Origin of the sequence: Streptomyces bugieae (genome assembly GCF_036352915.1) — a bacterium.
Lineage (GTDB): Bacteria > Actinomycetota > Actinomycetes > Streptomycetales > Streptomycetaceae > Streptomyces > Streptomyces endophytica.
On sequence record NZ_JAZBJP010000004.1, the window covers coordinates 170768 to 228438 of the forward strand.

Sequence of the window (57671 nt, forward strand, 5' to 3'; positions counted from 1 at the left end):
TGTGCCGCACCACGCCCGCGCCTCGGCGTCCCAGCGCTCCCCGCTGTTCGGATACACCACCACCGGCTTGCCGGTGACCCGCGCGGCCAGCGGCACCGCCCGGTCCGCGTCGTCCGGCGCGCAGCAGTTCACCCCCACGGCGATCACCTCGTCCACCTCCGCCGCGAGGGCGAACGCCTCCGCCAGCGGCTGCCCGGCCCGGGTCGCGTCCCCGGCGACGCTGTACGACAGATACGCCGGCACGCCCAGCCCGCGCACCGCCCGCAGCAGCGCCCGGGCCTCGTCGGCGTCCGGCACCGTCTCCAGCGCCAGCACATCGGGCCCGGCCGCCGCCAGCACCTCCAGCCGCGGCCGGTGGAACCGCTCCAGCTCCGCCACCGACAGGCCGTACCGGCCGCGGTACTCGGAACCGTCCGCCAGCATCGCGCCGTACGGACCCGCCGAAGCGGCCACGTACAGCGGCCCGGTGGCGCCGCCCGCCCGCGCCCGGCCGGCCGCCTCGCGGGCCAGCGCCACGCTCCGCCCGAGCAGCTCCGCGGCCTCCGCGGCGCCGATCCCGCGCCGCGCGAACCCCTCGAACGTCGCCTGGTAGCTGGAGGTGATCGCGACCTGCGCCCCCGCTTCGTAGTACGCCAGATGCGCCCGCACCACCGCCTCCGGCTCCTCGGCCAGCAGCCGGGCCGACCACAGCGTGTCGCTCAGGTCGTGCCCGGCCGCCTCCAGCTGGTTGGACAGCCCGCCGTCGAGGACCACCGGCCCCGCGGCGAGGGCGTCGGCGAGCGTCGGGACCGTGCTGACCATGGTGCGAACCCTCCTGGTGTGCTGCCGGGCGGATTGTTTCCCAGCTCCTTACGGATCGTAGCTCCGCCCACCGACAACGCCCGTGGCCTGCACCGACGACGAGACCGCAGGCAGCTCAGGGCAGCGAAGCGAACACGAACGAGAACCGTGCCGGGGCGGCCTCCAGCCGGTACTGCGGCAGCACCCCCGGCCCGCACGACTGGCTGCCGATGCCGTGCTGCGCATGGTCGAGATGCAGCCACAGGGCCTCGCCGGGCCGCAGGTCCGGGGTGTGCCGGGCCGCGGTCAGCTCCTCGTCCGTCCAACGGCGGGCGGCGAAGGCGAAGTCCGGGTCCCCCTCGACCCGGAGGCCCGAACCGTCCGACCGGGTCAGTTCGACCCAGCGCACACCGGGCCGGGAACCGTTCTCCTGCGGCCGGACGTAGGGCGTCTGCAACTCCGCCACCGACCGCGACCAGCGGCCGGTGCGGGCGGCCGCCCGGGTGTCCGGATAGCCCTCACCCGGCCCACCGCCGTACCACTCCGCCCGCCCCAGGCTCCCGCACACCGCCATCCGCACCCCGAGCCGGGGCAGCGGAACCGGCCAGCCGCCCTCCGGATCGACGGCCAACTCCAGCCGCAGCAGATCGCGTCGGGCCGTCCACCGGTAGACCGCGCGCAGCGCGAGCGGGGAGCCGGCCGGGGCCACCCGGGTCCGCACCACCAGGGCGGGCCCGTCCGGTTCGACGGCGTCCACGCGGTGGTGCATCCGGTGCAGGCCGAGCCGGCGCCATTCGGTGGCCGGCCGCGGCCCGGGCTGCCAGGGCGCGGCCTCGTCGTTGTCGGTCGGCGCCCGCCAGACGTGCAGCCGGGGGCCGCTGATCCGCACCCCGTCCAGATAGCCCAGCGTCCCGGTCGTGGCGTCGAACGTGCCCGGCCCGAGGACGATCACGTTGCCCTCGCCGCGGCGCGGGGTGGCGGTGGGCACCAACGGCACGTATGCCGGGCGCGGTACGGCCGGGAACTGGCCCCACGCGACCTCGTGCCCGGCCGGGGCCCAGGCGGTGTCGCGGGCCAGCACGGCCTGCACCGTCCAAAGGGCCTCCCGGCCCTCGTCCCGCTCCTCCGCCAGGTCCGGCAGCGCCGTCACGACCGACTCGCCCGGTGGCGGCGTGGGCATCTCCAGCCAGCCGCTGCCGCACGGGTTGCCCGCCACCTCGTAACACCACAGGAACGAGAGGTGCCCGAGCCCGGAGAAGTCGTACAGATTGGTGATCCGGACCGTTTGCCTGCCGTCGTCACCGTCGGGCCCGGCCTCGATCCGCACCGGCTCGACGACCTTCTTCAACTCGGCCAGCCCCGGCGACGGCGTCCGGTCCGGCAGCACCAGACCGTCGCAGACGAAGTTCCCGTCGTGCAGCTCCTCACCGAAGTCGCCGCCGTAGGCGTGGTACACCTCGCCGTCCGGCGCCCGCTGCCGCAGCCCGTGGTCGATCCACTCCCACACGAAGCCGCCCTGACAGCGCGGGTACGTCTCGAACAGCCGCTGGTACTCGCCGAGGCCGCCCGGACCGTTGCCCATCGCGTGCGCGTACTCGCAGAGGATGAACGGCAGTTGACGGCGCCGGGCATCCAGCACGGGGTCGTCCAGCGGCCCCTCGGTGCGCCGGCCGATCCGCTCCACCTCGGCGTGATCGGCGTACATCCGGGAGTAGACGTCGGTGTCGGCGCAGCTGCGGTCGCCCTCGTAGTGCAGTGGGCGGGACGGATCGCGCTCGCGCATCCACCCGGCCATGGCGGACAGCCCGCGGCCGGTCCCGCACTCGTTGCCCAGCGACCACAGCACGATGCTGGGGTGGTTCTTGTCCCGCTCGACCATCCGGCGGGCCCGGTCCAGCAGCGCCGGCTGCCAGCGCGGATCGTCGACCGGATTGTCCCGCCAGTCCTGCTGCCCGAAGCCGTGCGTCTCCAGATCACACTCGTCGACGACCCACAGCCCCAGCTCGTCGCAGAGGTCGAGGAACGCCGGGTGCGGCGGATAGTGGCTGGTGCGCACCGCGTTGACGTTGTGCTGCTTCATCATCAGCAGATCGCGGCGCATCACCTCGGGCCCGACGGTGCGCCCGTACCGCGGGTGGAATTCATGGCGGTTGACGCCGCGCAGCAGGATCCGGCGGCCGTTGACCTTCAGCAGCCCGTCCTCGACGCACACCGTACGGAACCCGATCCGCAGCGGGACCGTCTCCCCGGCGGTGACCAACTCCCCGTCGTACAACCGGGGTTCCTCGGCCGTCCAGGGCTCCACCGGCACCGTCGCGCTCTCCCCGGTCGCCAGGTCCAGCCCGAGCTCCGGCACGGTCACCCGCCCGGCCGGGGCGCACTCCACGCGCAGCGTGCCCCGGCCCGTACGGTGATCGAAACCGGCATGGACGAAGTGGTCGGCGACCGCCCCCTCCGGACGCCGATGGACGGAGACGTCGCGGAAGATCCCGGGCAGCCACCACTGGTCCTGGTCCTCCAGATAGCTGCCGGACGACCACTGGTGGACCCGCACCGCCAGCACGTTGCCGTGCGGCCGCAGCAGTCGTCCCACCTCGAACTCGTGCGGCAGCCGGCTGCCCTTGAAGTGCCCCAGTTCCTGCCCGTTGAGCCAGACCCGGGCGCAGGACTCCACCCCGCCGAAGTGCAGCACGGCCGGCCCCTCGCCCCAGCCCTCGGGCAGATCGAAGACGTGCCGGTGGTCACCGGTCGGGTTCTCGTCCGGCACCCGCGGCGGATCCACCGGAAAGGGATAGGCGGTGTTGGTGTACACGGGTGCGCCGAAACCCTTGAGCACCCAGGTGCCGGGCACCCTCAGCTCGTGCCACTCCGTGTCGTCGAAGTCCGGCCGGGCGAACGCCTCGTCCTCGGCGTCGGCGCGCGGCGAGAGACGGAACCGCCAGGTGCCGTGCAGCGAGATCCGCGGCGCGGTGGAGGACGGGTACCAGGCGCGCGGCGGCAGCGCCCCCCGGCCGGGCGAGCGGTCCTCGTAGTACGGGAGCCGGTCCTCTGCGGGAGCCGGGCCGCGCGGTGCGGGGTCCGCCCGGCCGGACGTCGGCGGCGGCTGGTCGTGCGGCGCATGCTGCGGCGGGTGCGGGGACGTCCCGGTCACTGGTCCTCCTGCTGCGGGCGACGTGCCTGGCGTCGGGGGGATCACCCTCAGCGAATCACGCGCGGGGGCACGGCGCAGCCGGATGGCCGGATTCGGCGGCCGGGTGCTCCGTGCACGGGGTCCGGCCGCCCCGGATCAGCGGCCCGCCCCGGTCGCGAACGGCACCTCGGCCGCGGCCGGTATGGCCCCGTCCGGCGCCCCGGGATGCCGCCAGAGCCCCTTGTGCCGCAACAGCGGAAGCACCCCCTCCCCGAACCAGTACGCCTCCTCGACGTGCGGATGCCCGGAGAGGATGAACTCCTCGATGCCCAGCCGGTGGTACTCCTCGATCCGCTCCGCGACCTCCGCATGGCTGCCCACCAGTGCGGTGCCCGCCCCGCCCCGTACGAGACCGATGCCGGCCCACAGGTTCGGCGCGATCTCCAGGCCGTCGGTGCGGCCGCGGTGCAGCGCCAGCATCCGCCGCTGCCCCTCCGACTCGCTGCGGGCGAGACCGGCCTGTACCGCACGGATCGCCTCCGGGGTGAAACCGTCCAGCAGCCGCTGGGCCTCCGCCCAGGCCGCCGCCGCGGTGTCCCGGGTGATCACGTGCAGCCGGATGCCGAACCGCACCCGCCGCCCGGCCCGGCCGGCCAGCTCCCGGATCCAGGCGATCTTCCGCTCGACGTCGGCCGGCGGTTCGCCCCAGGTCAGATAGACGTCGGCGCCCCGCGCGGCGACGTCACCGGCGGCCGGGGAGGAGCCGCCGAAGTAGACCGGCGGCACCGGATCGGGCAGCCGCGCGAGCCGGGCGCCCGCCACCCGGAGCTGCTCGCCGGTGAAGTCCACGGTCTTCCCGGCCCACAACTCCCGTACGATGTCGAGGAATTCACCGGTCCGCGCGTACCGGGCGTCCTTGTCCAGGAAGTCCCCGTAGGCGCGCTGCTCATGGTTCTCGCCACCGGTGACGACGTTCAGCAGCAGCCGCCCCCCGGAGTGCCGCTGGAAGGTGGCCGCCATCTGGGCGGCCAGGGTCGGCGCGATGATCCCCGGCCGGAAGGCCACCAGGAACTTCAGCCGATCGGTCTCCCGGGCCAGCATGGCCGTGGTCAGCCAGGCGTCCTCGCACCAGGCCCCGGTGGGGGTGAGCGCGCCCTCGAAGCCGAGGTCCTCGGCGGCGCGGGCGATCTGCGTGAGATAGCCGAGAGTGGCCGGCCGCTCCCCGCCGGCGGCCCCGGCGGGCAGACCGTGACCACCGCCCACGACATGACGGCTGTCGCCGTAGGTGGGCAGGAACCAGTGGAAGGTCAGGGGTGACATGGAGACTCCGGGGGAGGGACGGGCGGAGGACGTACGGGCGGAAGGCCTGCGGGCGGAAGGCGTACCGGCCCACGGCCGCAGGGACTGCGGGCGCACGCGGCTGCGGGGGCGGGAGGCGCGCGGTCAGAGCAGCCCGTGCCGGGGCGGACGGGTGCCGTTGAGGACGTAGCGGCCGATGTGCTGCACCTTCCAGCGGACCGGATCGTGCAGGGTGTGGGTGCGGGCGTCGCGCCAGTGCCGGTGCAGATTCAGGCCGTTGCGCGCCGACCGGGTCCCGGCCACCTCGAACAGCGCGCTGCCGGTCTCCACCGCCGCCTGCGCCGCGACCACCTTCGCCGCGGCGACCGCGATGGACGCCTCGGCGGCCGTGTCGTCGGTCAGCGCGCCGGCGGCCGCGTCCACCGTCCGCGCCGCCGACGCCAGCAGGGCCTCCGCGGACCGTACGCGGACCGCGAGTTCGCCGAACCGCTGGATCAGCAGGGGGTCCTCGGCCGCGCTGTCCAGCCCGCTCTCGAACCACGGCCGGCTCGTGGTGCGCACGAACTCCCCGGCCTCCGCCAGGGCACCGGCGGCGATCCCGGTGTCGATCGCGGCATGCAGCAACTGCGCCACGGCGCCGTGGAGTTGGGGTCCACGGAAGGTGAGGTGGTGCGGGACGACCCGGTCGGCCGGCACCGTCACCCCCTCCAGGTGCACCGTGCCGCTGGCCGTCGTCCGCTGCCCCATCCCGTCCCAGTCGTCGACCACCCGCACCCCCGCAGCCTCCCGCGGCACGTACGCCACATGAAGCGCCTCGTCCTCGCCGCGGGCCAGGACGGGGATCCAGTCGGCGAACAGCGCCCCGGTCGCATAGTGCTTCACCCCGGTCAGGACGTACGAGCCGTCCGCCGCGGGCACCAGACGGGTGCGGAGGTCCTGGACGTGCCGGGTGCCCGCCTCCGACTGCGCGTTGCCCAGCCGCCGCCCCGCCAGCACCTCGCCGAAGAAGAACGCCCGCTGCTCCGGGGTCCCCTGACGGCGCAGCACGTTGACGTACACGAAGTGGCTCTGCGGGATCTGCGACAGGCTGGCGTCCGCGGCCGCCAGCCGGCGGAACACCTCCGCGAGCGTCTCGGTCCGCACCTCCGCCCCGCCGTGCGAGCGCGGCACGGTGATGCCGAGCAGTCCGCTCGCCGACAGCCGCGTCAGCTCGGCGTGCGGCAGCCGGCGGCCGGCGTCCCGTTCGGCCGCGCCGGCCCGGAACGCCTCGGCGAGGCCGGCCGTGACCGCCAGTGCCTCGGCGTCGTCGGAAATCACATGAGCGGTGGTGGCGGGCCGCGGGGGAGCGGTCACGATGCTGCCTCCAAGGGGGATCGAAGGGCGGGGGTCAGGGCGCCGGTCAGCCGGCGGCGGACAGCAGCGGCCGGCGTCCGAGCGCGCCGGAGAACTGGTCCAGCACCTGGTCCAGTCCCTCCTGCGCCCCGGCGTCGACGGCCAGCGCGCCGTCCTCGCGTACGGCCAGGTGCCGGTCGAGCACGAACCAGCCCTGCACGATGTGCGCGGCCCCCATGGACTGCAGCACCGGCCGCAGCGCGTAGTCGATGGCCAGGACGTGCGCGGTGCTCCCGCCGGTCGCCAGCGGCAGCACGGTCTTGCCGGTCAGCGCGTACTGGGGCAGCAGGTCCAGCAGCGACTTGAGCAGACCGGAGTAGGCGGCCTTGTAGACCGGGGTGCCGATGACGATGCCGTCGGCGCGGGCGAACAGTTCGGTGGCCTCGACGATCGCCGGGTGACCGAAATCGGCCCCCAGCAGCGCCTCGGCCGGCAGCGTACGGACGTCCAGCGGGATGACGTGGTGCCCCTCGGCCGCCAGCCCGGCGTCCAGATGACGGAGCAGGCGGGCGGTGCGTGAGGTCGCGGAGGGACTGCCGGAGACGGACAGGACGGTGGCCAACGGGATCACCTCGAAGGGGAGAGAGCGGAGGGGGTACGGGAAAGCGGGGAATGCCGCGGAGCGGCTCAGTGCCGGGCGGCGGCGGGGGCCCGGCCGGCCGGCGTCGCCGCGTCCGCCTCGTGGCCCTCTTCCCGGGCCTCCAGTTCGCGCACCAACGGGAGCACCCGCTCGCCGAAGTACTCGACCTCCTCCAGGTAGTGCAGGAAGCCGAGCAGGAACAGGTCCACGCCCCGCCGCTTGAACGCCACGATCCGCTCGGCGATCTGCTCCGGCGTGCCGATCAGCCCGGTGCGGAAGCCGTCGTTGTACTGGACCAGGTCCTCGAACGACGAGTCCTGCCACATACCGGTGCGATCGGCCGTGGACTGCCCGGCCTGTTGGACCGCCGCGCCGAAACCCCGCACCGCCTCGGTGTCCGCCTTGGCGATGATCTCCCGCAGCACCTCCCGGGCCTCCGCCTCGGTGTCCCGCGCGATCAGGAAGCCGTTCAGCCCGAAGCGGGGGGCCGGCCGGCCCGCGGCCGCGGCCGACGCCCGGACGTCCCGGATCTGTTCGGTGACGCCGTCGAAGTCCTTGCCGTTGCTGAAGTACCAGTCGGAGACCCGGCCGGCCATGGCGCGGGCCGCGGTGGAATTGCCGCCCTGGAAGATCTCCGGATGCGGCCGGGCCGGGGAGTTGAGCGGTTTGGGCTTGAGCGAGAAGTCCCGGATCCGGTAGAAGTCCCCGGCCAGTTCGGCGTGGTCCTCGGTCCAGATGGCGCGCAGCGCCCGGATGAACTCCTCGGCCCGGCGGTAGCGTTCGTCGTGCTCCAGCCAGGGCTCGCCGAGCGCGGTGAACTCGCCCTTGAACCAGCCGCTGACCACGTTCACCGCGAACCGGCCACCGGAGAGGTGGTCCGCGGTGGCGCCGAGCTTCGCCAGGACGCCCGGGTGCCACAGCCCCGGATGGACGGCCGCGATCACCTTCAGCCGCTCGGTGGCGAGCAGCAGCGCCAGACTGAAACTCGTCGACTCGTGCTGGAACTCGGCGCCGTAGCTGGCCATGTAGCGGACCTGGCTCAGCGCATATTCAAAACCGTTGTTCTCGGCCAGTACGGCCAGCTTGCGGTTGTAGTCGTAGCCCCAATCGGTGCGCTGCTCGATGGTGCTGGTGACCAGGCCACCGCTGACATTGGGAACCCAGTAGGCAAAACGGGCCGGGGCCTGGGCGGGGGATTCGGACATGAGAACTCCGCGGAAGGGAAATGGGCAGGGAAAAGGCACCGGAAAAGGGCAAGGGGAAACCAGCCCCGGGCGCGGGCCGCGGACGGAACAAAAAGCGGCGCGGGGTGCCGTGGAAAGCCGGGAAACTCGTGGTGGGCAGCGCTGATCGGCGCTCAGAGCGCGCGCCGACACAGGGCGCTGGAGACCCTGACGAGGTCGACGTGGCGCCGCTGGGTCAGGCTCTGTTGCGGCTTCATCAACACGTCACCTCCCTGCAACAATTCTGCGGAAGCGGGCCGTTCGGCATTCCGGCCGCGCACCGCCGAGTTTACCGGTGGGGTGCCGCATCGGTCGATTCGGTATCCGCGAGGTGGTGATAGGGTCCCCCTTGAACCGGCCGGTCGGAACTCCCGGGAATTACGGCGGTAAAGGGGCGCGACGCCGATATGCGGATCGAGCAACTCGAATACATAGCGGCGGTCACCCGGCTCGGTTCGCTGCGCCGGGCCGCCGATGCGCTGCACCTCTCCCAGCCCGCCCTGAGCGAGACCGTCCGCAATCTCGAACGGGAGCTGGGCGTCGACATCCTCGACCGCAGGCGCTCCGGCGCGAAGATCAGCGACGAGGGCCGCGAACTGCTGCCGCACATCATCGGCGTGCTCGACGCGGTCGACAAACTGCGCCGGGCCGCGGACGACCAGCACCAGATCAGCCGGATGGCCCGGCTGGGCACGGTCAACGCCGCGACGGTGCCGCTGCTGGTCCCGGCCATCCGCGAGTTCCGGGCCGGCCATCCGCAGACCCAGGTGGAGGTGATCGGCGCCCAGCAGGCCGAGATCCACCGCGCCCTGCTGGAGGGCAGCCTCGACCTGGGGCTGGTGAACTACCTGCAGGGCGACGACCTGCCGCCGGACTTCCACACCACCGAACTCCTGCGCGGCCGGCCGGTGGTGTGCATCCGGCCGGACAGTCCGCTGGCCGCGTTGACCGAGGTCCCGGTGACCGCACTGCTCACCCAGCCGCTGATCGTCATGCGGGCCGGCTACGTCATGCACCGCTTCGTGCACCGGCTGCTCCAGGGCCGCGCGCCGTCCTTCTCGTACTCCACCGACGGCGCCGAGATGGGCAAGCTGATGGTCGCCGAGGGGCTGGGCGCCACCGTCCTGCCGGACTTCAGCGTGATCGGCGACCCCCTGGAGCGCAGCGGCACCCTCACCTACCGCCCGTTGGCGGAGGGCCGTACCGACGTCCTCATGGTGATCCAGCGCCGCCGCTCCGGCTCGGTTCCCCGGGCCGCCCGGGACCTGCACGAGATCTTCCAACGCCGGGCGGCCGCGCACCGGAAGGCCGCGGAGGACGGGGCCGTGGCGGAGGACGGGGCATCCACGGAGGGCGGGGTCGCCCCGGAGGGCGGTGCCTGACCACCCCCGGGTCCCACGGCTCGTCCCCTGCTCAGCCCTCCGCCGACGCCTCCGCCAGCGCCGCCGCCGGATCGTCCGAGGCCGGACCGGCCGGCACCCACTGCCCGCGCTCCTTGCGGTACGGCCACCAGCGGCCGTCGCGCCCGTACCGCAGTTGGGCGGCGCCGCCGACCACCGTCCAGCGGTTGCCGGTGGCCCGCAGCGGGGGCCGGGTGCCGTCGTCGTCCCGGGCGGCCGCGAGCCGATCGGCCGCCCGGGCCAGCGCCGCCGGATCCGGGGCCCACTCCTCCTCCAGCACCGCGAGCCCCGCCGTACCGCCCAGTTCCCAGGCCCGTACGGCCCACGCCAGGCCGCGTGCGTCCCGCCCCGAACCGGCCGCCAGCCGTGCCGAGACGGCCCGGTCCGGACCGGCCGCCGCCAGCCGCACGGCGTCCTGACCGGGCGTCAGCGCGGGCGGCGGCGGGGTGTCCGCATGCCAGGGCGAGAGCGCGTCCGCCAGCAACCGCTGGGCGCGCGCCGCCGCCTCTCCGATCAGGAACTCCAGCGCGGCCACGTCCACCCCCGGCGCGGGCGGGGTGCCGCGGCCGAGCACCGGCGCGGCGCCCGGCTCGTCGACCGGCGGGGGCGGCGCGGGCAGCGGCGGCAGGATGTCGCGCGCCGCGTACGCCTCGGCGGCCGGTACGCCCGCACCGGGCCCCGCCGCCGGGTCCCCGGCCGCCGCGGGCACGGCGGCCCGGGCCGCGCTGCGCGCCTGCAACTCCCCGAGCAACTCCCGCTCGCTGCGGCCGCGTACCAGCAGCAGCACGAACGGGTCCTGGTCCAGCAACCGCGCCACCTGGTAGCACAGCGCCGCCGAATGCGCGCAGTGGTCCCACGCCCCGCAGCTGCACTCCGCCTCCAGGTCACCGATGCCCGGCAGCAGTTCGACGCCCGCCGCGGCCGCGTCCTCCACCAGTGCCGGCGGCATGTCCCGGTCGAGCAGCGCCGCGATGTGCCCGGCCCGGTCCGCGACGAGATCGAGGAAGCGGTCCCATGCGGCGTCGTCCAGCCGCTGCAGCAGCACATCGGACCGGTGCCGGCTGTGGTCCCGGTCCTGGACGACCGCGGTCAGCCGCCCCGGGCGCACCGAGACCGCACCGACCGCACCGGCCCGGGCGTGCCGCCGGCCCAGCTTCAGCTGCCGGCCGTCCAGAGCGGTGTCCTCCAGCGCCTTGAGCCACGCCTGCCCCCACCACGTGCGGGCGAAGCCCCGGCCGCCGGCGGGCGGCAGCGCGGCGAAGGTCCGCTCGGCGTCCGGGGCGTGCCCGTGAGCGCCCTCCCCGGGTATGCCGTCCTCATGGGCGCCGCCGCCGTAGGTGCCGTCGTCGTCGCCGTCGTCGAATCGTCCGGTCATCGCTCGCTCCCTCGCAGTGCCACCAGGTCCGCCAGCTCGGCGTCGGTGAGTTCGGTCAGTGCGGCCTCGCCGGTGCCCAGCACCGCGTCCGCCAGCTGTTGTTTGCGCTGGAGCAGGCCGGCGATCCGGTCCTCGATCGTGCCCTCCGTGATCATGCGGTGGACCTGCACCGGCTGGGTCTGCCCGATGCGGTACGCGCGGTCGGTGGCCTGCGCCTCGACGGCCGGGTTCCACCAGCGGTCGAAGTGCACGACATGGCCCGCCCGGGTGAGGTTCAGGCCGGTGCCGGCCGCCTTCAACGACAGCAGGAACACCGGGACCTCGCCGTCCTGGAAGCGGCGCACCATCTCCTCCCGGCGCGCCACCGTCGTCCCGCCGTGCAGGAGTTGCGACGCCACGCCGCGCGCCACCAGATGCCCCTCCAGCAGCCGCGCCATCCGTACGTACTGGGTGAACACCAGCACGCTCGCCCCCTCGGCGAGGATCGTGTCCAGCAGCTCGTCGAGCAGCTCGACCTTCCCCGAACGTCCGCCGATCCGCGGCTGCTCCTCCTTGAGGAACTGCGCGGGGTGGTTGCAGATCTGCTTGAGCGAGGTGAGCAGCTTGACCACCAGCCCGCGGCGGGCGAACCCGTCCGTCCCGGCGATCTCGTCGAGCCCCTCGCGCACCACCGCCTCGTAGAGCCCGGCCTGCTCCGTGGTCAGCGCCACCGCACGGTCGGTCTCCGTCTTGGGCGGCAGTTCCGGCGCGATGCCCGGATCGGACTTGCGCCGGCGCAGCAGGAACGGCCGCACCAGCCGGGCCAGCCGGTCGGCCGCCGCGGCCGCCTCGGGGGACGCCGCCGGACCGCCCTCGACGGCCCGCGCATAGCGCGTGCGGAACCGTCCCAGCGTCCCCAGCAGCCCGGGCGTCGTCCAGTCCAGGATCGCCCACAGCTCGGTCAGGTTGTTCTCCACGGGGGTGCCGGACAGCGCCACCCGGGCCCTGCCCGGAACGGTCCGCAGGGCCCTGGCGGTCGCCGAGAACGGGTTCTTGACGTGCTGCGCCTCGTCCGCGACGACCAGCCCCCAGGCCACCTCCGCCAGCTTCTCGGCGTCCAGCCGCATCGTCCCGTAGGTGGTGAGGACGAACTCGCCGTCCACCAGGTCGGCCAGGCTGCGGCGTCCGGCGTGGAACCGGCGCACCGGTGTGCCCGGCGCGAACTTCTCGATCTCCCGCTGCCAGTTGCCCATCAGCGACGTAGGGCAGACCACCAGCGTCGGGCCGGCCGATTCAGGGGCGGACTGCCGGTGCAGATGCAGCGCGATGAGGGTGATCGTCTTGCCCAGTCCCATGTCGTCGGCGAGGCAGGCGCCCAGCCCCAGTGACGTCATCCGGTGCAGCCAGCCCAGGCCGCGCAGCTGATAGTCGCGCAGCGTCGCGCGGAGCGCGGGCGGCTGGGCGACGGGGCCGGCGGCGGTGCCCTCCGGGTCCGCCAGCCGGTCGCGCAGCCCGGCCAGCCACCCGGTCGCCTGCACCGCCACCCGGTCGCCGGCGCCGTCCTCGGCGCTCCCGGTGAGCGCGGCACCGAGCGCGTCGAGCGGGGTGACCTTGCGGTCCTGCCGGTCCCGGGCGGCCCGCACGGCCTCCGGGTCGATCAGCACCCACCGGTCGCGCAGCCGCACCAGCGGCCGCCCCGCTTCTGCCAGCCGGTCGAGTTCGGCCCGGTCCACCTCCTGGCCGCCCACCGCGAACCGCCAGCTGAAGGAGAGCAGGGCGTCCGCGGACAACAAGGAGGGCGGCCCCGATTCCCGGCCGTCCCCCGGGCCTTCGGTGTCGGGCGGCCCCACCACGGCGCGGCTGGTCAGCGTGCGCGCGAGCTGCTTCGGCCAGTGGACCTGCACCCCGGCCGCGGCCAGCGCCCGGGAGGCCGGGCCGAGCAGTTCGGCGACATCCTCGTCGGCGAGCTCCAGCGCGTCCGGCACCGCCGCCGACAGCAACGGGCCGAGCGGCGCCCAGACCTCGGCCGCCCGGTGCAGCGTGCGCAGGGTGTCCATCCGCGCCCGCGGACCGAACGCCTGCCCCGCCGTCGACGCCCCCGCCCACACCTCGGTGGCGTCCGCCACCAGCGCCGGATCGGTGAGGCTGTGCACCTGGAGGACCGCGCGGAAGGTGACCTCGCCATCCGGGGCCGGCGCGGCACCGTCCACCGGAACGCCCACCGCCGCCTCCGGCTCCAGGCCGTGCGCTTCCACCCGCAAGGAGATCCGTACGCCGGCGTCATGACCGGCGGCGACGTCCGCGGCCCAGTCCCGCTGTTCGGGGATGTGCTGCGGCGCGGCCGCCGCGAAGGCCGGTGCCCCGGTGGCCAGCGCCGCGGCGGGGGAGCGCGGCAGACCGTCCGCCACCGCGTCGAGGAACGCCCGCAGGTGCCGCTCCGGCTCGGGCAGCTCCACCGGGTCCGTCCCCGGCAGCGGGGTGGCGTGCGCGTACGGAGGCATCGCGGCGGCGAGCTCCCGCAGCCGTTCGAGGTCCGCGGCATCGAGCGGGCCCAGCCGCCAGGCGTCGTACCCCTCGGGGCTCACGCCGGGCAGCAGCCGTCCACGGGCGGCCAGCTGGAGCGCGAGGACCGCCGCGGCGCCCCAGAAGGCGGCGGCCGGATGGGTGGCCCGGCCGGCCCGCAACCGGGTGAGGACGGGCAGCGCGTCGGCCACCGGCAGCACCAGCGCCGGCACCTCGCCGACCTGGAGGCCGCCGTCCTCCTCGGGCAGTACGACGCTCAGCCGCTCCGCCCCGGGCCCGCTCCCGTCCGGCGCGTCCTCCTCGGTGCGGGCCGCCGCGATCGGCTCACCATCAAGACGCCAGAAGGCGATCCGCCCGGCCCGGGGTGGGTCCGACGGCAGGAAGACCGCCGGGCAGCGGGCGAGCCCGGAGAGCTGAGCGGGGGTGGCCGCACGCGTGGATGTCACGGGATCCCGAACTCCTCAAGTTTGACTACTGGCGCCTGGAGCGCCCGAGGGTACCGGACGCCGGGCCCGAACGAGGAACGCGCGCACCCCTGGGCGGCACCCGGCCGCACCCGGCAACCCGGACGGGACGACAGGGAACCCGCGGCGCGGAATCGGCGTTCAATGGAGTACGACAGAGCGCGGCACCGGCCGCGGAAGGGGCGTGAAGGATGTCCACACAGGCGAAGGTCGCGATCGGCGGCGTCGCGGTGGGAGTGGTCCTGCTGTGGCTGCTGCCCTTCTGGGCGGCCCTCTTGGTCATGGTCGGGGTCCCGGCCGTCGCATATCTGGCCCTCGACTCCTCCCAGCGCCGCCGCCTGCGCAGGGTCGGCCGCAAACAGCTGGGACGCTGACACCGGCAGGCGGGAACGGGGCCGCGAGCCGGCCTGCCCGGGGCCCGGGCCGGTCGGCGGTCCGGGCCGGCCGGTGATCAGGGCCGGGCCCCGGGCGACCGGCCGTGCGGAAGGGGGCCGGCTCAGACCGGCCGGGCCGCCAGCTCGTCCAGCGAGGAGAGCAGCCCGGGCAGTTCCGGCCCCCGGCCCACCGGATGCACCTCGCCGGGCTCCTCGTCCAGCAGCACGAACGCGATGTCGTCCGTCCGCGCCACCATGCTCCAGCCCGGCCCGTCGACCCGCAGCGTGCGCGCCTCGCCCGCCGCGAACGACGACCGCACGCGCCCGGGCGGCGGCGACTCCGCCAGATAGCCGCGGGCCTCCTTCAGCACCCGGCGCACCCCCTCGTGCGCCTCGTCCCCCGGTTCCGCGAACGTCACCTCACCGTCCACCTGCTCACGCCACATCGCCCACTGCAGCGCGATCTCGTCCGCGCCGAGCCGCCGTTGGGCCGGCCCCCACTCCTCCGCGTCCGGCGGGCAGAGCGGCGCCGGCTCACCCGCCTCCCGCTCCGGATCATGCGGCGCCGGCACCCCCGGCGCGGACACGGCGAGCGCCAGCGGCCAGCCCGGGAGCGCCGCGACGATGCTGCTCTCCCCGGGCGAGAGGTCGTACTCCATCCCGCAGTCCCACGCCGCGATGGCACAGGCGACCAGCGACACGTCCTCGGTCACCACGGTCCAGCGGGCACCGCCGCCGTCCTGCCCGAGGACCAGTCCGTAGCCCTCGGCGTACGGTTCGAGCCCGAGGCCCGCGCACACCTCGGGGTAGTCGTCGCCGAGCACGCTCGGGAACTGCCCGGGCGTCAGCAGCACCGCCGTCAGCACGAACAACTGGTCGTTGTCGGCGCTCTCGGTCGTGGGCACGCGGACCTCCCCTTCCCATCCTTTGCGGAGTACGTCGGCGCACCTTAATTGCCCCGTCGGGAGCTTGTCACCACTCCTACGCTGGGCTTATGCCTTCCTACAGTGTCCGGATCAGGTGATCTGCCCGGTCTGCCGGGCCGCCGGTGCCGCCCCTAAACTGGGCGCTCCGGCGAGGGAAGGACGGTTGTCACGTGCGGCGCTACGACTGGCTGAAGGAGATCCGCAGGCTCGATCCCGAGCGCGACTTCTTGGCGATCTACCGCATCATCGCCACCCATGAGTTCCCCTGGGACCTGACCCGGGCCCTGGAACTGGCCCTCTACCGCACCTACGCCGTGCCGAGCATCGGCCGACTGCTCGCCGAGACCGCCGAACTGACGGACCGTACGCAGAAGCGCTACGACGACACCGCCCTCCTCCTCGACGCCGTACTGGAGCACGGCTTCGACGGCGAGGACGGCCGGACGGCCATCCGCCGCATCAACCAGATGCACCGCAGCTACGACATCTCCGACGAGGACATGCGCTACGTCCTGTGCACCTTCGTGGTGATGCCCAAACGCTGGCTCGACACCTACGGCTGGCGGCGGCTGACCCGGCACGAACAGCGTGCCCTCGCCGCCTACTACCGCACCCTCGGCCGCCATATGGGCATCCCCGAACTCCCGCGTACCTACGAGGACTTCGAGCAGTACCTCGACGCCTACGAGGCGGCGCACTTCGGCTGGGACGAGGGCGCACGACGGGTCTCCGACGCCACCTTGGACCTGATGGCCGGCTGGTACGGCCCGCTCGCCCCGATGGTGCGCCGCGCGAGCATGGCCCTCCTGGACGACTCGCTGCTGGACGCCTTCCGCTACGACCGGCCGGCCCCGGCGCTGCAGAAGACGGTGCGCGGCGCCCTGAAGCTGCGCGCGAAGGCCGTCCGGCTGCTGCCGCCCCGCCGCACCCCGCACTACGCCCGCCAGAACCCCGAGATCAAGGGCTACCCGAACGGCTTCCGGGTGGCCGAACTCGGCACCTTCCCGGCCTCCCGGCGCCTCGGCGGCTGCCCGGTCCCGCACGGGGAGGACCCGGTGGCCTCCTGACCCCGGATCCCACGGGCCGGGCCGCGCCTCAACCCTGGCGGACCGCCAACGCCAGATAGCGCGCGTCCCGGTCCTCGTACCGGACCAGCTCCCAGCCGCAGCGGGACAGCAGGGGCCGCAGATTCGGCTCCGCCCGGGGGTCGTCGGGGGTGAGGGCCCGCCCCTTGCGCGCGGCGAGGGCGGCCCGCCCGATGGGGTGGAAGAGCGCGAGCCGGCCACCGGGGCGCACGACCCTGGCCAGTTCGGTGAAGCCCGCCTCCGGGCCCGGCAGATGGGAGATGAGACCGGCGGCGAAGACCGCGTCCAGCGCGGCGTCCGGCAGCGGCAGCCGGGTCGCGTCCGCGAGCAGCAGCGGCGCGTAGCGGTCCCGCCCGGCCCGTACGGCGGCGGTCAGCATCTCCGGCGTCAGATCGGCGCCCAGCACCGTCCCCTGCGGCCCCACGGCCTCCCGCAGCGCCGGCAGCGCCCGTCCCGTGCCGCAGCCGGCGTCCAGGACCGCCTCGCCCCGCCGCAGCCCCAGCTCGGCGACGCCGGCGGCGTAGGCAGGGCCGTCGTCGGGGAACTTGGCGTCCCAGTCGGCGGCGCGCGGCGCGAAGAACGCCCGCACCTCGTGCGGCCGTTCACCGTGGTGGTCGGTCATCGGTCTCCTCCAGAGGTGTGACGACGGGCGCCGAGCGACGCCGTGCAGGCGTACAGCACGCCGGTGACGGGCAGGGCCACCACGACGCCGAGGTTCATGGCGCCCAGCGGGCCCCGCGCGGCGCCGTCGGTGAGCAGGAAGCCCACCACCGTGGCGATGTGGGGGTCGGCGGAGGTGATCAGGCCCAGTCCGACGGCGGTGCCCACGACGAGCGAGAACACCGCCGGCCGGCCCAGGGCCGCCACCCGCACCAGGTCGAAGCCGGTGTGGCGACGGCGCCACTGCTCCACCAGGAACACCGCCGACCAGGCCGACATCGCCACCCCGATGACGGCCAGGAACGCCTGGAAGGTCGCGAAGAAACTGGGCGACACGAACAGCACGTACCAGCCGCCGACGGCCATCAGCACGCCGTCCACCAGGACGGCGAGATGCCGCCGGATCGGGATGCCCAGGGCCAGCATCGACATGCCCGAGCTGTAGATGTCCATGATCGCCCCGGAGGCGAAGCCCCCGATGGCGGTGAGCAGATACGGCACCAGGAACCAGGTGGGCAGCTCCGCCGCGAGCGCCCCCACCGGGTCGGCGGCCGCCGCCCCGGCCAGCTTGGGATCCCCGGCGTTCAGCACCACCCCGAACACCAGCAGCACCAGCGGCGGCAGCACCCCGCCGAGCGTGGTCCACCCCGTGATCGCCCGGCCGCTGCTCGTCCGCGGCAGGTAACGGCTGTAATCGGCACCGCAGTTGACCCAGCCCAGGCCCAGCAGCGTCATCGCGAACACGACGCCGCCGACGAACGTGCCGAGGCCGCCCGCCCGGCCGTGCCCCAGGGCGGACAGGTCGATGCGGTCGGCCATCAGCACCAGGTAGACCACGGTGAGCGCGGTGATCGCGGCGGTCAGGTACTTCTGCACCCGCATGATCAGCGCATGCCCGTAGATGCCGACGACCACGACCACCACCGCGGTCACCGCGAAACACAGCGCCTGCGCCGTAGTCGTCGGCGTCCGGGCGTCGGCCCGGGCGAAGACGCCGGGCGCGACGCGCGCCAGGATCGCCGCGCCGCCCAACGAGGACAGCGCGACCAGGACGGTCTCCCAGCCGACGTTGGAGACGTAACTGAACAGCGTGGGCAGCTTGTTGCCCTGCCGGCCGAAGGAGGCCCGGCCGATGGCCATGGTGGGCGCGCCGGTGCGGGCCCCGGCTATCGAGATCAGCCCGACCAGGAGGAACGAGAGCACATAGCCGAGCGCCCCGGAGGCGATCGCCTGCCAGGGGCTGAGGCCGAGGCCCATGAGGTAGACGCCGTAGGCGATGCACAACAGGGAGAGCCCGGAGGCGGCCCAGGGCCAGAACAGTGACCGGGGGCTGCCGTGCCGCTCGGCGTCCGGCACCGGGTCGATGCCATGGCGTTCGACGGCACGGGCGGAGACGTCCGCCGCGGCGGACGGTAGGGCCCGCTCCTGTGACTGCTGTTGCGTCATGCCGACATGATCCCGCACCGGCCCCCGCTGTGGCGGTCCGATCCGTCTATCACGAATACGGGGCCGCCGGGGTTCCTGATCACAAGACTGAGCGGCTTTGCCGAATTCGGGGACATTCCGATCAGCGGGCGGTACGGTCCTCGCCATGGATTTCGGACGGCGCTCTGCCGCCGAAGGCTCCCTTCGCCGAGCCGTGCATCCGCATTCCCCGTGACGCGCAGGACCCGCATCCTTAAGGAGACGGCCGATGAACGCCGCACCAGGGGCCCCGGAGGGCGCAGCCCCGGACCCCGGCCCCGAACTGGCCCTGAAGATCTTAGTCGCGGGCGGTTTCGGGGTGGGCAAGACCACCCTGGTGGGCTCGGTCAGCGAGATCCGCCCGCTGCGTACCGAGGAAGGACTCAGCGAGGTCGGGGAGGGGGTGGACGACACCGGGGGAGTGGACACCAAGGCCACCACCACCGTGGCGATGGACTTCGGCCGCATCACCATCCGGGAGGGGCTCTCCCTCTACCTCTTCGGCACCCCGGGACAGGACCGCTTCTGGTTCCTGTGGGACGACCTGTCCGAGGGCGCGCTGGGCGCCGTGGTCCTCGCCGACACCCGCCGGCTGCAGGACTGCTTCCCGGCGGTCGACTACTTCGAGCGCCGCGCGATCCCGTTCCTGGTCGCCGTCAACTGCTTCGCCGACGCGCGCTCCTACGGGGCGGACGAGGTGGCCCGCGCGCTGGATCTGGCCCGCGGTACCCCGGTCGTCCTCTGTGACGCGCGGGACCGCGACTCCGGCAAGGAGGTGCTGGTCCGGCTCGTCGAGCACGCCGGCCGGCAGCACTCCCCGCGGACGCCGGCCCCGGTGGGATGAGCCGCGGACGGGCGGGGCGCGGACACCGGACGGCCCGCGCCACGCACCGGGTCAGTCCGCGATCGCCGCGAGTCCGACGACCTTGTCGATCGTGACCCGCACCACCACCTCGCCCGGCACGCCGTTGCGCGCGCCGTATTCCTCCGCACGGTCCTCGCCCATGTAACGGGCCGCGATCCGGGTCGCCCAGTGCCGTACGTCGGCCAGGTCGTCGCTGATCTCCGCCGAGCCCTGCACGGTCACGAAGGAGAACGGCGGCCGGTCGTCGTCCACGCACAGGGCGAGCCTGCCGTCGCGGGCCAGATTGCGGCCCTTGACCGTGTCCGCACCGGTGTTGAACACCAACTCGTCGCCGTCCAGGAGGAACCAGATCGGCGCGAGGTGCGGGCTGCCGTCCGCCCGCACGGTCGCCAGCTTTCCGGTCCGGGTGCCCTCCGAGAGGAACCCCCGCCACTCGTCTTTCGTCATCTTGTGTGCCATGCCGACATCCTCTCCGCGCGTCGGCGCGGGCGCCGCGTGGCACGCCGCGCCGCGGGCCGCTTGCCGAGACGGCGGAGGTGGGACAGGCTGGCACGGCAGTCCGCGGAGGGACCATGGGCTGCCGTCCGGCCAGGACCGCGGCCGGGGACACGGGGAGGAAGCGTCACATGGCATTGAGCAGCGGACTCGACTGGCTGCTGGACGACCTGACCAAGCGGGTGGAGAAGGTACGGCACGCGTTGGTGCTCTCCAGCGACGGGCTGGTGACCGGCGCGAGCGAGGGCCTGGGGCGGGAGAACGCCGAGCATCTCGCGGCGGTCGCCTCGGGACTGCACAGCCTCGCGAAGGGGTCGGCGCTGCACTTCCGCGGCGGGGAGGTCCGGCAGACCATGATCGAGTTCGACGACGGGGTGCTGTTCGTGACGGCGGCGGGGGACGGCAGCTGCCTGTGCGTGCTGGCCGGCGCGGACGCCGATCTGGGGCAGATCGCCTACGAGATGACGCTGCTGGTCCATCGCGTCGGCGAGCACCTGGGCGTCGCGGTGCGCCGGTCGGAGAGTTATCCACAGGTCTGAGGCGGAGGTTGACGCACTGTCACCGCCTGCGGCTACAGTCGTGACTGTCAGTGATCGACGCTGACCGACCGAGTTGCGGGGGAACGACATGACAGTGATGTGTGACGGGCGGCAGACGCTCCCGAAGGGCCGAGCGGCCCATGAACTGGAGCTGCGCAGCGGCGAGTTCGAGCTCGCCGTCCAGCTCGGAGAAGTGCGTACGGTGCCGCCCGGCGGCGCCGAGCGCCCACCCGGCGCCGGAGTCCTCGGCGGACGCCGGGTCCCGGCCGAGGAGATCGCCCGGCTCCAGGCCGAGCCCGGCTTCCCGGAGGCGCTCCGCGAGCGCATCCGCACGGTCGGCATGACCGAGGCCGCCCGGCTGATGGGCGTCGGACCGGGCCGGGTGCTCCGCCTGACCCGCGCCGGCTGCTTCGCGCCCGCCCGGTTCTACGTGAACCGCTACGGCGCGGTGGTCTGGCTCTACCTCGCGGCGGAGATCGCCGACTTCGCCGACCGCGAACCCGACCTGCTCCGCGGCAACACCCCAGCGGCGATGCGGGTGATGCTCGACGGCGGACAGGACTGGCGGGCCCGCCAGTGGCGCGGCCGCCGGGTCGCGCAGCTCATGGGACAGACCGGCGACCCCTGGGAGTCGGCCGCGGTGATCGCCGCCGTACTGCCCCCGGAGGAACTGGCCTCGGTGGCCGGCAACCCCCTGGAGCGGTCCGTGCTGCGCCGGCTCCGGCCCACCCTCGCGACGGTGATCACCGCCACCCCGGCGGCCCGGGAAGCCTGCGAACGGGTGCTGACGGCCGACGAGTTCGACGAGGTCCTGTGGTACCGCGTCCATCTCGCGAGGGCGCTCGAAGAGGCCCGCAGAGAGGACCCCGGACGGGTCCGCCGGATGTCCCCCGTGGAGCCGGCCGTCCGGCCGGGTCAGCCACCCAGTTTCCGGAACAGCCCTTCCTGGACGACCGAGACCAGCAGCCTGCCCTCCCGGTCGTAGATCCGCCCGCGGGCCAGGCCCCGGCCGCCGGTGGCGATCGGGGACTCCTGGTCGTAGAGGAACCACTCGTCCGCGCGGAACGGGCGGTGGAACCACATCGCATGGTCCAGCGAGGCCATGTCGAAGCCGCGCGGACCCCAGAGCGGCTCGATCGGGATGCGGACCGCGTCCAGCAGCGTCATGTCGCTGGCGTAGGTCAGCGCGCAGGTGTGCACGAGCGGATCGTCGCCCAACGGCCCGACCGCCCGCATCCACACCGCGCTGCGCGGCTCCGCCCCCTCGATCTCGTCCGGCGTCCAGCGCAGCCGGTCGACATACCGGATGTCGAACGGCTGCCTGCGGGCCATCCGCTCCAACGCCTCGGGCAGCCCGCCCAGATGCTCACGGACCTCCTCCACGACCGTCGGGAGGTCCTCCGGGTCGGGCACCGCGCGGCGCATCGGCAACTGATGTTCGAAGCCGGGCTCCGGCTTGTGGAAGGAGGCGGTCAGATTGAAGATCGTGCGTCCCTCTTGGACCGCGACCACCCGGCGCGTGGTGAAGGAGCGCCCGTCACGCACCCGCTCGACCTGGTACACGATCGGCACCCCGGGCCGGCCCGGGCGCAGGAAGTACGCATGGAGCGAGTGCACCGGACGGTCACCGTCGGTGGTCCGCCCGGCGGCGACCAGCGCCTGGCCCGCCACCTGTCCGCCGAAGACCCGCTGGAGGCTCTCCTGCGGACTGCGGCCGCGGAAGATGTTCACCTCGATCCGCTCGAGATCCAGCAGGTCGACGAGCTTCTCCGCAGGATTGCTCATGGCCGATGGCCCTCCCTCGCATGCCCCGGCGGCCTCGGGCGAAGCCGTCGCCTCACAACTGACCCACATCCGTGACCCGCACGACCGCGCGCCCCTCCTCGTCCGAGGCGGCCAGATCCACCTCGGCGGAGATGCCCCAGTCGTGATCACCGCTCGGGTCGGCGAAAGTCTGCCGCACCTTCCACAGGCCGTGCTCGGGGTCCTCCTCGATCTGCAGGAGCTTCGGGCCGCGCGCGTCCGGGCCGGTGCCCAGCTCGTCGTATTCGTCCCAGTAGGCGTCCAGCGCCTCGCCCCAGGCATCCGCGTCCCAGCCGGACTCGGCGTCCATCTCGCCGAGTTCCTCGACCTTGTCCAGCGCCGCCAGCTCCACCCGCCGGAACATCGCATTGCGCACCAGCACCCGGAAGGCTCGCGCGTTGGCCGTGACCGGCCGGACCTGATCCGCCCGCTCCTGGGCCTGGTCCGCCGTCTCCTCCTCCGGGTTGGCGAGCTGCTCCCACTCGTCCAGCAGGCTGGAGTCGACCTGCCGCACCATCTCGCCCAGCCAGGCGATGATGTCCTGGAAGTCCTCCGACTTCAGATCGTCCGGCACGGTGTGGTCCAGCGCCTTGAAGGCACTCGCGAGGTACCGCAGCACGATGCCCTCGGTGCGCGCCAGCTCGTAGAAGGAGGTGAACTCCGTGAAGGTCATGGCGCGTTCGTACATGTCGCGGATGACCGACTTCGGCGACAGCGGGTGGTCGCCCACCCAGGGGTGGCTCCTGCGGTACAGCCCGTAGGCGTGGAAGAGCAGCTCCTCCAGCGGCTTGGGGTACTCGACGTCCATGAGCCGTTCCATGCGCTCTTCGTACTCGACGCCGTCGGCCTTCATCTGGGCCACCGCCTCGCCACGCGCCTTGTTCTGCTGCGCGGCCAGGATCTGCCGCGGATCGTCCAGCGTGGACTCCACGACCGACACCATGTCCAGCGCGTAGGACGGCGACTCCGGGTCGAGCAGGTCGAAGGCGGCCAGCGCGAACGTCGACAGCGGCTGGTTGAGCGCGAAGTCCTGCTGCAGATCCACGGTCAGCCGGACGATCCGGCCCTCCGCGTCCGGCTCGTCCAGCCGCTCGACGATCCCGCCGTCCAGCAGCGACCGGTAGATCGCGATGGCCCGCCGGATGTGCCGCAGCTGGTTCTTGCGCGGCTCGTGGTTGTCCTCGAGCAGCTTGCGCATCGCCTCGAAGGCATCGCCCGGGCGGGCGATCACCGACAGCAGCATCGCGTGGGTCACCCGGAAACGCGAGGTCAGCGGCTCCGGATCGGACGCGATCAGCTTCTCGAAGGTGTTCTCGCCCCAGTTGACGAAGCCCTCCGGCGCCTTCTTGCGGACCACCTTGCGCCGCTTCTTCGGATCGTCGCCCGCCTTCGCCAGCGCCTTCTCGTTCTCCACGACGTGCTCGGGCGCCTGCGCGACGACGAAGCCGGCGGTGTCGAAGCCGGCCCGGCCGGCCCGGCCCGCGATCTGGTGGAACTCCCGCGCCCGCAGCGTCCGCACCCGCGACCCGTCGTACTTGGTCAGTGCGGTGAACAGCACCGTCCGGATGGGGACGTTGACGCCGACGCCGAGGGTGTCCGTCCCGCAGATGACCTTCAGCAGGCCCGCCTGGGCGAGCTTCTCCACCAACCGGCGGTACTTCGGCAGCATCCCGGCGTGGTGCACGCCGATGCCGTGGCGCACGTACCGCGACAGGTTCCTGCCGAACTTCGTGGTGAACCGGAAGTTCCCGATCAGCTCGGCGATCTGGTCCTTCTCCGCGCGGGTGCACATATTGATGCTCATCAGGGCCTGCGCCCGCTCCACGGCGGCGGCCTGCGTGAAGTGCACGATGTAGACGGGGGACTGGCGGGTCTCCAGCAGCTCGGTGAGCGTCTCCGTCAGAGCGGTGGTGCGGTACTCGTACGACAGCGGCACCGGCCGGGTCGCCGAGCGCACCACCGACGTCGGCCGCCCGGTGCGCCGGCTGAGGTCCTCCTCGAACCGCGACATGTCGCCGAGCGTCGCCGACATCAGCACGAACTGCGCCTGCGGCAGTTCGAGCAGCGGAATCTGCCAGGCCCAGCCGCGGTCCGGCTCCGCATAGAAATGGAACTCGTCCATCACGACCTGGCCGATGTCGGCGTTCTTGCCGTCCCGCAGCGCTATCGAGGCGAGGACCTCGGCGGTACAGCAGATGACCGGGGCGTCGGCGTTCACCGACGCATCGCCGGTGAGCATGCCGACGTTCTCGGTGCCGAAGAGCTTGCACAGATCGAAGAACTTCTCCGACACCAGCGCCTTGATCGGGGCGGTGTAGAAGGTGACCTGATCATGGGCGAGGGCGGTGAAGTGCGCCCCGGCCGCCACCATGCTCTTCCCGGAGCCGGTGGGGGTGGACAGGATGACGTTCGCCCCCGAGACCACCTCGATCAGCGCCTCCTCCTGGGCGGGGTAGAGCGAGATCCCCTGCTGCTCGGCCCAGCCCGAAAAGGCTTCGAAGAGGGCATCGGGGTCGGCGTCGTTCGGCAGATGATCGATGAGGGTCACGCCCCCATACTGCCTGTCTTCACCCCGGATCCGGGAACCGGTAACCCATACGGAGATCAACTCGATCCCCCATGGACGGTCCGACACCATACCGTCACCATCCGTGACCGGTGGCCCCCTCTGCGGTCGCCCTCCCGGCCTGGTCGCCGGGCAGGGCCCCGCCTCCGTACGGAGATCATCTCCCGCTACGCTGAGTCGCCGACCCGGCGTCAGCAGCGCGAACGGTGAGCGTGCCGGACACGCCGCAGTAGCCGGGGGCGACGGATGCATCGGGCATGCCGGAAGTGCCGGGTGCGACGTACGCGCCGGGCACGGGACGCGCGCCGGGCACGACGCACGAGCCGGGCACGAGGCGCGAGCCGAACACCGGAAGTGCCGAGCGCCGACCACGGACAACGACACCGGCGACAACGACACCGACGACAACGACACCGACAACAAACACAACAAGGCGACAACAAGGGGTGGGGAACAACCATGATGGGACCGGCGCACTCGCTGTCCGGGGCGGCGGCCTGGCTGGGGGTGGGCGCGGCGGCCGCAGCCGCGGGACATCCGATGCCCTGGCCGGTGCTCGTCTGCGGGGCCCTGATCTGTGCCGGAGCGGCGCTCGCCCCGGACCTCGACCACAAGTCCGCGACCATCTCGCGGGCCTTCGGGCCGCTCTCGCGGATGGTGTGCGAGGTCGTCGACAACATCTCGCACGCCGTTTACAAGGCGACGAAGATGCGCGGCGACGCCAACCGCTCCGGCGGGCACCGCACGCTGACCCACACCTGGGTGTGGGCCGTGCTGGTCGGCGGCGGCATGGCGCTGCTGGCGATGCGGGGCGGGCGCTGGGCGGTGCTCGGCATCCTCTTCGTCCACATGGTGCTCGCGATCGAGGGGCTGCTGTGGCGGGCGGCCCGGGTCTCCAGCGATGTGCTGGTCTGGCTGCTCGGCGCCGCCTCGGCCTGGATCCTGGCCGGCGTCCTCGACCAGCCGGGCAACGGCGCGCACTGGCTGTTCACCGAACCCGGCCAGCAGTACCTCTGGCTGGGCCTGCCGATCGTGCTCGGCGCGCTGGTCCATGACATCGGCGATGCACTGACGGTGTCCGGCTGCCCCATCCTGTGGCCGATCCCGATAGGCCGGAAGCGCTGGTACCCGCTCGGCCCGCCCAAGGCCATGCGCTTCAAGGCCGGCAGCTGGGTGGAACTGAAGGTCCTGATGCCGGTGTTCATGCTTCTGGGCGGAATCGGCGCGTTGGGGGCGCTCGACTTCATCTGAGTGATGCCGCGGAGTTGGGGGAGTGGGGGTTGGGGTGGGGGCGGGGGCGGGGGAGAGAAGCCCAGGCGCGATCCGGTGGGTCGCTGCGGGTGGGGGGCGAGGCCAGGCGGCCCACTCCCACTCCCACTCCCACTCCCACCCGCACCCGATGCGGGCAGGGCGTGAGGCGGTGCCGACAGGTGCGGCCGCGCCGCCGTGCGACTCCTCTCGCCCCTCCCGGTCTTCGCCCCTCCCGGCAGTGGCAGGGTCGCCGTCCCGCCGCCTGGTCCGGCGGCCCTTCCCGGTCCAGCCGCTCCGCCCGCCGGTGCGCCGGTCCACCGCGTCGCCGTCGTGCTGCCCGGCCCGGCATCCCTGTCTGGTCCACCGCGTCGCCGTCGTGCTGCCCGGCCCGGCATCCCTGTCTGGTCCACCGCGTCGCCGTCGTGCTGCCCGGCCCGGCATCCCTATCCGGTCCACCGCGTCGCCGTCCCGCCGCCCCGCCCGGCATCCCTATCCGGTCCACTGGCTTCGCCGGTCCAGCCGCCTCGCTGCATCCCCCTCCGGTTGACCCACCCTCCCCACTGCCCCGGCCAGCCCGCGTCACCCGGCGGTTATCCGTGCCAAGAGCGCCACAATGCCGCGTACGGGCCGTTTGCGGTGAGCAGGTCGTGGTGGGTGCCGAGTTCGCTGATGCGGCCGTTCTCGACGACGGCGATCACGTCGGCGTCGTGCGCGGTGTGCAGGCGGTGGGCGATGGCCACGACCGTGCGGCCGTCCAGCACCTTGCCCAGTGAGCGCTCCAGGTGGCGGGCGGCGCGCGGGTCGAGGAGTGAGGTGGCCTCGTCCAGCACCAGGGTGTGCGGGTCGGCCAGGACGAGACGGGCCAGGGCGATCTGCTGGGCCTGGGCGGGGGTCAGGGTGTGGCCGCCCGAGCCCACCTCGGTGTCCAGGCCCGTGTCCAGGGCCCGGGCCCAGTCATGGGCGTCCACCGCCCCCAGCGCCGCCCACAGTTCGGCGTCGTCGGCGTCGGTGCGGGCGAGCAGCAGGTTGTCGCGCAGCGTGCCGACGAAGACGTGGTGCTCCTGATTGACCAGTGCCACCTGCTCGCGGACCCGTTCGGCGGGCATCGCGGAGAGCTCCGCACCGCCCAGCGTCACGCTGCCCGTACGGGGCCCGTAGATCCCCGCGAGCAGCCTGCCCAGTGTCGACTTGCCGGCACCGGACGGGCCGACCAGGGCCAGGCGGCTGCCGGGACGGATCCGCAGGGAGACCTCGCGCAGGACGTCGACGCCGGTGCGGTAGCCGAAGCTCACGTCATCGGCATGCACATCGCGGCCGTCGGGCAGCCGCTCCGCGTGCGCCGTCTCGGGTTCGATCTCCCGGACGCCGACGAGCCGGGCGATGGACACCTGGGCCACCTGCAACTCGTCGTACCAGCGCAGGATCATGCCCACGGGATCGATCATCATCTGGGCGAGCAGCGCACCGGTCGTCAGTTGGCCCGCCGTGAGCCAGCCCTGCATCACCATCGCCCCGCCGAGCAGCAGCACCGCGCCCAGCAGCACCACGTGCGTCAGATCGACGACCGGGAACAGCACCGTGCGCAGGAAGAGGGTGTAGCGCTCCCACTGGGTCCATTCGCGAATCCGGCGCTCGGAGAGAGCGATGCGGCGGGCGCCCAGGCGGTGCGCCTCGATCGTGCGGCCGGCGTCCACGGACTCGGTGAGGACGGCGGACACCGCCGCGTACCCCGCGGCCTCCGAACGGTAGGCGGACGGCGCCCGCTTGAAGTACCAGCGGCAGCCGACGACCAGCAGGGGTAGCGCGACCAGCGCCGACAGCGCGAGCGGCGGGGCTGTCACGGTCAGCCCGCCCAGCAGCAGCGCCACCCACACCACACCGATCGACAGCTGCGGCACGGCCTCGCGCATCGCGCTGGAGAGCCGGTCGATGTCCGTGGTGATCCGGGACAGCAGGTCGCCGGTGCCGGCCCGTTCCAGTACGCCCGGCGGCAGCGCCACGGACCGTACGAGGAAGTCCTCGCGCAGGTCCGCCAGCATCCGCTCGCCGAGCATCGCACCGCGCAGCCGGACCATGCGGACGAACACCGTCTGCACGATCAGGGCGAGGGTGAACAGGGCGATGGTGCGCCCGAGTTGGAGGTGGCGCTCGCCCGCGGAGAGCTTCTCGACGACCCCGCCCAGCAGGTACGGACCGGCCATCGACGCGATCACCGCGGCGGCGTTGACGGTGACCAGTACGGTGAACTCCCGGCCGTGCCGGCGGATCAGCCCGGCGACGTAGCTCCGTACGGTCGCCGGGGAGCCGACGGGCAGTGTGGTGAGCGTCTGCGGGGCGTCCGGATCGTGCTCCGGCGGCGCCAGGCCGATCATGGGGTCTCCTCGATCTCGGTCTCGTTCTCGTTCTCGTTCTCGGTCTTGGTCTCGGTCTCGGTCTCGAGCTCGGTCTTGGTCTCGGTCATGCGGTCTCGTCGGCTTGAGCGGTGGTCAGCACCCGTTCGGGGTTCTTGTCCGGGGTGGGTTCTGGGGCCAGGTCCGTATTCGGCGCTGCTTCGGGTTCCGTACCCGGAGCGCCTTCGGCTTCCGTGTCCGTGGCCGCATACCGATCGGCTGCAGGTTCGGTCTCCCGGGTGACGACGGCGCGGTAGGCGGGGTGGCTGTGCAGGAGTTCGCGGTGGGGGGCCTCGGCGACGACCTTGCCCTCGTGGAGGAACGCGACCCGGTCGGCGCGGTCCAGCAGCAGCGGGCTGGAGGTCAGGACGACCGTCGTGCGGCCGGTCCGGATCTCTCGCAGGCCGTCGGCGATCCGGGCCTCGGTGTGGGCGTCCACGGCGCTGGTCGGCTCGTCGAGCACCAGCACCTCCGGGTCGGTGACCAGCGACCTGGCCAGCGCCAGTCGCTGCCGCTGGCCGCCGGAGAGCGACCGGCCGCGCTCGGTGATGTGCGTGTGCATCGGGTCCCCGGAGTCGTCGAGCGAGGCCTGCGCCAAGGCGGTCAGCACATCGCCGCACTGGGCGGCGGTGAGTGCCGCGTCGGCGGCCAGCCGCCCGGAGGACGGCACGTCGAGCAGCTCACCGAGGGTGCCGGACAGCAGCATCGGGTCCTTGTCCTGGACGAGTACGGCGGCGCGGGCGGCGTCCCGCGGCACGTCGTCCAGCGGAGTGCCGCCCAGGGTGACCGGCGGCAGGCCCTGCCCCGCACCATGGGCATGACCCCCCAGGCGTTCCGCGAGCCGGCCCGCCGTGTCCGGGTCGCCGCAGACGACCGCGGTCAGCCGGCCGGCCGGGGCGGTCAGGCCGCTGACCGGATCGTGCAGATCACCGCTGGGTGGAGCCTGGTCGTCCGCGGTCCGTCCGCCGGCCGGCCGGTGTTGGGCGAGGACCCGGGCGGTGCGCCGGGCCGACGGCCGGGCGAAGGAGAGCGCTTGGGCGATCTCCTCGAAGTGCCGGAGCGGCAGGAGCAGGAACGTGACCGCGCTGTAGATCATGACGAGTTCGCCGACCGCGACCGTGCCGTCGAGGGCGAGCCGGGTGCCGTACCAGACCACCGCGATCAGCAGCAGGCCCGGCAGCACGACCTGGACGGCCGCGATCAGCGACCACATCCGGGCGCTGCGGACGGCGGCCCGGCGGACCTCCTGGGAGGCGGCGCGGTAGCGGCCGAGGAAGAGTTCCTCGCCGCCGATGCCGCGCAGGACGCGCAGTCCGGCGACGGTGTCGGAGGCGAGTTCGGTGGCCCGGCCGGCCACCTCGCGCTGGGCGTCGGCCCGCCGGGCGGCGGGCGGCAGCAACGGCAGTACGGCCAGCGCCAGGACGGGGACGCCGAGTGCCACCAGGGTGCCGAGGTGCGGTTCCCGGACGACCAGGGCGGCCGCGACCGCGACCGCGGTGACCGCGGCCGCACCGAACCGGGAGATCGACTCGACGAACCAGCCGATCTTCTCCAGGTCACCGGTGCTGACCGCGACGATCTCACCGGCCGCCACCCGCCGGGTCATGGCCGAACCCAGCTCCGTGGTCTTGCGGGCGAGCAGTTGCTGCATCCGGGCGACGGCGGTGATCCAGTTGGTGACCGCGGCGCGGTGCAGCATCGTGCCGCCCAGCGCGATCAGCGCGCCGAGCACCAGCATCAGCCCACCGGACAGCGCCAGCCGGCCGCCGTCGCGGTCGACCGCGGCCTGTACGGCCATGCCCACCGGCAGCGGGAAGGAGGCGATGGCGCCGAAGTTCACCAGGCCCCAGGCGAGGGCCTTCAGCTGGCCGCCCAACTGCCGGGCGTAGAGCCAGCGGAGGAAGCTGTCGCCCGTACGGACGTCGGGGACGCCGGGGTCGGGATGCGGAAGGTCGCGGATCTGCATGATGCCCCAGGCGAGGTCGTGGTGGAGTGGTCGCGGAAGTCGGGGGTGGAGTGGTCGCGGAGCGAGCCGGCGCGCAGTCACCGGCCCAGCGCTGCCGCCGGTCCCGTGCCGTCACCGGCCCAGCGCCGTCACCGGCTCGGCGCCGTCACCGACCCCGCGCCCGGATAACTTTCCGGCAGGCGAAATGCCCCTCATGCCCGTCTCGTTGCCGGCGAAGGTTCTGGAAGACTGGCCCGTGGAGTGGGCCGGTTTCAATCGATTTTTCCGCTGCGGCCGCGCGTTCAGGACAATCGTCCGGGGGGCGCGCCGATACGGCGGGCGCTGAACGGGCGTCAGTCGCGCGGTGCGACCATGGGGACATGCGACGTGCGGGTGGTGTGATGCGGAGGGCGGCGGTGGCCGCGGCGGGACTGGTCCTTCTGGCCGGTTGTGGCGGGGGCGGCCATGACGGCAAGGACGACGGTGCGGGCAAGGGGGAGCGCCCCGGCGGCCCGGCCCGCGGCGCGTCGGCCACCACCCACCTCAAGAACATCCCCGGCATCGGCACGGCCCTGCGGTCCCGGATCCCCGCCGGTTCCCGTCAGGTCGTGGCGGTCTACGGCAAGGCGGCGGACTCCGCCGACGCCACCGTCGTCCTCTACGAGAAGGGCCCCAAGGGCTGGGACCGCAAGGGCAGCTGGCCCGCGCACAACGGCCGGCGCGGCTGGACGACGGACCACCACGAGGACGACAAGCGCAGCCCCGTCGGGGTGTTCACGCTGACCGACGCGGGCGGGGTGCTCGCCGACCCGGGCGCCAAGCTGCCCTACACCCACTCCACCGCCTTCACCCCGCCGTCGTTCTGGTCCAGGAACACCCGCCATGACTTCGATTACGTCATCGCGATCAACTACAACCGGGTGAAGGGCGCTTCGCCGCTGGATCCGACCCGTCCCGAGGGGCAGTCCAAGGGCGGCGGGGTCTGGCTGCACCTGGACCACGGCAGCGGCACCTCCGCCTGCGTGAGCGTCTCGAAGTCCGCGATGCAGACGCTGCTGCGCACGCTCGACCCGGCGCGGCGGCCCGTGGTGGTCATGGGGGACGCGGCGCATCTGGCGGCCTGAGAGCCGTCGGCCCGGAAGCGGTATCGCCCCGTATCGGCCCCGAGCCGTTACGGGGGCGAGTGCGGCACCGCCGGAGGAAGCGGGTACCACCGTCGCTCCCGCCCAATTGTGTACGGGCGGTGCGTTCCGCCTTGGATCAAGCTCCAAGATTTTCCTGGAAGTTACAGCGGACTCTTTCGTGCGGAATGCCAAGCGGCCATAGTGACGGACCGCGGAAGTCCACTTCCGCATAACAAAATCCGTCCATGGAGGAGTGCCCGTGCCGCACGCCACCGCACCTTTCGTCCGCCGCGCAGGCCGTCTGCTGCGCACCAGCCTGTTCGTGCAGGTACTCGTCGCCCTCGTCCTCGGTGTCGTCGTCGGACGGCTGTGGCCGCAGGCCGGATCGTCGCTCCAGCCGCTCGGGGACGGCTTCGTGCGGCTGATCAAGGCGATGATCGCGCCGCTGGTCTTCTGCGTCGTCGTTGCCGGCATCACCAAGGCGGGCGACCTCAGGGCCTTCGGCCGCATCGGCGTCAAGGCGCTGATCTGGTTCGAGGCGGCCACCAGCCTCGCCCTCGTCGCCGGCCTGCTGGCCGGCAACGTCTTCGCCCCCGGCGCCGGGATGCACGTCGACCCGGCCTCCCTGGACAAGGGCGCGGTGGACGCCAAGACGGGCGGCGGACATCTGCCGTCCGCCGCCCAGTTCGCCCTGGAATCCCTTCCCAACAGCGCGGTCGGCGCGTTCGCCGAGAACTCGCTGCTCCAGGTCCTGGTGCTGGCCTGCCTGGTGGGCGCCGCGTTGCTGCACCTGGGTCAGCAGAAGGTGCCGCAGCTGCTGCCGCTGATCGAACAGGCCCAGGAGGTCGTGTTCACCATCGTCGGCTACATCATGAGGCTCGCCCCGCTCGCGGTCCTCGGCGCCACCGCCCACCTCGTCGGCGAGTACGGCCTGGGTGCGATGTCCACCTACGGCAAGCTGATCGCGGTCTGCTACGGCGTCGCACTGGCCTTCCTCGTCCTGCTCGGCCTGGCGCTGAAGGCCGTCACCGGGCTCAGCCTCTGGAAGTTCGTCCGCTACACCCGCGAGGAACTGCTGCTGGCGTTGGGCACCGGATCCAGCGAGACCGTGATGCCGCGGATGATGCAGAAGCTGCGGGCCGCGGGCTGCCGGGACGACGCGGTGGGCCTGGTGCTGCCGACCGGCTACTCGTTCAACCTCGACGGCGCCTCGATCTACCTCTCCATCGGCACCCTCTTCATCGCCCAGGCCATCGGCGTCGACCTGTCGTTGGGCCAGCAGATCACGGTGGTGCTGGTGCTCATGCTGACCAGCAAGGGCATGGCGGGCGTGCCGGGTTCGGCGTTCCTCGCGCTGTCCGCGACCGCCTCCGCGCTGGGCGTCATCCCGGCCGCCGCGGTGGCCCTGCTGCTCGGCGTCGACCGGATCATGGACTCGATGCGGGTGGCGACCAACCTCCTCGGCAACTGCGTCGCGGTGTTCGCGGTCTCCCGCTGGGAGGGCGCACTGGACCGGGTGACGGCCAAGCGGGTCCTGAACGGCGAGCAGCCCGCCCAGCCCACCGAACCGACCCGGACCGCCGATACGGCCCAGCCCTCCGCAACGACGCAGCCAGCCGAGGCCGTGCAGAGCCCGCACGACACCTGAGACGGAACGGGCGGGACGGAACCACCTGAGGTGGGACGGTCGAGACGGGACACCTGAGGCGGAACCACCTGGAACGGGACGGCCCGGCGGACACCTGCTCCGCCGGGCCCTCCCGTCCTCCGCCCGGCTGCTGTCTACCCCTCCTCCGGCCCTACTCCTCCGGCTTCTCCGAGTCCATCCCCGGCCGGGCCTGCTTCCACAGTCCGCGGGTGAAGTCCGGGATCTCCTGCGGGGCGCCGTTCGCCCTGATGGAGCGGTCGCTCAGCGGCACCGGCGCCGTCCAGGTCGCCGCGTCGTAGACGTCGAAGTCCGGCACCAGGCCCAGCCGCATGCTCTGGATCAGCCGGAAGACCAGCATGTAGTCCATACCGCCGTGGCCGCCGGGCGGGTTGGCGTGCTCCTTCCAGAGCCAGTGGTCCCACTCCGCGTACTTGCCGAAGTCGCCCCACTCGTCGTTGTTCTGGTCCGGCTCCAGGTAGATCCGCTCCGGGTAGTCCTCGAACAGGCCCTTGGTGCCGCCGAGGCTGTTGATCCTGCTGTACGGGTGCGGGGTCGAGACGTCGTGCTCCAGCCGGATCACCCGTCCCTTGGCGGTCTGCACCAGGCTGACCGTCCGGTCGCTCTCGATGTACGACTCCTTCCAACTGGGGTCGTCCGCCGGCATGTGCTCCTTGCGGTACGCGGCGAGACCGCGGGCCGGCGAGCCCATGCTGGAGATGCGCACCGCGCGGTCGCCGCGGTTGAGGTCCATGTAGTTGGCGACCGGGCCGAAGCCGTGGTTGGGGTAGAGGTCGCCGCGCAACCGGGTGTGCCACAGCCGGCGCCAGGGGCCCTCGTAGTACTTGGGGTCGAACATCAGGCCGCGCAGATCGTGGATGTACGCCCCGGCGCCGTGCAGCAGCTCGCCGAACAGCCCGGCGTGCGCCATCCGCAGCACCCGCATCTCGTTCCTGCCGTAACAGCAGTTCTCCAGCTGCATGCAGTGTCTGCGGGTGCGTTCGGAGAGGTCGACGAGTTCCCACAGCTGCTCCAGGCGGAGCGCGATCGGGCACTCCACGCCGACGTGTTTGCCGTTCAGCATGGCCGTCTTCGCCATCTCGAAGTGCCAGTCCCAGGGCGTGGCCACATACACGAAGTCGACGTCCCCGCGCTTGCAGAGGTCCTCGAAGTCGTGGTCGCCGTTGGTGTAGACGGCCGGTGCGGGCTGTCCGGCGGTGGTGACCTTCTTGGCGGCCCGGGTGGTCTTCTCCTTCACCGGGTCGCACAGGGCGACCACCCGTGCGCCGGGCATCGCCAGGAACAGATCGATCATGCTGCCGCCGCGGTTGCCGAGGCCGACGATGCCGACGCGCACGGTGGAGCGCCGCTCGAACGGCACCCCGATCATGGTCCTGCCCTTGGCCTCCGGCGTCGCGGCGACGTCCGCCGCGGCACCGGCCGTTCGGGGCGTGGCCGCCGCGGGTTGAGGCACCGTCACTCCGCCCAACCCCAGTCCCGCGCCCGCCGCACCGGCGGTCCACAGGACGGAACGGCGGCTCGGGCCGGGCTCGTCGTGGCTGTGGTCGTGGTCGTGGTTCTGCGATCGTGCCTCGTTCATCGGTCCTCCAGGGATCGGTGGGGCGCCGGGGCATACGTGAACCTCGGTCAGGACCTTGTCGGCCGACGGCCGGAGGCACAAGAGGGCCGGGTGGTGCCGCAATATTGCGCAAGCCGCGGCCAGCCTCTTTCGCAACTCACTGAAATGTCTTGCAGAAAGCCTTGACGTGTTAACGACATGAACGGCAGGCTCCGGTATCGCACACCCCCCATGGCGGCCTGGCGCGTGGCTGCTCTCGTGGGCGCGGTACGGCACGGCCGTGCCCCATGACGAAGGAGCCACAAGATGCAGCAACGTTCCCGTGTGCTGGGCGGGACGCTCGCCGGAATAGTGGCCGCGGCCGGCCTGGCCACCGTAGCGCCGTGGCCCTCCCAGGCCACCCCGCCCGGCCAGAAGACCGTCACCGCCACGCTCTTCGAGCGGAAGTACGTCGACGTCGCCAAGGCCTGCACCGACCAACTGGGCCCGGCCGGCTACGGCTACGTCGAGGTCTCCCCGGCCTCGGAGCACATCCAGGGCGGGCAGTGGTGGACCTCGTACCAGCCCGTCAGCTACAAGATCGCCGGCCGGCTCGGGGACCGCGACGCCTTCGCCTCGATGGTCAGCGCCTGCCACGCCGCCGGCGTCAAGGTCATCGCCGACGCGGTCGTCAACCACATGGCCGCCGGCTCCGGCACCGGCACCGGCGGCACCCAGTACACCAAGTACAACTACCCCGGCTTCTACCAGGACCAGGACTTCCACGGCTGCCGCAAGAGCATCTCCGACTACACCAACCGCGACGACGTCCAGACCTGCGAACTGGTCGGCCTCGCCGACCTCGACACCGGCAGTGACTACGTCCGCACCACCATCGCCGGCTACCTCGACGACCTGCGGTCGCTGGGCGTGGACGGCTTCCGGATCGACGCCGCCAAACACATCTCCGCCACCGACCTTGCCGCCGTCAAGGGCAAGATGAAGGACCCCGGCTTCTGGGTGCAGGAGGTCATCTACGGCGCCGGCGAGGCGGTCCGGCCCGACGAGTACACCGGCATCGGCGACGTCGACGAATTCCGCTACGGCACCCATCTCAAGAGCGCCTTCCAGAGCGGCAACATCGCCCAGCTGAAGTCCGTCGCGGACGGCAAGCTCGGCAGCGACAAGGCCCGCACCTTCGTCGACAACTGGGACACCGAACGCAACGGCTCCACGCTCACCTACAAGGACGGCGCCGCCTACACCCTCGCCAACGTCTTCATGCTCGCCTCGCCCTACGGCTCACCCAACGTCTACTCCGGCTACGAGTGGACCGACAAGGACGCCGGCCCGCCCGGCGGGAGCACCGGCTGGACCGACGAGCACGCGAAGCGGGAGATCACCGGCATGGTCGGCTTCCGCAACGCGGTGGGATCCGCCGAGCTGACCAACTGGTGGGACAACGGCGGCAGCGCCCTCGCCTTCGCCCGCAGCGGCAAGGGCTTCGTCGCCCTCAACAACGGGGACGCCGCGCTGACCCAGACCTTCGCGACCTCCCTGCCCGCCGGGACGTACTGCGACGTGGTGCACGCCGCCCCGTCCTCCTGCGACGGGCACACGGTCACCGTCGGCGACGACGGCAAGGCGCAGGTCGCCGTGCCCGCCAGGAGCGCGGTGGCGCTGCACGTCGGCGGCTGACCCGGTCAGTCCGGCCGGGTCGCCCGCTCCAGCGCCAGGAGGGCCGAGCAGTAGCCTCGGCCCTCCGTGGCCAGGTCCATCCCGATCTCGCACATCCGGTTCGCCGACAGATGCAGGTCGAAGGGGCGCGTGGTGACCTCCGCCGCCTCCTTCGCGGTGGCCGACCCGGTCAGTTCCCGGTGCAGCATCCCGCGGTCCCCGGCGAACGCGCAGCACCCCGCGTCGTCCGGTACGACCACCTCCCGCGCACACGCCTCGGCGACCCGCCGCAGCTGCGCCTCGTCCCCCAAGTGCCGCATGGAACAGGTGGGATGGAGCACCGCGGAGCCGGCCGTCCGCCGGACCTCCAGACGCGGCAGCAGCTCCTCGGCGGCCCAGACGACCGAGTCGACGACGGTCAGCTCGGCGTGCAGCGCGCGGTTCTCCGGCGTCAGATACGGCACGACCTCCCGCGCCAGGCCCAGCGTGCACGAGGACGCGTCCACCACCAGGGGCAGCAGACCGCCGGCCGTCCAGCCCCAGACCGCCTCGACGATGCGGTTGGCCATCACCGCCGTGCCGCGCTCGTAGCCCTTGGAGTGCCAGATCGTGGCGCAGCACGTCCCGGGCACGTCCGCGGGGATCCACACCGGCCGGCCGGCCCGCCCGGACAGCGCCACCACCGCCTCGGGCAGCGACGGCCCCCGGTGCCCCGCGGGCTCCCCGAAGATCCGGTTCACACAGGCCGGGTAGTAGACCGCGGCCGCGCCCGCCCGCCGGGTGACCGGCAGCCGGCGGGCCGCCGGGCCGGGGATCCGCGGCAGCCACTCGGGCACCAGGTCGGGGCGGACGGCCCGGCGGGCGGCTCGGGTCAGCGCGGCGGCCGGCCGGTCGCCGATCCGGTCCGCGGCCGCCACCGCCAGCCGCGCCGCCCGCTCGACCGCCCCGAACCGCCGGGCGGTCCGCTCGGCGAGCCGCTCCTCGCGCGGGGAGTGGCGCCGGTGCCGGAAGTCCTTCATCAGCCTGCCGGTGTCGATGCCCACCGGGCAGTCGAGCATGCAGGTCGAGTCGCCGGCGCAGGTGTCCACCGCGTCGTAGCCGTAGGAGTCCAGCAGCGCGCCGGTGACCGGTGATCCGGCCGGCTGGCGGAGCATCTCCCGGCGCAGCACGATCCGTTGCCGGGGCGTGGTGGTGAGATCCTTGCTGGGGCAGGTCGGTTCGCAGAAGCCGCATTCGATGCACGGGTCGGCGATCGCCTCGATGCGCGGGATGGTCTTCAGGCCCCGCAGATGCGCTCGCGGGTCGCGGTCGAGCAGGACGCGCGGGGCCAGGATGCCGGCCGGATCGACCAGTTCCTTGATCCGCCACATCAACTCCGTGGCCCGCGGCCCCCATTCGAGCTCAAGAAACGGGGCGATGTTGCGGCCGGTGGCGTGCTCGGCCTTCAGCGACCCGTCGAAGCGCTCGACGGTCAGCCGGCAGAAGTCCGCCATGAACGCGGCGTAGCGCGCCACGTCGTCCGGCTCGGCCGCGTCGAAGGCGAGCAGGAAGTGCAGATTGCCGTGGGCGGCGTGGCCGGCGACCGCGGCGTCGAAGCCGTGCCGGGCCTGGAGCTCCAGCAGCGCCGTACACGCCTCGGCCAGCCGGGCCGGCGGCACCGCGAAGTCCTCGGTGATCAGCGTCGTCCCGGGCGGCCGGGAGCCGCCCACCGCGGTGACGAATGCCTTGCGGGCCTTCCAGTAGCCGCCGAGGACCTGCGGGTCCCGGGTGAAGGCGTTGGTGACGGAGGCGACCGGAGCGACCGGCTCCAGGGCGGCCAGCACCCGGGCCGCGGCCTCCTCGTACCCCCGCAGCGCGGCCTCGTCGGGCGCCCGGAACTCGACCAGCAGTGCCGTGGTCTCCTTGGGCAGCGCCGCCCAGTCCGCCGGCACCCCGGCCACCTGTACCGACGCGCGCAGGGTGTTGCCGTCCATCAGCTCCACCGCCCGCGCGCCCGCCGCGGTGAAGTGCGGTACGGCCGCGGCCGCGGCGCCGAGCGTGCGGAAGAACAGCAGCGCGCCCGCGGTGTGCCGGTCCAGCGGCAGGGTGTCGAAGACGGTCTCCGCGAGGAACCCGAGGGTGCCCTCGGAGCCGACCATCAGCCCGCGCAGGATCTCCACCGGCGTCGCGCCGTCGAGGAAGGCGTCCAGGCGGTAGCCGTTGGTGTTCTTGACCGCGTACTTGGCGCGGATCCGCGCCACCAGCGCGGCGTCCCCCTCGATCTCCGCCTTCAGCGCCAACAGGCCCGCGCACAGCGCCGGTTCGGCCCGCGCCAGCTCCGCGTCGGCGTCCGGGTCCGCGGTGTCCACGATCGTGCCGGACGGCAGGACGACGGTGGCCGAGGCCAGCGTCCGGTAGGAGTTCCGGGTGGTGCCGGCCGTCATGCCGGAGGCGTTGTTGGCGACCACCCCGCCCAGCGTGCAGGCGATCGCGCTGGCCGGATCGGGGCCGAGCAGCCGGCCGTACCGGGCCAGGGCCGCGTTGGCGCGCAGCACGGTCGTACCCGGCCGGATCCGGGCCCGGGCGCCGCCGTCGAGCACCTCGATCCCGGTCCAGTGCCGCCGCACGTCGACGAGGATGTCCTCGCCCTGCGCCTGGCCGTTGAGGGAGGTGCCGGCGGCCCGGAACACCACCTTCCGGCCCTTGCCGTGGGCGTAGGAGAAGACCGCCGAGATGTCGTCGACGTCCTCGGCCACCACCACGACCTGCGGGACGAAGCGGTACGGGCTGGCGTCGGAGGCGTAGCGCACCAGGTCGGAGACGGTGTGCAGGACCTTCTCCGGGCCGAGCAGTGCGATGAGGTCACCGCGCAGCGGCTCGGGGGTGCCGGACGCCAGGTGACCGGGCACCCGGTCGGGCGCCGGGCGGCCGCCGGCGGTGGGCCGCAGGGCCCCGGGCTTCGGCTCCAGCAAGGGCATGGCGGGCACTCCTGTGCATGAGGGGGCGTCAGGTCAGTGCGGGTCACCCGGCCCGTCGACCAGGGTGGACAGCAGGCCGCCGAGCACCTCGCGCTGATCGGCGGTCAGCGGAGCCAGGATCTCCTCCGCGGCGGCCCGGCGCGCGCTGCGCAACGCGCGCAGCGTGGACCGGCCGGTGTCGGTCAGCTCGATCCGCACCACGCGCCGGTTGGCCGGATCCGGCACCCGGCGGACCGCGCCGTTCGCCTCCAGCGCGTCCACCAACGTCGTCACCGCCCGCGGGACGACCTCCAGCCGCTGGGCGAGGTCCGCCATCCGCGGCGGGGTGTCGCGGCAGTGGTCCACGATCCGCAGGACCCGGGACTGGGCGGGGGTGAAGGCGATGTCCAGGTGCGCCATGTGGCGCTTCTGCGCGCGGTGCATCCGGCGGGTCAGCCGCACCAGCTGTTCGGCGAGGTTGCTGCTGACCGTCGGCTCAGGGGAGGGCATGCCCCGAGAGTATCAGGACCTGGTTCATTGTGAGAATAGGTAACAATGAGCTAGGCTCAGCGAAGTCCCGCTGTCCCGCACCCCTCGTAGGAGCCCATGCACCGCGACGAACCCCAATGGACACCGCCCCCCAAGGATCCCGAAGCACCGGTCCAGCTCCGGCGGATCCTCACCCTCTTCCGCCCCTACCGCGGCCGGCTCGCCCTCGTCGGGCTGCTCGTCGGCGCCTCCTCCCTGGTCTCCGTGGCCTCGCCGTTCCTCCTCCGCGAGATCCTCGACGTCGCCATCCCCGGCCGCCGCACCGCACTGCTCACCCTGCTCGCCCTCGGCATGATCGCCACCGCCGTCACCACCAGCGTCTTCGGCGTCCTGCAGACCCTGCTCTCCACCACCGTCGGCCAACGCGTCATGCACGACCTGCGGACCGCGGTCTACGCCAAGCTCCAGCGGATGCCCCTGGCGTTCTTCACCCGCACCCGCACCGGAGAGGTCCAGTCCCGGATCGCCAACGACATCGGCGGCATGCAGGCCACGGTCACCTCCACCGCCACCTCCCTGGTCTCCAACCTCACCTCGGTCATCGCCACCGTCTGCGCCATGCTCGCCCTCGACTGGCGGCTGACCGTCGTCTCCCTCCTGCTGCTCCCGCTCTTCGTCTGGATCAGCCGCCGGGTCGGCAACGAACGCAAGAAGATCACCACCCAGCGACAGAAGCAGATGGCCGCCATGTCCGCGATGGTCACCGAATCCCTCTCGGTCAGCGGCATCCTCCTCGGCCGCACCATGGGCCGCGCCGACTCCCTCACGAAGAACTTCGCCGACGAGTCCGAGCGCCTGGTCGACCTGGAGGTCCGCGCCAACATGGCCGGCCGCTGGCGGATGGCCACCATCGGCATCGTCATGGCCGCCATGCCCGCCCTCATCTACTGGGCCGCCGGCCTCGTCCTCCAACTGGGCGGACCGGTCTTCTCCATAGGCACCCTGGTCGCCTTCGTCTCCCTCCAGCAGGGCCTGCTGCGCCCGACCGTCTCCCTGCTGTCCACCGGTGTCCAGATGCAGACCTCACTCGCGCTCTTCCAGCGGATCTTCGAATACCTCGACCTACCGGTCGCCATCACCGAACCCGCCGACCCGGTCCGCATCCCGGCCCCGCGCGGCGAGATCCGCTTCGAGAACGTGCGGTTCCGCTACGACCCCGACGCCGCCCCCACCCTCGACGGCATCGACCTGACCGTCCCCGCCGGCGGCAGCCTCGCCGTCGTCGGCCCCACCGGCAGCGGCAAGAGCACCCTCAGCTACCTCGTCCCCCGCCTCTACGACGTCACCGAAGGCCGGGTCACCCTCGACGGCACGGACGTCCGCGACCTCGATTTCGACACCCTCGCCCGCGCCGTCGGCGTGGTCTCCCAGGAGACCTACCTCTTCCACGCCTCGGTCGCCGACAACCTGCGCTTCGCCAAACCCGACGCCACCGACGACGAGATCCACCGCGCCGCCAAGGCCGCCCAGATCCACGACCACATCGCCGCCCTCCCCGACGGCTACGACACCCTCGTCGGCGAGCGCGGGTACCGCTTCTCCGGCGGCGAGAAGCAGCGCCTGGCCATCGCCCGCACCATCCTGCGGGACCCGCCGGTGCTCGTCCTCGACGAGGCGACCAGCGCCCTGGACACCCGCACCGAACACGCCGTCCAGCAGGCCATCGACGAACTGTCCGCGGGCCGCACCACCCTCACCATCGCGCACCGCCTCTCCACCGTCCGCGACGCCGACCAGATCGTCGTCCTGGACGCCGGCCGGATCGCCGAACGCGGCACCCACGACGAACTGCTCGCCGCCGACGGCCGCTACGCGGCACTCGTCCGGCGTGACGCACACCTCACCCCGCCCGGCGAGCAGATCATGGCCGAAAAAGTGACCCATGGGTAACATCCGGGGTGGCGGCGGCCGATGACCGGTCGGGGCGGCCGCCGCCCCCACTCCTGCCCATCCCCGGGCCCTCCCCGACCGCTCGCCGTCACAGCGCCGCGAGATCCACCGCCTCGGCCATCACCCGGTACCCCTCGTCACCGGGATGCTTGTGGTCACCGCTGTCGAGGCGCGCCGCCAGCGCCTCCGGATCCCCCGGCTCCGCCAACGCCGCCGCGAAATCCGCGACCGCATCGAACTCGCCCGAGGTCCGCATCCAGTCGTTCACCTTCCGCCGCTTCGCCTCCGCACCCGGCGTGTGGTACTCCGCCCCCTTGAACGGCATGATCGTCCCCCCGACGATCCGCACCCCCGCCGCCCGCGCACCCGCGATCAACTCGCGGTAACCGGCGATCAGTTCCGCCACGGACCGGTCCGTATCCGGCTTGTACGTCGGCAGATCGACCTCGCTGAACCCGATGTCGTTCAGCCCCACCAGCACCACCACCGACCGCACACCCGGCCGGTCCAGCACATCCCGCCGGAACCGCCCCACCGCCCGCTCCCCGAACCACGCCGAATCGCTCAGCAGCAGATTCCCGCCGATGCCCTGATTGAGCACCGGCCGCACCCCGCCCTGCCCCGCGAGCCGTTCCGCCAACGCGTCCGCATAGCGCCGGTTGCCGTCGACCGTCGAGCCGAAACCGTCGGTGATCGAATCACCGAACACCACCACCGTGTCCCGCCGCGCCGGCCCGCCGTCCGCCAGCTCCACTGCCGCGAGGAAGTACCACGACACCGTCGTCTCCCCGAACACCGCGGGGTCCGTGGCCGTCAGCCGGTCCCCGGCCGCCCGGTACGCCGTGGCATACGCCTGCGCGTGGAAGGTCGCGGGCCCCGTCGGCCGCGCGAAGTACAGCGACACCGTCAGCGACTCGAACGGCGCCACCGCCACCTCGACGGCATCACTGCGCACCTCCCCGCCCGCCGGAATCCGGACGCCCGCCGCCCCGCCGAACGTGAGCCGCCGCACCGTCCCCTCCCGCACCCCGGCACCCTCCCCGGTACGGGCCAGGGTCGCGCCGGCCACCTCCAGCGGCCCGGCCCCGTACCGGTTCGACAGCACGATCCGCGCCGCCGAACCGGAACCGGTGACCCGCACCACCTGGCGCACCGTCTGCTCCGCGAACCCCTCCAGCGCCCAGTTCTCGTGGAACCCCACACTGGGGCGCTGCACGGAGGCCGCCCAACCAGCCTGCCAGTACGGCGAGTTGTCGTCGCGGTTGTTGCTGTTGCTGTTGTCGTTGTCGTCGGCGTTGCTGTTGCCGTCCGCGATCTGCTGCATGGTCTGCCGCCTCTCTCCGTCGATCGCCCGGTGGCGATGACCGCGAGTCTGCTGACCGGCGCGCGGCCCACCCAGCCCTCTGGCATGCGTAGGGATCGCGTACGTACGCATGCCAGGGTCAGTCTGCGGAAGCGGCGCGGCGGCTCATGGGCGGCGGTTCGGGTGTTTCGCCGCCGATCCCCGGGTACCCGACATGGAGGTGGATCGGCTCGGGGCAGCCCTCGGTCTCCCGGGCCGAGGCGTCGGCGTGCGTGTCAGTGCGGCGTGACAGGATCCCCGGCATGACGAGTACAGGCACAGGTCGTGGGCTGGACCCCCTCCGTGCGGACATCCCGTTCTACACGCTGACCTTCGGCAAGGGTTTGTCTCCCACGGAGTTGCTGGCCCGCATGGGGATCGGCCCGGACACCTTGGCCCTGCGCGATCCCGTGGACCTCGCCGACGAGTTCGGCGACACCCTGCTCGACGAGGACGAGCCGGTGGTGACGACCGGCACCGACGGCGAGTGGTCCTGGGCATGGGAGCAGGGCGGCAGCCACGGGCTGGACGAGAGGATCCTGCGCGCGGTCTCGCACGGCACGGAGGCCGTCGCCCTGTACTACAACGAGAAGCCCATGCACTGGTTCAAGTACGCGGTGGACGGCGGCATCGTCGTCGACTTCCACACCCTTGAGCCGATCGACCCGACCGGCCTGGACCCCCAGCGGCTCGACGAGTTCATGCGCCCGCTCGGTCTCCTTCCCGGACAGCCGGCGCCGCCGCACGGCGTCCTGGCTCTCGCGGAGAACGCCTTCGGGCTGCGCGTCACGCCGCCTCGGGACGACGAACAGCGCTGGAGCGGCAGCCTGCTACCCCTGCCCGAGCAGGAAGAGCAACCGAACTGAGCAGCCGCATACCCGGACAGGAAGAGCGGCCGAACTGAGCAGCCGAACCGGGCAGCTGAACCGGGCGTGCGACCGCCGGCCGGGGGCCGCCACCGACACTGCCCGGAGCAGCTGAAGGGGGTGCACACCGCACGCCGCCAATACAAGCCCCCCGTACGCCAGTTCACCGTTCGCCACGCCGCCGCGCCCGGTCCGCCCCGCAGCACCGGCCGGTACGGTGGACGTCCGCCACGGGCCTGCCGCCCGTCCTCTCGCCGACGAGAAGTCCGGGCCGCCCGTCCTCTCGGAATGCGAGAAGTGCGATGAACCAGACAGCAGCCCACCCCCATCTCGCCGCGGCGGTGGTGGTCCACAACGGCCGCGTGCTGATCGTCCGCCGCAGCTACCGCGAACGCTTCCTGCCCGGCGCATGGGGCGTTCCCTGCGGCAAACTGGAACCGGGGGAGACCCCCGAAGCCGGCGCCCTGCGCGAGCTCAAGGAAGAAACCGGACTCCTCGGCGCGGTCGTCGCCCACACCGGATCCGCCAGCTTCCTCAGCGACTACCAGGGCCGGCGGGTCCGCAACCACCAGGAGAACTTCCTCGTCCGGCCACTGACCCTCGACGTCGTCCTGCCCAGCCCCGACCAGGCATACCGCTGGGCCCGGCCCGCCGAACTCGCCGACGCCGGCGTCGACGCCTACAACCTCGGCGTCATCCGCCAGGTCTTCGGCGGCCGGCTCGACGCCTCCGGACTGCGCACCATGACCGCCCGCTACGGCTACCAGGGCCTCGCCCCCACCCCCTTCACCAGCCCAAAGACCGTGCCAGCGCGTCGAGTTCGGCAAGATACACGGCCGGTGCGAGGGGAGTCTTGGGCGGCGGACCGGCCCGCCCGACGCGGCCGCCGCTGACCCCGCCGGCCCGGCCGGGCACCCTGACGTACACATCGGTCACCGAGCGCTGCGGGGCGGTCTCCAGGAACAGCGTCACCGTCGGCTCCTCGCTCACCACCCGGTGCAGCGTACGGGCGTCCAGCCCGTAACTCCGACCCGCCCCGTACCGCTCCGCACGCACCAGACGCAGCCGCGCCTCACCGACCCGCCGCAACCGCCACGCCCCGCCCGGCCCGTCGATCGTCTCCCGGTACACCACCGCCGGCACCCCCTCCACCGCCGGCTCGTAACGCTCCATCCGCACCCGGCCCCGCACCACCGCCGACGCGATCACACAACGGTGGTTGTGGATGTCCTCCGGCTCCGCACCCACCGGGCCGGGCCAGACATGCACCCGCAACATGAACCGCGGCGCACCCGGCAACAACAACAGCTTGTCGAAACCCAGCACATGCCGGTACGACAGCCGCGTGCACTCCGGAAGGTCCACCGCACCGGCGGATAATCGGCGCACCAGCGGACCCAGCACCTCCGGCCGCGCCAGCTCGGCCACCACCGCACGCGCCGACTCGGGCGACGGCGGCCCCGCCCCACCACCCAGCCGATCGTCCAGCAGCCGCCGAACCTCCTCGACCCGCATCTCCGCCTCCCGTCCACCGGCACCGCCCGCCGGCCCGCCAGGTCCCGCACCCCGCCGGCCTCACGGCCGGTAGGACATCAGCGCATACCGCCGCAGCACCGACAGCCCCTGATACGCCATCCACACCGGATTGCCCATCGGCCCGTCGTCCCAACGCCACACCCCGCCCCGCTGCATGGCCCGCACCCGCGCCACCGCGGCGCCCAGCTGGGCCTCCCACACCGGCAGCCCCACCCCCTCCGCCGCGATCTGCCGCGCCCCGTCCGTCATCAGCGCCCGCGCCACCCACGCCGCCCCGAAATGCCGCACCGACAACAGTTCCTGATGCAGCGGATCGTCCTGCCACGGCCGCCGCACCTCCTCCTGGCAGTTCGCCAGATCGGCCGCACCCGCCCCCGGCAGCGCCGCCCCCGCCAGCAACCAGCGCAGCCCCTCCTCCCGCACCGCACGCTGCCGGGCGTCCTCACCCAGCACCCGCGCGGCCCGGTCCAGCGTCACCACCGCCCGCGCCGTGTGCACCGCCGACGGCGCCGGATTGCCCCGACCCGTCGCCAACGCCGCACCCCAGCAACGGTGATGGCCCCGCCCCGGATCCCCCGTGGCACCGTTGACCAGCACCGCCCGCAGTCCGCCCAGCGACGCCGAACCCGGCGCCGCACGCAACAGCCCCCGCAGCACATTCGTCACCACGTAGGTGTTCGCCAGACCGAACGCATCGTGATCCGGATCCAGCAACGCCTCACAGGAATGGATCTCGGCCTCCAGCAGTCGCGGATCCGCACCCGCCCGGGCCAGCGCCCCCAGCACCACCGCGGTCACCTCCGGACGCGCCCCGCTGCCCTGCGAACGCGCCGCCCAGCCGCCACCCGGAAGCCGCAGCCGCCACAACGTCTCCGCCACCTCACCCGCGCGTATCCGCCCGTCGAACGGCGCGATGTCCAGCAGCAGATGCAGCCCGTACGCCGTGCCGAACGCCGTCGGATGCACCGGCGGTTCGCTCTCCGCCAGGGAATGCGGCCAGCCCGTCAACGGACCGTGCCCGGGCACCTCGATCACCGACAGCCCGCGCCGTAACGCCGCGTACGCACCGTCCATCAACTCCGGCAGCGAACCCGCCGGCGACGCCACCGGCCCCGGCGGCGGCACCCCGCCACCCGCCGCGGCCGCGCCCCGGGCCCGCACCAGCGCCGCCGACAGCCACACCACCGCACCCACCCCGACCCCGGCCGTCGCCGCCAGGCAGTACCGCGCCGCCTCACCGGCCAGATTCTGCGGCAGGATCCCCACCAGCGTCTGGAACACCGCGAACGCCGCCGCCGGCACCCCCAGCCGCGCCAGCCACGTCAACAGCCGGGACGGAGCCGACGGCGACCCGGCGGACAAGGACGGCGGCCCCGGAACCGGTGCGGACCCGCCCCCGGCCACGCCGGAACGCCGTGCGCCGACCTCCTGCCGCAGCATGGTCCGCTCCCTCCCCCCGGGCGCAGGCCCCCGCACCGAGCGTGCGAAAGACATCCCGATCAGTCTAGGAATCCCCACTGACAGCGGGGTCGCACACCTGTCGCGGTCGCCCTCCGGCCACCCGCGGGACCCGCCCCTCAGCCCCCGCCCGCGCCGCCGGCCCCGGCCGCCTCGACCAGAACCACCTCCAGCGTCCGCGGACCGTGCACCCCCTCCACCCGGTCCAACTCGATGTCACTGGTGGCCGAAGGCCCGGAAATCCACGTCAGCGGCCGCCCGGGAACCAGCCGTGGCAACGCCTCGGGCACCGAACCGACCACCTGCCCGGGCACCCGGACCACGCACACATGATGATCCGGCACCAGCGTGATCCGCCGTCGCCCCTGGTCAGGCCCGGCATCCAGGACGAGCGTGCCGGTCTCGGCAATCGCCACCGCGCACCCCGTCACCACACTGTCCACCGCATCCAGCTCCCGCGCCGTCTGCTCCGCCCGGTCCTCGACCACCTCGGCCCGCACCTCGGCCAGCCACCCCGGCTCCAGCCCCCGCGGCACCACCACCCTCCGCGCACCCCGCTCCGCCAGCAGCCGGCCGATCAGCGCCGGCAGCCCGGCCGCATCACTGCGGTGCACCGACGCCCGGTACTCCGCCAGGTTCTCGGCCAGCAGCTCCACCGTCTCCGCCGTCGTACGCGCCCCGTGCACCCGCCGGTAGTCACGTACCAACGGCGGCGCACCCGCCCCCGCACCACCCGGCCCGCCGTCCCGCGGCACCTCGGCAAGCGCCCGCCGCACCCGCGCCAACACCACATCCCTGCTGCTCATCCGGCGTCTCCCTCCCCACGCGACGGCTGCCCGGACGACCCGCCACGGGTCCGCCGCCACCAGTCACGGAACGACTCCGGCGGCACCACCGGAAGATCACGATCCTGCGACCACGCCCGCCCCGGCCCCGGCAACCGCCGCGGATGCAGCCCCCGCGTCCGCGCCGCCAGCCGCATCCCGCGGCGCAGCACCCCCGGATGATCGAACGCCCAGGCCGCCGCCCGCATCGCCGCCCGCTCCGCGGCATGGCCTTTGGCCGGTTTCAGTACCACCCGGGCCCCGCGACGGACACCCGGACCGCCCTCCACCACCCGCTCGCGCAGATGCACCAGCACCTCCGGGATGTCGATGGCGACCGGACACACCTCGTAACACGCCCCGCACAAGGACGACGCATACGGCAGCGACTCCTCCAACGGACCCGCCAGGCCCCGGAGTTGCGGAGTGAGAATGGCACCGATCGGCCCCGGATACGGCGACCCGTAGGCATGCCCACCGGCCCGCTCGTACACCGGACACACATTGAGACACGCCGAACAACGGATACAGCGCAGCGCCTGACGCCCGACCGAATCGGCCAGCGTGTCCGTCCGCCCGTTGTCCAGCAGCACCAGATGGAACGTCCGCGGCCCGTCCCCGTCCACCGTCCCCGTCCACGTCGAGGTGTACGGATTCATCCGCTCCGCGGTGGACGAGCGCGGCAGCAACTGCAGGAAGATCTCCAGGTCCTGCCACGTCGGGACCACCTTCTCGATGCCCACGACCGAGATCAGCGTCTCCGGCAGGGTCAGACACATCCGCCCGTTGCCCTCCGACTCCACCACCACCAGCGTGCCGGTCTCGGCCACCATGAAATTCGCCCCGGAAATCCCGACCTTCGCGGTCAGGAACTTCTCCCGCAGATGCAGCCGCGCCGCCTCCGCCAGCTCCGCCGGCGCATCGGACAGCCCCTCCGGCGCCGGACGCCCCCAACGCCCCATCTCCCGCCGGAAGATGTCACGGATCTCCGCACGGTTGCGATGGATCGCCGGCACCAGGATGTGCGACGGCAGATCCTCCCCGAGCTGCACGATCAACTCCGCCAGATCCGTCTCGTACGCCCGGATCCCGGCCTGCTCCAACGCCTCGTTGAGCCCGATCTCCTGCGTCGCCATCGACTTGACCTTGACGACCTCCCGCTCACCGGTCTCCCGCACCAGTTCCGTGACGATCCGATTGGCCTCCGCCGCATCGGCCGCCCAGTGCACCCGGCCGCCCGCCGCGACGACCGCCGCCTCCAGCTGCTCCAGATACCGGTCGAGACGGAGCAGCGTACGGTCCTTCACCGCGGCCCCCGCGGCCCGCAACTGCGCCCAGTCGTCCAGCTCCGCCACGGCCCTGGCCCGCTTGTCGCGGATGGTGTGCGTGGCGTGCGTGAGGTTCGCGCGCAACCGCGCATCCCGCGTCGAGCCGGCCGCGGCCCGCGGAAAGGCCGGCATGCCCAGATAGGTTCCAGTCATCGCCCGCCACCTTCCGTCCCGCGCCCACTGTCCCCGGTGCCGGTACCTCTCGCCGAACGGTCCGTAGGGGGGCCACCCTCCGCACGGTCCGTAGTGGGCCTCCCCTCGGTACCGGCCTCCGTACCGGCCAAGATCTCCGCGATGTGCACCGGCCGGACCGCCGCGCCCTGCCGCGTCAACAGGCCGCCGATGTGCAGCAGACACGAGTTGTCGACCGTGCACACCGCCTCCGCCCCGGTGTCGAGCACATGCCGCACCTTGTCGGCGCCCATCGCCACCGAAACCGCCGGGTTCTTCACCGCGAACGTGCCGCCGAAACCGCAGCACTCCTCGGCACCCGGCAGCTCCCGCAACTCCAGCCCCTTCACATGCCGCAGCAGCCGCAACGGACGGTCGCCCAGCCCCAGCATCCGCAGCCCGTGACAGGTCGGGTGGTACGTCACCGTATGAGGGTAGTACGCGCCGACGTCCTCCACCTTCAGCACGTCCACCAGGAACTCGGTCAGCTCGTACGTCTTCGGCACCGCCAGCGCCGCGGCCTCCGCGAGCTCCCGGCCGCGCCCCTCGGCCGCCGCCTTCGCCCCGATCCGCGGGTAGTTGTCCCGCACCATCGCCGCACACGAACCGGACGGCGTGACCACGTAGTCGTACTCCCGGAACGCCCGGTCGAAGCGCCGCACCAGCGGCTCGGTCGCATGCCGGTAGCCGGTGTTGAACTGCGGCTGCCCACAGCAGCTCTGCTCCTCGGGGAAGCCGACCTCCACCCCCAGCCGCTCCAGCAACGTCACCACCGCCCGGCCCGTCCGCGGCTGCAGCAGATCGTTGATACAGGTGACGAACAGTGCTACGCGCACGTTGCCATCTCCTTTCGGCCGCTCCGGCCTCTGGCGGCCATCCGCTTCCGCGGTACATGATCACCTGTCGGCTCATCCTGCCCCAGCAGCCGGCCGAGGAGAAGAACCGGAGCGGAGGACCATGTCGAACGCCGAAAAACTGACCGCGGACCTGGCGCCGGACGGCGGCCGCCCGGCCTCCCGGCTGCGCCAGCTGGCCGCCGCCTCCATAGGCAACGCCGTCGAGTGGTACGACTGGTACGCGTACTCCTTCCTGGCCGTCTACTTCGCCGACCAGGTCTTCCCCAGGGGCGCCGGCAACTCCCTGGTGCCGCTGCTCTCCACCTTCGCCGTCTTCGCCGTCGGATTCTTCATGCGGCCGGTCGGCGGGCTGCTGATGGGCGCCGTCGCCGACCGCCGCGGCCGGCGCACCGCACTGACCGTGACCATCCTGCTCATGGGCGGCGGCAGCCTGCTCGTCGCCCTCACCCCCACCTACGCCACCACCGGCCTCCTCGCGCCGGTCGTGCTGGTCCTCGCCCGTCTCGTCCAGGGCCTGTCCGTCGGCGGCGAATTCGCCGCCTCCACGACCTTCCTCGTCGAGTCCGCCGGCCCCGGCCGCCGCGGCCTGTTCTCCAGCTTCCAGTACGTCTCCACGACCCTCGGCCAGCTCCTGGCCTCCGGCACGGCGGCGCTGCTCGCCGGGCTGCTCACCGAACAGCAGATGGCCCAGTGGGGCTGGCGGGTGGCCTTCCTCGGGGGTGCGCTGCTGAGCCTGCTGGGCCTGTGGATCCGCCGCGGCGCACAGGAAACCCGCAGTGCCGAACAGCAGGCCGCCGACCGCCCCGGCCTCTTCGAGGCGCTCCGCCGCCACCCCCGCCAGTCCCTGCTGATCTGCGGCATCACCGCCGGCGGCACCATCGCCTACTACACCTGGACGACCTACCTCCCCACCTACGCCCAGGTCAACGCCGGCTTCGACAAGGGCGATTCACTCATCGTCGGGACCCTCTCGCTCGCGTTCTTCGCCCTGCTCCAGCCGCTCGGCGGCCTGCTCTCGGACCGCATCGGCCGCAAACCGCTGCTGCTCGGCTTCTCGCTGGGCTTCGCGGTCCTCGCGGTTCCCCTGCTCCACCTCGTCACCGACGCGTTCGTCTCCCTGCTGCTGGTGCAGTGCGCGGGCATGGTGCTGCTCACCGGCTACACCGCGGTCGCCGCGGCCGTGAACGCCGAGGTCTTCCCCGCGCGGGTGCGCGCCGCCGGCATCGGCTTCCCGTACTCCCTCACCGTCGCGCTCTTCGGCGGCACCGCCCCGTACGTCGGCACCTGGTTCAAGCAGGCCGGCCACGCGGGTCTCTTCCCCTGGTACGTGTCCGCGCTCTGCCTGGTCTCGTTCGTCGTCTACCTCACGCTTCCGGAGACTTCACGGGACAGGCTGGAGCGGTAGCGTCAGGAGTCGGCGGATGTCGCGTACGGCTGCTCGGCCCGCGCGGTTGGCGCCGATGGTGCTGGCGGAGGGGCCGTAGCCGACGAGGTGGACCCGGGGGTCGCGCAGCGTGCGGGTGCCGTCCATCCGTATGCCGCCGCCCGGCTCGCGCAGCTTCAGTGGGGCGAGGTGGTCGATGGCCGCCCGGAAACCGGTCGCGTAGAGGATCACGTCCGCTGCCACCCGGTGGCCGTCCGCCCACACCGCACCGGTCGGCGTGAGACGTTCGAAGAGCGGGAGTCGCTCCAGGACGCCGCTCTCGCGGCCCCGCCGGATCGCGTCCGTCATCGGCAGCCCGGTCACGCTCACCACGCTCCGCGGCGGCAGGCCCTGCCGGACCCGCTCCTCGACGAGGGCCACCGCCGCCCGGCCCTGCTCCTCGCCGAACGGGCCCTCGCGGAAGACCGGCGGCCGCCGCGTCACCCAGGTCGTGGCGGCCGCGACCGGCGCGATCTCCAGCAACTGCTGCACGGCCGAGGTTCCGCCGCCCACCACCACGACCCGCGCGCCGCGGAACTGCTCCGGCCCCTCGTACCGGGAACTGTGCAGCTGCCGGCCGCCGAACGTCTCCTGACCGGGGAAGCGCGGCCAGAACGGCCGGTCCCAGGTACCGGTCGCATTGATCAGGGCCCGCGTCGCGTACCGCCCCTCCGACGACTCGACCAGCAGGCGCCCGTCCGCGCCTTCGCGAACCGCCAGGACGCTCACCGGACGGTGAACGCGCAGCCCGAAGGTCTGCTCGTAGGTCTCGAAGTACGTGCCGATCACCTCGGCGGACGGCCGGCCCGGATCGGCGCCGCTCAGCTCCATCCCGGGCAGCGCGTGCATCCCGTGCACCTTGCCGTACGTCAGGGACGGCCACCGGAACTGCCAGGCGCCTCCGGGGCGGGGGGAGTGGTCGAGGACGACGAAGTCGCGGTCGGGCCGGTAGCCCACTCGCTGGAGGTGGAAGGCGGAGGCCAGGCCGGCCTGGCCTCCGCCGATCACCACGACGTCGACCTGGGTGACCTCGGTGTCGATGGTGCTGTGACTGTCGATGGTGCGGTGCGCGGCGAGGGTGTCGTGTGGGGCGAGGGTGCGGTGGGTGGCGAGTGTGCCGAATGCGTCCGATGTCGGGACCGTGCCCGCGCCCACCCCGGTGTAGTTCATGTTTCTACTAACCGGGGGAGGGGGTGATCTCTTCCCGGCCGTGTGGCTACCGGGGTCCGGAGCCCCGGTCCCGGCCCCGGACCCCCGCCCCACCAGCCCCTCAGCGCCCGCCCGCCACCAGTAGGGGCGCCCCGCCCGGTGCGGAGGCCGGGCGGCCGTTCGCTGCCGGTACGGCGTCCAGTGGGGAGGGCACGGCAGGGAGCAGGCCGCGGGCGGCCAGCTCGGGCCGTACGCCCTCGCCGAACCAGTACGCCTCCTCCAGGTGCGGGTAACCGGAGAGCACGAAGTGTTCGACGCCCAGCGCGTGGTACTCCTCGATCCGGTCCGCGACCTCGGCGTGGTTGCCGACCAGCGCGGTGCCCGCACCGCCCCGTACCAGCCCGACCCCCGCCCACAGATTGGGCGCGATCTCCAGCTTGTCGCGGGAGCCGCCGTGCAGGGCCAGCATCCGCTGCTGGCCCACCGACTCGCTCCTGCCGAGGGCCTGTTGGGCGGCCGCGACGGTCGCCGGATCGAGGTCGTCCAGCAGGCGGTCGGCGGTCGCCCACGCCTCCTTGGAGGAGTCCCGCGAAATGGTGTGCAACCGGATGCCGAACCGGACCGTGCGCCCCTCCTTCTCCGCGAGCCCCCGGATCCAGTCGATCTTCTCCTTCACCTGCGCGGGCGGCTCGCCCCAGGTGAGATAGACGTCGACGTTCCGTGCGGCGACCGGGCCCGCGGCCGCCGACGACCCGCCGAAGAAGATCTGCGGCAGCGGGTCCGGTGGCAGTGCGGTCAGACCGCCCTCCACCTGGTAGTGCTCACCCCGGAAGTCGAACGGCCTTCCGCTCCACACACCGCGTACGACCTGCAGGAACTCGTCCGTACGGGCATACCGCCGGTCATGGTCGAGATGGTCCCCGAACCGCTTCTGCTCCGTGGAGTCGCCGCCCGTCACCACGTTCAGCAGCAGCCGCCCGCGCGAGATCCGCTGGTACGTCGCCGCCATCTGCGCCGCCAGCACCGGCGAGATCACCCCCGGCCGGAACGCCACCAGGAACTTCAGCCGCTCGGTGACCTGGGTGAGCGCCACCGTCGTCAGCCAGGCGTCCTCGCACCACGTACCGGTCGGAGTGAGGACCGCCTCGAACCCCAACTGCTCGGCGGCCTTGGCGATTTGGGCCAGGTATTCGACGTCCGGTGCCCGTACGCCGCTGACCGGGGTGATGCGGTCGCGCCGGATGCCCCCGTCGGTGTACGCATGCCGGTCGACGAGCGTCCGCCCGTCGCCGCCGGTCGGCAGGAACCAGTGAAGGTGTACGGACATGGTCTCACTCGGCCTTTCCGTGGGCGGTCGTGTGCTGTCCGGCGGCGCGCGCGGTCTTTCCGTAGGTGTGCGGCGCCGTGTCCGACGGCGGCAGGTCACCGTTGAAGCGCGGGTCGACGTACTCCCCGAAGTCGAAGGACCGGGGGATGAGCTTCAGCTTCGCGAACGCGTGGACGATCTGGTTCTCGGACGCGATGGCGCCCTTGTCGACGGCGACCTGTACCGCCGTCCCCCGGGTGCGCTTGACCGCCTCCAGCGCCACCTTCTCCGGCAGCCCGGTCTCCTTCGCCCATGCCTTCGCCCAGACGTCGGGGTGCTTGAACACCCAGTTCTGCGCCCGCCGCAGCCGGTCCGTGTAGTCCTTGAGCGCCGCGGCCTTCTTCTTGTCCTCCAGGGCGGAGGGCGCGGCCACCTGGAAGCTCAGGCCGTTGACGACGCCCTGACCGGTGGTCAGCACCCGTGCGTCGGCCTGGTCCAGCGCCTGGGCGGTGTACGGGTCCCACACCGCCCAGGCGTCCACCTTGCCGCGGGTGAACGCGGCGAGCGCGTCGGCCGGCTGGAGGTAGTTGAACGTGACGTCCTTCGGCGACAGGCCCGCCTTCTTCAGCGAGGCGATCAACTGGTAGTTCGCGGAACTGCCCTGCGCCACCGCGATCGACTTGCCCTTGAGCTGCTTCGGACTGCGCAGCGGCGAGTCCTTCTTCACCAGGATCGTCTCGCCGTCGGACCTGCTGTGCGTCGCGGCGATCACCTTGATCTTCGACTTCGCCGCGGCGGCGAACACCGGCGGGGTGTTGCCGACCGCACCGATGTCCACGGCACCCGCGTTGACCGCCTCCAGCAGCGGCGGCCCCGAGGTGAACGTCGACCACTTGATCTTGTACGGCAGGTCGTCCAGCTCACCGGCGGCCCGCAGCAACGCCTCCGAACCGCCCTTCTGGTCCCCGACGTTGAGCGTCAGCGACCCCTTGCCGTCGGTCCCGCTGTCGGTCCCCCCGCCGGCTCCGCCGGCCCGCGACGCACCACCGCAACCGGCCAGCAGCAGGGCGAAGGGGAGCAGCAGGGCGGCCGGTGTGATGTGGCGTGATCTCATGGGGCTTCCGTTCCGTTGCGGTTCGCGTTCCGATTCGTGCTCCGGCCCGCGACCCGGTTCTCGTTCTGGTGCGTGCTCTGATGCGTGCTCTGGTTGGCGTTCTGGTTCTCGTTCTGGTTCTCGTTCTGGATGTGGGGCTGCCCGGCGTTCCGGTGCTCGTTGTCGACTTCCGGCGCCTCTTCCGGTGCCTTGTCCAGTACCGGCTTCTCCGGCTCCTGGGTGGTGAGCTCCGCCGCCTGCTCCGTGTCCTCCGTGACACCCAGCCGGGCGAGCAGGCGGGCCCGTAGCGCAGCGAATCGCGGATCGGAGATGTCGCGCGGCCGCGGCAGATCCACCGCGGTCTCGTACGCGATCCGCCCGTCCTCCATCACCAGCGCCCGATCGGCGAGCAGCAGGGCCTCTTCCACGTCGTGGGTGACCAGCAGCACCGCGCAGCCACGTTCCTGCCACAGCTCGGCCACCAGCCGCTGGGCCTTGATCCGGGTCAACGCGTCGAGTGCGCCGAACGGTTCGTCGAGCAGCAGCAGATCCGGCTCCCGCACCAGCGCCCGGGCGAGTGACGCGCGCTGCGCCTCGCCGCCCGACAGCGTCTTGGGCCAGGCGTCCGCACGGTGCCCGAGGCCTACCTCCGCCAAGGCCCGTACGGCGGTCTCGCGTTCGGGCCGGCCCGGCAGGCCCAGCAGCACATTGCGCCAGACCTTCTTCCAGGGCATCAGCCGGGGCGCCTGAAAGGCCACGGCCTTGCGGCGCGGGGCCAGCACCTCGCCGCCGATCTCCCGGTCGAGCCCGGCGAGCACCCGCAGCAGCGTCGACTTCCCGCAGCCACTGCGTCCCAGCAGAGCCACGAACTCGCCGGGCCGGATGGTGAGTTGCAGCCCGTCGATGACCACCCGGTCACCGAAAGCGCGCACCAACCCGTCCACCTGCACGGCAACCGAAGGGGAGGAGGACGCCGCCGTCGAAGGTGCAGCCGCGTTCGCCGCCCCGGTCCCGGTCGCCTGCTCCGTCCGCTCCTCCGTGCCCTTATCCGTCCCCTTCTCCGTCGCCAGGCCGGTCACTGGCCCGTGAATGTCGGTCGCCATTGCAGCAGCAGCCTTTCGAGAGTACGGACGATGAAGTCGGCGATCAGTCCGAGAATTGCGTAGACCACCAGGCACACCACGATCACGTCGGTGCGGAAGAATTCCCGTGCCTGGTTCATCAGGAAACCGAGGCCGTCGTCGGCGTTGATCTGCTCACCGAAGACCAGCGCGAGCCATGCGGTGGCCAGCGAATAGCGCAGCCCGGTCATGGCGCCCGGCAGCGCACCCGGCAGTACGACATGCCGGATGAGGCCCCAGCGACTCAGCCCGAGCGACTCTCCGGCCTCGACCAACTGCGCGTCCACACCACGGATCCCGGCGTACACATTCAGATACAGATGGAAGGCCACGCCCAGCGAAATCAGCGCGATCTTGGGCGCCTCACCAATTCCCAGCCAGATGATGAACAGCGGAATGACGCCCACCCAAGGGATCGAACGCAACATCTGCACGGTCGCGTCGACCAGGTCCTCACCCAGCCGCGAAAGCCCCGATGCCAGCGCCAGCGCCACGCCCGTCACTCCGCCCAGCAACAACCCCACGGCCACCCGCTGGAGCGAGACCAGCATCGCCGAGGGCAGTGTCCCGTCCCCGAGCAGGTCGCCCGCGGTGGCGGCGATGGTCCCGGGCGACGCCAGAATGCCCTCTTCCAACACCCCACTCGCGCTCAGCACTTGCCACACCACCAGCAGCGCTACGGGCCCCACCGCCCGCCGCACCCACCGCGGCACCGACCGCCCCCGCCGCGAAACGGGCACCACCCGCTCCAACGGCGAGCCGACGACCGCACCCGCTTCCCCGGCGCTTTCGGCGGACTTGTCACCGTCCCTCGGCTCGGCGCCCCTCGGCTCGGCGGGGGGACGGGGGACGGGTGGGGCATGACCGGGCAGCGCTTGATCAAGAGACATGGACACTCCAGTGCGGGAGGGCAGGGGAGGGGAGAGGAGAGGAGTCGAGGCAGGGCAGGGTTGGGAGCGGAAGGGGGACGAATCAGCGGCAGGAAAAGCCGGGTGAGGAAAATGCGTGAGAGCGGGGGAAGCCGAAGGGAAAACGCACCGAGCCGAACAGAGTTCAGAAAGAACTCAGACAGAACTCAGACAGACCTCACGTCAGACCTCACGTCAGACCTCACACGGAGCTCAGGCAGAGCGCAGACCGTGACCACACAGCGTTCAGCCGGAGCCCGGAATCGGAGCCCGGAAGAAGAAGGCCGGCCATGAAGAGACCTGAGAAGACCTCAAAACCCTCGCGCCCGGAGAGCTCGGCGAGCCCGAAGAGACGGAGGCGTCAACAACACCCGGCCGCACCGCGCTGACACGCGGCGGATG

45 protein-coding genes and 1 pseudogene (2 of these 46 running past the window's edge) are annotated in these 57671 nt (G+C 72.6%); 14 read left to right on the forward strand and 32 right to left on the reverse strand.

Translation table 11 applies throughout. The annotated features are described in order from the left end of the window. The 7 genes from mmuM to V2J85_RS41285 form a co-directional block, all read right to left on the reverse strand. Window positions 1-801 carry the 5' portion of a homocysteine S-methyltransferase gene (gene mmuM / locus V2J85_RS12550; RefSeq protein WP_330821610.1) on the reverse strand. Its footprint begins 120 nt before the window's first position, so the window shows 801 of its 921 coding nt (coding positions 1-801); its start codon is at window positions 799-801; its stop codon lies off the left edge, out of view. A gap of 115 nt (window positions 802-916) precedes the next feature. Next, window positions 917-3781 (reverse strand): glycoside hydrolase family 2 TIM barrel-domain containing protein, encoded by a 2865-nt coding sequence (locus V2J85_RS12555; protein ID WP_330821677.1) that lies wholly within the window; start codon window positions 3779-3781, stop codon window positions 917-919. 285 nt (window positions 3782-4066) lie between these two features. Further along, window positions 4067-5230, reverse strand: coding sequence for an LLM class flavin-dependent oxidoreductase (locus V2J85_RS12560; RefSeq protein WP_330821611.1), 1164 nt, complete (start codon window positions 5228-5230; stop codon window positions 4067-4069). 123 nt (window positions 5231-5353) lie between these two features. Further along, window positions 5354-6562: an SfnB family sulfur acquisition oxidoreductase gene (locus tag V2J85_RS12565; RefSeq protein ID WP_330821612.1), complete on the reverse strand. Its 1209-nt coding sequence runs from the start codon at window positions 6560-6562 to the stop codon at window positions 5354-5356. 46 nt (window positions 6563-6608) lie between these two features. Continuing rightward, on the reverse strand, window positions 6609-7163 hold the full coding sequence (gene ssuE / locus V2J85_RS12570; RefSeq protein ID WP_261954601.1) for an NADPH-dependent FMN reductase: 555 nt from the start codon (window positions 7161-7163) through the stop codon (window positions 6609-6611). 65 nt (window positions 7164-7228) lie between these two features. Further along, window positions 7229-8386, reverse strand: a complete 1158-nt coding sequence (gene sfnG / locus V2J85_RS12575) for a dimethylsulfone monooxygenase SfnG (RefSeq protein WP_261954600.1) — start codon at window positions 8384-8386, stop codon at window positions 7229-7231. 152 nt (window positions 8387-8538) lie between these two features. Next, entirely contained in the window at window positions 8539-8622 is an 84-nt protein-coding gene (locus V2J85_RS41285) for a putative leader peptide (protein WP_410011348.1), read from the reverse strand. Window positions 8623-8811: 189 nt separating this feature from the next. Here V2J85_RS41285 and V2J85_RS12580 point away from each other — a divergent pair, with 189 nt between their 5' ends. Beyond that, window positions 8812-9786 (forward strand): LysR family transcriptional regulator, encoded by a 975-nt coding sequence (locus V2J85_RS12580; protein ID WP_261954599.1) that lies wholly within the window; start codon window positions 8812-8814, stop codon window positions 9784-9786. A 31-nt stretch (window positions 9787-9817) separates the two neighbouring features. Here the strand turns inward: V2J85_RS12580 and V2J85_RS12585 are convergent, their stop codons facing one another. Together V2J85_RS12585 and V2J85_RS12590 are read right to left on the reverse strand one after the other, a co-directional pair. Further along, the gene (locus V2J85_RS12585; RefSeq protein WP_330821613.1) at window positions 9818-11179 is read right to left on the reverse strand and encodes an SWIM zinc finger family protein; all 1362 of its coding nucleotides are present in this window, start codon (window positions 11177-11179) and stop codon (window positions 9818-9820) included. Further along, the gene (locus V2J85_RS12590; protein ID WP_330821614.1) at window positions 11176-14127 is read right to left on the reverse strand and encodes a DEAD/DEAH box helicase; all 2952 of its coding nucleotides are present in this window, start codon (window positions 14125-14127) and stop codon (window positions 11176-11178) included. Before V2J85_RS12590 ends, V2J85_RS12585 begins: the two co-directional genes overlap by 4 nt. A 209-nt stretch (window positions 14128-14336) precedes the next feature. Between V2J85_RS12590 and V2J85_RS12595 the strand changes: the two genes are divergently transcribed. After that, complete coding sequence (locus V2J85_RS12595) at window positions 14337-14519, forward strand: hypothetical protein (RefSeq protein ID WP_030810293.1); 183 nt, start codon at window positions 14337-14339, stop codon at window positions 14517-14519. Window positions 14520-14641: 122 nt separating this feature from the next. Here the strand turns inward: V2J85_RS12595 and V2J85_RS12600 are convergent, their stop codons facing one another. Next, the gene (locus V2J85_RS12600; protein WP_330821615.1) at window positions 14642-15424 is read right to left on the reverse strand and encodes a hypothetical protein; all 783 of its coding nucleotides are present in this window, start codon (window positions 15422-15424) and stop codon (window positions 14642-14644) included. A gap of 191 nt (window positions 15425-15615) precedes the next feature. Between V2J85_RS12600 and V2J85_RS12605 the strand changes: the two genes are divergently transcribed. Further along, entirely contained in the window at window positions 15616-16512 is an 897-nt protein-coding gene (locus V2J85_RS12605; protein WP_330821616.1) for an oxygenase MpaB family protein, read from the forward strand. A 28-nt stretch (window positions 16513-16540) separates the two neighbouring features. Here the strand turns inward: V2J85_RS12605 and V2J85_RS12610 are convergent, their stop codons facing one another. Both V2J85_RS12610 and V2J85_RS12615 read right to left on the reverse strand, forming a co-directional pair. Next, window positions 16541-17152, reverse strand: coding sequence for a class I SAM-dependent methyltransferase (locus tag V2J85_RS12610; protein ID WP_261954594.1), 612 nt, complete (start codon window positions 17150-17152; stop codon window positions 16541-16543). After that, window positions 17149-18636: a purine-cytosine permease family protein gene (locus V2J85_RS12615; protein ID WP_261954593.1), complete on the reverse strand. Its 1488-nt coding sequence runs from the start codon at window positions 18634-18636 to the stop codon at window positions 17149-17151. The genes V2J85_RS12610 and V2J85_RS12615 overlap by 4 nt, the downstream gene beginning before the upstream one ends. A 247-nt stretch (window positions 18637-18883) precedes the next feature. On the opposite strand from V2J85_RS12615, the gene V2J85_RS12620 reads away from it, so the two are divergent. Then, window positions 18884-19498 (forward strand): GTP-binding protein, encoded by a 615-nt coding sequence (locus V2J85_RS12620; protein WP_261954592.1) that lies wholly within the window; start codon window positions 18884-18886, stop codon window positions 19496-19498. A gap of 51 nt (window positions 19499-19549) precedes the next feature. Here the strand turns inward: V2J85_RS12620 and V2J85_RS12625 are convergent, their stop codons facing one another. Then, window positions 19550-19978 carry a PPOX class F420-dependent oxidoreductase gene (locus tag V2J85_RS12625; protein ID WP_261954591.1) on the reverse strand — a complete coding sequence of 143 codons (429 nt, stop codon included), beginning with the start codon at window positions 19976-19978 and terminating at the stop codon, window positions 19550-19552. Between the two features lie 167 nt (window positions 19979-20145). On the opposite strand from V2J85_RS12625, the gene V2J85_RS12630 reads away from it, so the two are divergent. Further along, the gene (locus V2J85_RS12630) at window positions 20146-20553 is read left to right on the forward strand and encodes a roadblock/LC7 domain-containing protein (RefSeq protein ID WP_261954590.1); all 408 of its coding nucleotides are present in this window, start codon (window positions 20146-20148) and stop codon (window positions 20551-20553) included. 88 nt (window positions 20554-20641) lie between these two features. Next, entirely contained in the window at window positions 20642-21538 is an 897-nt protein-coding gene (locus tag V2J85_RS12635) for a DUF6397 family protein (protein ID WP_330821617.1), read from the forward strand. Here V2J85_RS12635 and V2J85_RS12640 read toward each other — a convergent pair. Both V2J85_RS12640 and V2J85_RS12645 read right to left on the reverse strand, forming a co-directional pair. Then, window positions 21469-22338: an acyl-CoA thioesterase gene (locus V2J85_RS12640; RefSeq protein WP_261954588.1), complete on the reverse strand. Its 870-nt coding sequence runs from the start codon at window positions 22336-22338 to the stop codon at window positions 21469-21471. The genes V2J85_RS12635 and V2J85_RS12640 overlap by 70 nt on opposite strands. A gap of 52 nt (window positions 22339-22390) precedes the next feature. Then, window positions 22391-24904 carry a DEAD/DEAH box helicase gene (locus V2J85_RS12645; RefSeq protein ID WP_330821618.1) on the reverse strand — a complete coding sequence of 838 codons (2514 nt, stop codon included), beginning with the start codon at window positions 24902-24904 and terminating at the stop codon, window positions 22391-22393. Between the two features lie 477 nt (window positions 24905-25381). Between V2J85_RS12645 and V2J85_RS12650 the strand changes: the two genes are divergently transcribed. Continuing rightward, window positions 25382-26173 (forward strand): metal-dependent hydrolase, encoded by a 792-nt coding sequence (locus V2J85_RS12650; protein WP_261954586.1) that lies wholly within the window; start codon window positions 25382-25384, stop codon window positions 26171-26173. 590 nt (window positions 26174-26763) lie between these two features. On the opposite strand, the gene V2J85_RS12655 is transcribed toward V2J85_RS12650, so the two are convergent. Continuing rightward, on the reverse strand, window positions 26764-28545 hold the full coding sequence (locus tag V2J85_RS12655) for an ABC transporter ATP-binding protein (protein WP_261954585.1): 1782 nt from the start codon (window positions 28543-28545) through the stop codon (window positions 26764-26766). Window positions 28546-28630: 85 nt separating this feature from the next. Beyond that, entirely contained in the window at window positions 28631-30529 is a 1899-nt protein-coding gene (locus V2J85_RS12660; protein WP_330821619.1) for an ABC transporter ATP-binding protein, read from the reverse strand. Window positions 30530-30888: 359 nt separating this feature from the next. Between V2J85_RS12660 and V2J85_RS12665 the strand changes: the two genes are divergently transcribed. Together V2J85_RS12665 and V2J85_RS12670 are read left to right on the forward strand one after the other, a co-directional pair. Then, on the forward strand, window positions 30889-31632 hold the full coding sequence (locus V2J85_RS12665; protein ID WP_261954583.1) for a hypothetical protein: 744 nt from the start codon (window positions 30889-30891) through the stop codon (window positions 31630-31632). A 259-nt stretch (window positions 31633-31891) separates the two neighbouring features. Then, complete coding sequence (locus V2J85_RS12670) at window positions 31892-33280, forward strand: cation:dicarboxylate symporter family transporter (protein ID WP_330821620.1); 1389 nt, start codon at window positions 31892-31894, stop codon at window positions 33278-33280. A 151-nt stretch (window positions 33281-33431) separates the two neighbouring features. On the opposite strand, the gene V2J85_RS12675 is transcribed toward V2J85_RS12670, so the two are convergent. Beyond that, entirely contained in the window at window positions 33432-34877 is a 1446-nt protein-coding gene (locus V2J85_RS12675) for a Gfo/Idh/MocA family protein (protein ID WP_261954582.1), read from the reverse strand. 285 nt (window positions 34878-35162) lie between these two features. On the opposite strand from V2J85_RS12675, the gene V2J85_RS12680 reads away from it, so the two are divergent. Beyond that, complete coding sequence (locus tag V2J85_RS12680) at window positions 35163-36533, forward strand: alpha-amylase (RefSeq protein WP_330821621.1); 1371 nt, start codon at window positions 35163-35165, stop codon at window positions 36531-36533. A gap of 5 nt (window positions 36534-36538) precedes the next feature. Here the strand turns inward: V2J85_RS12680 and V2J85_RS12685 are convergent, their stop codons facing one another. Further along, window positions 36539-39469, reverse strand: coding sequence for an FAD-binding and (Fe-S)-binding domain-containing protein (locus tag V2J85_RS12685; RefSeq protein ID WP_330821622.1), 2931 nt, complete (start codon window positions 39467-39469; stop codon window positions 36539-36541). Window positions 39470-39502: 33 nt separating this feature from the next. Next, window positions 39503-39958, reverse strand: a complete 456-nt coding sequence (locus V2J85_RS12690) for a MarR family winged helix-turn-helix transcriptional regulator (RefSeq protein ID WP_265364392.1) — start codon at window positions 39956-39958, stop codon at window positions 39503-39505. A 96-nt stretch (window positions 39959-40054) separates the two neighbouring features. On the opposite strand from V2J85_RS12690, the gene V2J85_RS12695 reads away from it, so the two are divergent. Continuing rightward, a complete protein-coding gene (locus V2J85_RS12695; protein ID WP_330821623.1) occupies window positions 40055-41887 on the forward strand; it encodes an ABC transporter ATP-binding protein in 1833 nt (610 codons plus the stop codon). 88 nt (window positions 41888-41975) lie between these two features. Here V2J85_RS12695 and V2J85_RS12700 read toward each other — a convergent pair whose 3' ends face one another. Then, on the reverse strand, window positions 41976-43211 hold the full coding sequence (locus V2J85_RS12700) for an SGNH/GDSL hydrolase family protein (RefSeq protein WP_330821624.1): 1236 nt from the start codon (window positions 43209-43211) through the stop codon (window positions 41976-41978). Window positions 43212-43492: 281 nt separating this feature from the next. On the opposite strand from V2J85_RS12700, the gene V2J85_RS12705 reads away from it, so the two are divergent. Beyond that, window positions 43493-44095 (forward strand): DUF6461 domain-containing protein, encoded by a 603-nt coding sequence (locus V2J85_RS12705; protein WP_261954576.1) that lies wholly within the window; start codon window positions 43493-43495, stop codon window positions 44093-44095. A 302-nt stretch (window positions 44096-44397) separates the two neighbouring features. Beyond that, window positions 44398-44988, forward strand: coding sequence for an NUDIX hydrolase (locus V2J85_RS12710; protein ID WP_315975431.1), 591 nt, complete (start codon window positions 44398-44400; stop codon window positions 44986-44988). Here the strand turns inward: V2J85_RS12710 and V2J85_RS12715 are convergent. The 5 genes from V2J85_RS12715 to V2J85_RS12735 form a co-directional block, all read right to left on the reverse strand. Continuing rightward, a complete protein-coding gene (locus V2J85_RS12715) occupies window positions 44882-45610 on the reverse strand; it encodes a hypothetical protein (RefSeq protein WP_261954575.1) in 729 nt (242 codons plus the stop codon). The genes V2J85_RS12710 and V2J85_RS12715 overlap by 107 nt on opposite strands. Before the next feature lie 60 nt (window positions 45611-45670). Beyond that, the gene (locus tag V2J85_RS12720) at window positions 45671-47071 is read right to left on the reverse strand and encodes a hypothetical protein (RefSeq protein WP_261954574.1); all 1401 of its coding nucleotides are present in this window, start codon (window positions 47069-47071) and stop codon (window positions 45671-45673) included. 137 nt (window positions 47072-47208) lie between these two features. After that, the gene (locus V2J85_RS12725) at window positions 47209-47895 is read right to left on the reverse strand and encodes a LutC/YkgG family protein (protein WP_261954573.1); all 687 of its coding nucleotides are present in this window, start codon (window positions 47893-47895) and stop codon (window positions 47209-47211) included. After that, on the reverse strand, window positions 47892-49394 hold the full coding sequence (locus tag V2J85_RS12730) for a lactate utilization protein B (RefSeq protein ID WP_330821625.1): 1503 nt from the start codon (window positions 49392-49394) through the stop codon (window positions 47892-47894). The genes V2J85_RS12725 and V2J85_RS12730 overlap by 4 nt, the downstream gene beginning before the upstream one ends. Further along, entirely contained in the window at window positions 49391-50248 is an 858-nt protein-coding gene (locus V2J85_RS12735; RefSeq protein ID WP_330821626.1) for a (Fe-S)-binding protein, read from the reverse strand. The genes V2J85_RS12730 and V2J85_RS12735 overlap by 4 nt, the downstream gene beginning before the upstream one ends. 121 nt (window positions 50249-50369) lie before the next feature. Between V2J85_RS12735 and V2J85_RS12740 the strand changes: the two genes are divergently transcribed. Beyond that, window positions 50370-51674, forward strand: a complete 1305-nt coding sequence (locus tag V2J85_RS12740) for an MFS transporter (RefSeq protein ID WP_330821627.1) — start codon at window positions 50370-50372, stop codon at window positions 51672-51674. Here the strand turns inward: V2J85_RS12740 and V2J85_RS12745 are convergent. The 6 genes and pseudogenes from V2J85_RS12745 to V2J85_RS41290 all read right to left on the reverse strand — a co-directional run. Continuing rightward, a complete protein-coding gene (locus V2J85_RS12745; protein WP_261954569.1) occupies window positions 51651-52862 on the reverse strand; it encodes an NAD(P)-binding domain-containing protein in 1212 nt (403 codons plus the stop codon). The genes V2J85_RS12740 and V2J85_RS12745 overlap by 24 nt on opposite strands. A gap of 100 nt (window positions 52863-52962) precedes the next feature. Next, window positions 52963-54168, reverse strand: a complete 1206-nt coding sequence (locus V2J85_RS12750; protein ID WP_330821628.1) for an LLM class flavin-dependent oxidoreductase — start codon at window positions 54166-54168, stop codon at window positions 52963-52965. A 4-nt stretch (window positions 54169-54172) separates the two neighbouring features. Further along, the gene (locus tag V2J85_RS12755) at window positions 54173-55261 is read right to left on the reverse strand and encodes an ABC transporter substrate-binding protein (protein WP_330821629.1); all 1089 of its coding nucleotides are present in this window, start codon (window positions 55259-55261) and stop codon (window positions 54173-54175) included. A 233-nt stretch (window positions 55262-55494) separates the two neighbouring features. Beyond that, window positions 55495-56343 (reverse strand): annotated as a pseudogene (locus tag V2J85_RS12760) (ABC transporter ATP-binding protein); the annotation flags it as partial. Then, a complete protein-coding gene (locus V2J85_RS12765; protein ID WP_261954566.1) occupies window positions 56316-57251 on the reverse strand; it encodes an ABC transporter permease in 936 nt (311 codons plus the stop codon). The gene V2J85_RS12765 and the pseudogene V2J85_RS12760, both read right to left, overlap by 28 nt. A 379-nt stretch (window positions 57252-57630) precedes the next feature. Next, window positions 57631-57671 carry the final stretch of a putative leader peptide gene (locus V2J85_RS41290; protein WP_410011234.1) on the reverse strand. 55 nt of this gene lie beyond the right edge of the window, so only the last 41 of its 96 coding nucleotides appear in the window; its start codon lies beyond the right edge, outside the window; it ends in the stop codon at window positions 57631-57633.

Excerpts from the sequence above, each read along its gene's own strand:
- V2J85_RS12560 (WP_330821611.1), bottom strand. The coding sequence starts at position 5,230 with ATGTCACCCCTGACCTTCCACTGGTTCCTGCCCACCTACGGCGACAGC.
- sfnG (WP_261954600.1), bottom strand. The coding sequence starts at position 8,386 with ATGTCCGAATCCCCCGCCCAGGCCCCGGCCCGTTTTGCCTACTGGGTT.
- V2J85_RS41285 (WP_410011348.1), bottom strand. The coding sequence starts at position 8,622 with ATGAAGCCGCAACAGAGCCTGACCCAGCGGCGCCACGTCGACCTCGTC.
- V2J85_RS12580 (WP_261954599.1), top strand. The coding sequence starts at position 8,812 with ATGCGGATCGAGCAACTCGAATACATAGCGGCGGTCACCCGGCTCGGT.
- V2J85_RS12585 (WP_330821613.1), bottom strand. The coding sequence starts at position 11,179 with ATGACCGGACGATTCGACGACGGCGACGACGACGGCACCTACGGCGGC.
- V2J85_RS12595 (WP_030810293.1), top strand. The coding sequence starts at position 14,337 with ATGTCCACACAGGCGAAGGTCGCGATCGGCGGCGTCGCGGTGGGAGTG.
- V2J85_RS12610 (WP_261954594.1), bottom strand. The coding sequence starts at position 17,152 with ATGACCGACCACCACGGTGAACGGCCGCACGAGGTGCGGGCGTTCTTC.
- V2J85_RS12615 (WP_261954593.1), bottom strand. The coding sequence starts at position 18,636 with ATGACGCAACAGCAGTCACAGGAGCGGGCCCTACCGTCCGCCGCGGCG.
- V2J85_RS12620 (WP_261954592.1), top strand. The coding sequence starts at position 18,884 with ATGAACGCCGCACCAGGGGCCCCGGAGGGCGCAGCCCCGGACCCCGGC.
- V2J85_RS12625 (WP_261954591.1), bottom strand. The coding sequence starts at position 19,978 with ATGGCACACAAGATGACGAAAGACGAGTGGCGGGGGTTCCTCTCGGAG.
- V2J85_RS12630 (WP_261954590.1), top strand. The coding sequence starts at position 20,146 with ATGGCATTGAGCAGCGGACTCGACTGGCTGCTGGACGACCTGACCAAG.
- V2J85_RS12635 (WP_330821617.1), top strand. The coding sequence starts at position 20,642 with ATGACAGTGATGTGTGACGGGCGGCAGACGCTCCCGAAGGGCCGAGCG.
- V2J85_RS12640 (WP_261954588.1), bottom strand. The coding sequence starts at position 22,338 with ATGAGCAATCCTGCGGAGAAGCTCGTCGACCTGCTGGATCTCGAGCGG.
- V2J85_RS12650 (WP_261954586.1), top strand. The coding sequence starts at position 25,382 with ATGATGGGACCGGCGCACTCGCTGTCCGGGGCGGCGGCCTGGCTGGGG.
- V2J85_RS12655 (WP_261954585.1), bottom strand. The coding sequence starts at position 28,545 with ATGATCGGCCTGGCGCCGCCGGAGCACGATCCGGACGCCCCGCAGACG.
- V2J85_RS12660 (WP_330821619.1), bottom strand. The coding sequence starts at position 30,529 with ATGCAGATCCGCGACCTTCCGCATCCCGACCCCGGCGTCCCCGACGTC.
- V2J85_RS12665 (WP_261954583.1), top strand. The coding sequence starts at position 30,889 with ATGCGACGTGCGGGTGGTGTGATGCGGAGGGCGGCGGTGGCCGCGGCG.
- V2J85_RS12675 (WP_261954582.1), bottom strand. The coding sequence starts at position 34,877 with ATGAACGAGGCACGATCGCAGAACCACGACCACGACCACAGCCACGAC.
- V2J85_RS12680 (WP_330821621.1), top strand. The coding sequence starts at position 35,163 with ATGCAGCAACGTTCCCGTGTGCTGGGCGGGACGCTCGCCGGAATAGTG.
- V2J85_RS12685 (WP_330821622.1), bottom strand. The coding sequence starts at position 39,469 with ATGCCCTTGCTGGAGCCGAAGCCCGGGGCCCTGCGGCCCACCGCCGGC.
- V2J85_RS12690 (WP_265364392.1), bottom strand. The coding sequence starts at position 39,958 with ATGCCCTCCCCTGAGCCGACGGTCAGCAGCAACCTCGCCGAACAGCTG.
- V2J85_RS12695 (WP_330821623.1), top strand. The coding sequence starts at position 40,055 with ATGCACCGCGACGAACCCCAATGGACACCGCCCCCCAAGGATCCCGAA.
- V2J85_RS12700 (WP_330821624.1), bottom strand. The coding sequence starts at position 43,211 with ATGCAGCAGATCGCGGACGGCAACAGCAACGCCGACGACAACGACAAC.
- V2J85_RS12705 (WP_261954576.1), top strand. The coding sequence starts at position 43,493 with ATGACGAGTACAGGCACAGGTCGTGGGCTGGACCCCCTCCGTGCGGAC.
- V2J85_RS12710 (WP_315975431.1), top strand. The coding sequence starts at position 44,398 with ATGAACCAGACAGCAGCCCACCCCCATCTCGCCGCGGCGGTGGTGGTC.
- V2J85_RS12715 (WP_261954575.1), bottom strand. The coding sequence starts at position 45,610 with ATGCGGGTCGAGGAGGTTCGGCGGCTGCTGGACGATCGGCTGGGTGGT.
- V2J85_RS12720 (WP_261954574.1), bottom strand. The coding sequence starts at position 47,071 with ATGCTGCGGCAGGAGGTCGGCGCACGGCGTTCCGGCGTGGCCGGGGGC.
- V2J85_RS12725 (WP_261954573.1), bottom strand. The coding sequence starts at position 47,895 with ATGAGCAGCAGGGATGTGGTGTTGGCGCGGGTGCGGCGGGCGCTTGCC.
- V2J85_RS12730 (WP_330821625.1), bottom strand. The coding sequence starts at position 49,394 with ATGACTGGAACCTATCTGGGCATGCCGGCCTTTCCGCGGGCCGCGGCC.
- V2J85_RS12740 (WP_330821627.1), top strand. The coding sequence starts at position 50,370 with ATGTCGAACGCCGAAAAACTGACCGCGGACCTGGCGCCGGACGGCGGC.
- V2J85_RS12745 (WP_261954569.1), bottom strand. The coding sequence starts at position 52,862 with ATGAACTACACCGGGGTGGGCGCGGGCACGGTCCCGACATCGGACGCA.
- V2J85_RS12750 (WP_330821628.1), bottom strand. The coding sequence starts at position 54,168 with ATGTCCGTACACCTTCACTGGTTCCTGCCGACCGGCGGCGACGGGCGG.
- V2J85_RS12755 (WP_330821629.1), bottom strand. The coding sequence starts at position 55,261 with ATGAGATCACGCCACATCACACCGGCCGCCCTGCTGCTCCCCTTCGCC.
- V2J85_RS12765 (WP_261954566.1), bottom strand. The coding sequence starts at position 57,251 with ATGTCTCTTGATCAAGCGCTGCCCGGTCATGCCCCACCCGTCCCCCGT.